The organism is Nocardioides sp. (assembly GCF_035576065.1).
Lineage (GTDB): Bacteria > Actinomycetota > Actinomycetes > Propionibacteriales > Nocardioidaceae > Nocardioides.
Genome location: NZ_DATLWX010000014.1, coordinates 53,648 through 110,803, shown reverse-complemented (window position 1 = coordinate 110,803; position 57,156 = coordinate 53,648). Strand labels below are relative to the sequence as shown.

At 69.3% G+C, this 57,156-nt stretch carries 54 protein-coding genes (1 of these 54 running past the window's edge); 27 read left to right on the top strand and 27 right to left on the bottom strand.

Translation table 11 applies throughout. The features are described 5' to 3' along the window. On the bottom strand, nt 1-265 hold the beginning of the coding sequence (locus tag VNJ48_RS07270; protein WP_325600579.1) for an enoyl-CoA hydratase/isomerase family protein. Its footprint begins 527 nt before the window's first position; the window shows 265 of its 792 coding nt (coding positions 1-265); the start codon lies at nt 263-265; its stop codon lies beyond the left edge, outside the window. A 73-nt stretch (nt 266-338) separates the two neighbouring features. Here VNJ48_RS07270 and glgX point away from each other — a divergent pair, with 73 nt between their 5' ends. Both glgX and VNJ48_RS07260 read left to right on the top strand, forming a co-directional pair. Next, nucleotides 339-2,507, top strand: coding sequence for a glycogen debranching protein GlgX (gene glgX, locus VNJ48_RS07265; RefSeq protein ID WP_325600577.1), 2,169 nt, complete (start codon nt 339-341; stop codon nt 2,505-2,507). Then, the gene (locus VNJ48_RS07260) at nt 2,504-3,193 is read left to right on the top strand and encodes an ion channel (protein ID WP_325600575.1); all 690 of its coding nucleotides are present in this window, start codon (nt 2,504-2,506) and stop codon (nt 3,191-3,193) included. The genes glgX and VNJ48_RS07260 overlap by 4 nt, the downstream gene beginning before the upstream one ends. Before the next feature lie 29 nt (nt 3,194-3,222). Here VNJ48_RS07260 and VNJ48_RS07255 read toward each other — a convergent pair whose 3' ends face one another. Genes VNJ48_RS07255 through VNJ48_RS07245 form a run of 3 tightly spaced genes read right to left on the bottom strand, consistent with a single transcriptional unit; the run spans nt 3,223 to nt 4,543 of the window. Beyond that, complete coding sequence (locus VNJ48_RS07255; protein WP_325600574.1) at nt 3,223-3,423, bottom strand: sigma factor-like helix-turn-helix DNA-binding protein; 201 nt, start codon at nt 3,421-3,423, stop codon at nt 3,223-3,225. Nucleotides 3,424-3,455: 32 nt separating this feature from the next. After that, nucleotides 3,456-3,914 carry a GNAT family N-acetyltransferase gene (locus tag VNJ48_RS07250; RefSeq protein ID WP_325600573.1) on the bottom strand — a complete coding sequence of 153 codons (459 nt, stop codon included), beginning with the start codon at nt 3,912-3,914 and terminating at the stop codon, nt 3,456-3,458. Nucleotides 3,915-3,958: 44 nt separating this feature from the next. Next, entirely contained in the window at nt 3,959-4,543 is a 585-nt protein-coding gene (locus VNJ48_RS07245; protein ID WP_325600571.1) for an XRE family transcriptional regulator, read from the bottom strand. A 104-nt stretch (nt 4,544-4,647) separates the two neighbouring features. Between VNJ48_RS07245 and VNJ48_RS07240 the strand changes: the two genes are divergently transcribed. Next, nucleotides 4,648-5,289 (top strand): class I SAM-dependent methyltransferase, encoded by a 642-nt coding sequence (locus VNJ48_RS07240; RefSeq protein WP_325600569.1) that lies wholly within the window; start codon nt 4,648-4,650, stop codon nt 5,287-5,289. A gap of 127 nt (nt 5,290-5,416) precedes the next feature. Here the strand turns inward: VNJ48_RS07240 and VNJ48_RS07235 are convergent, their stop codons facing one another. Beyond that, nucleotides 5,417-6,172 carry a class I SAM-dependent methyltransferase gene (locus VNJ48_RS07235; protein WP_325600567.1) on the bottom strand — a complete coding sequence of 252 codons (756 nt, stop codon included), beginning with the start codon at nt 6,170-6,172 and terminating at the stop codon, nt 5,417-5,419. 563 nt (nt 6,173-6,735) lie between these two features. Here VNJ48_RS07235 and VNJ48_RS07230 point away from each other — a divergent pair. Together VNJ48_RS07230 and VNJ48_RS07225 are read left to right on the top strand one after the other, a co-directional pair. Beyond that, nucleotides 6,736-7,389, top strand: coding sequence for a hypothetical protein (locus VNJ48_RS07230; RefSeq protein ID WP_325600565.1), 654 nt, complete (start codon nt 6,736-6,738; stop codon nt 7,387-7,389). A gap of 216 nt (nt 7,390-7,605) precedes the next feature. Further along, nucleotides 7,606-8,169 carry a hypothetical protein gene (locus VNJ48_RS07225; RefSeq protein WP_325600563.1) on the top strand — a complete coding sequence of 188 codons (564 nt, stop codon included), beginning with the start codon at nt 7,606-7,608 and terminating at the stop codon, nt 8,167-8,169. A 120-nt stretch (nt 8,170-8,289) separates the two neighbouring features. Here the strand turns inward: VNJ48_RS07225 and VNJ48_RS07220 are convergent, their stop codons facing one another. Next, complete coding sequence (locus VNJ48_RS07220) at nt 8,290-9,198, bottom strand: AraC family transcriptional regulator (protein WP_325600561.1); 909 nt, start codon at nt 9,196-9,198, stop codon at nt 8,290-8,292. Between the two features lie 141 nt (nt 9,199-9,339). Here VNJ48_RS07220 and VNJ48_RS07215 point away from each other — a divergent pair, with 141 nt between their 5' ends. Then, complete coding sequence (locus VNJ48_RS07215) at nt 9,340-9,477, top strand: hypothetical protein (RefSeq protein ID WP_325600559.1); 138 nt, start codon at nt 9,340-9,342, stop codon at nt 9,475-9,477. Here VNJ48_RS07215 and VNJ48_RS07210 read toward each other — a convergent pair. Then, nucleotides 9,474-9,956: a GNAT family N-acetyltransferase gene (locus VNJ48_RS07210; RefSeq protein WP_325600557.1), complete on the bottom strand. Its 483-nt coding sequence runs from the start codon at nt 9,954-9,956 to the stop codon at nt 9,474-9,476. The genes VNJ48_RS07215 and VNJ48_RS07210 overlap by 4 nt on opposite strands. A gap of 6 nt (nt 9,957-9,962) precedes the next feature. Then, the gene (gene glgP, locus VNJ48_RS07205; RefSeq protein WP_325600555.1) at nt 9,963-12,548 is read right to left on the bottom strand and encodes an alpha-glucan family phosphorylase; all 2,586 of its coding nucleotides are present in this window, start codon (nt 12,546-12,548) and stop codon (nt 9,963-9,965) included. A gap of 236 nt (nt 12,549-12,784) precedes the next feature. Between glgP and VNJ48_RS07200 the strand changes: the two genes are divergently transcribed. From VNJ48_RS07200 to ppdK, 7 genes are all read left to right on the top strand, one after another. Beyond that, nucleotides 12,785-14,758 (top strand): alpha-1,4-glucan--maltose-1-phosphate maltosyltransferase, encoded by a 1,974-nt coding sequence (locus tag VNJ48_RS07200; protein WP_325600553.1) that lies wholly within the window; start codon nt 12,785-12,787, stop codon nt 14,756-14,758. Then, nucleotides 14,755-16,488 (top strand): maltose alpha-D-glucosyltransferase, encoded by a 1,734-nt coding sequence (gene treS, locus VNJ48_RS07195; RefSeq protein ID WP_325600551.1) that lies wholly within the window; start codon nt 14,755-14,757, stop codon nt 16,486-16,488. Before VNJ48_RS07200 ends, treS begins: the two co-directional genes overlap by 4 nt. Beyond that, on the top strand, nt 16,485-17,933 hold the full coding sequence (locus VNJ48_RS07190; protein WP_325600549.1) for a maltokinase N-terminal cap-like domain-containing protein: 1,449 nt from the start codon (nt 16,485-16,487) through the stop codon (nt 17,931-17,933). Before treS ends, VNJ48_RS07190 begins: the two co-directional genes overlap by 4 nt. Continuing rightward, the gene (gene glgB, locus VNJ48_RS07185; protein WP_325600548.1) at nt 17,930-19,873 is read left to right on the top strand and encodes a 1,4-alpha-glucan branching protein GlgB; all 1,944 of its coding nucleotides are present in this window, start codon (nt 17,930-17,932) and stop codon (nt 19,871-19,873) included. Before VNJ48_RS07190 ends, glgB begins: the two co-directional genes overlap by 4 nt. A gap of 260 nt (nt 19,874-20,133) precedes the next feature. Further along, a complete protein-coding gene (locus tag VNJ48_RS07180; protein ID WP_325600546.1) occupies nt 20,134-21,072 on the top strand; it encodes a type IV toxin-antitoxin system AbiEi family antitoxin domain-containing protein in 939 nt (312 codons plus the stop codon). A 236-nt stretch (nt 21,073-21,308) separates the two neighbouring features. Next, nucleotides 21,309-22,052, top strand: coding sequence for an NUDIX hydrolase (locus VNJ48_RS07175; protein WP_325600544.1), 744 nt, complete (start codon nt 21,309-21,311; stop codon nt 22,050-22,052). A gap of 60 nt (nt 22,053-22,112) precedes the next feature. After that, the gene (gene ppdK, locus VNJ48_RS07170; protein ID WP_414689923.1) at nt 22,113-24,773 is read left to right on the top strand and encodes a pyruvate, phosphate dikinase; all 2,661 of its coding nucleotides are present in this window, start codon (nt 22,113-22,115) and stop codon (nt 24,771-24,773) included. Nucleotides 24,774-24,836: 63 nt separating this feature from the next. Here ppdK and VNJ48_RS07165 read toward each other — a convergent pair whose 3' ends face one another. Then, entirely contained in the window at nt 24,837-25,751 is a 915-nt protein-coding gene (locus tag VNJ48_RS07165) for an EamA family transporter (RefSeq protein ID WP_325600540.1), read from the bottom strand. Between the two features lie 73 nt (nt 25,752-25,824). Here VNJ48_RS07165 and VNJ48_RS07160 point away from each other — a divergent pair, with 73 nt between their 5' ends. From VNJ48_RS07160 to VNJ48_RS07150, 3 genes are read left to right on the top strand one after another with little or no spacing between them, the layout of a single operon-like run. Continuing rightward, nucleotides 25,825-26,718: a LysR family transcriptional regulator gene (locus tag VNJ48_RS07160; protein ID WP_325600538.1), complete on the top strand. Its 894-nt coding sequence runs from the start codon at nt 25,825-25,827 to the stop codon at nt 26,716-26,718. A 10-nt stretch (nt 26,719-26,728) separates the two neighbouring features. Continuing rightward, nucleotides 26,729-27,658, top strand: a complete 930-nt coding sequence (locus tag VNJ48_RS07155) for a phosphotransferase (RefSeq protein ID WP_325600536.1) — start codon at nt 26,729-26,731, stop codon at nt 27,656-27,658. Nucleotides 27,659-27,681: 23 nt separating this feature from the next. Further along, entirely contained in the window at nt 27,682-28,359 is a 678-nt protein-coding gene (locus VNJ48_RS07150) for an alpha/beta hydrolase (protein WP_325600534.1), read from the top strand. 22 nt (nt 28,360-28,381) lie between these two features. Here the strand turns inward: VNJ48_RS07150 and VNJ48_RS07145 are convergent, their stop codons facing one another. Beyond that, entirely contained in the window at nt 28,382-29,329 is a 948-nt protein-coding gene (locus VNJ48_RS07145) for a co-chaperone YbbN (RefSeq protein WP_325600532.1), read from the bottom strand. A 73-nt stretch (nt 29,330-29,402) separates the two neighbouring features. On the opposite strand from VNJ48_RS07145, the gene VNJ48_RS07140 reads away from it, so the two are divergent. Beyond that, nucleotides 29,403-29,981, top strand: coding sequence for a GtrA family protein (locus VNJ48_RS07140; protein WP_325600530.1), 579 nt, complete (start codon nt 29,403-29,405; stop codon nt 29,979-29,981). Here VNJ48_RS07140 and VNJ48_RS07135 read toward each other — a convergent pair. From VNJ48_RS07135 to VNJ48_RS07110, 6 genes are all read right to left on the bottom strand, one after another. Beyond that, nucleotides 29,978-30,328: an MGMT family protein gene (locus VNJ48_RS07135; protein ID WP_325600528.1), complete on the bottom strand. Its 351-nt coding sequence runs from the start codon at nt 30,326-30,328 to the stop codon at nt 29,978-29,980. The two genes, VNJ48_RS07140 and VNJ48_RS07135, sit on opposite strands and share 4 nt — an antisense overlap. Before the next feature lie 32 nt (nt 30,329-30,360). Next, on the bottom strand, nt 30,361-30,876 hold the full coding sequence (locus VNJ48_RS07130) for a PH domain-containing protein (RefSeq protein ID WP_325600526.1): 516 nt from the start codon (nt 30,874-30,876) through the stop codon (nt 30,361-30,363). A gap of 55 nt (nt 30,877-30,931) precedes the next feature. Then, the gene (locus VNJ48_RS07125; RefSeq protein ID WP_325600524.1) at nt 30,932-31,102 is read right to left on the bottom strand and encodes a hypothetical protein; all 171 of its coding nucleotides are present in this window, start codon (nt 31,100-31,102) and stop codon (nt 30,932-30,934) included. An 88-nt stretch (nt 31,103-31,190) separates the two neighbouring features. Next, nucleotides 31,191-32,840: a hypothetical protein gene (locus tag VNJ48_RS07120; protein ID WP_325600522.1), complete on the bottom strand. Its 1,650-nt coding sequence runs from the start codon at nt 32,838-32,840 to the stop codon at nt 31,191-31,193. A gap of 56 nt (nt 32,841-32,896) precedes the next feature. Then, on the bottom strand, nt 32,897-33,901 hold the full coding sequence (meaB, locus tag VNJ48_RS07115; protein WP_325600520.1) for a methylmalonyl Co-A mutase-associated GTPase MeaB: 1,005 nt from the start codon (nt 33,899-33,901) through the stop codon (nt 32,897-32,899). Continuing rightward, entirely contained in the window at nt 33,898-35,082 is a 1,185-nt protein-coding gene (locus VNJ48_RS07110) for an acetyl-CoA C-acetyltransferase (RefSeq protein ID WP_325600518.1), read from the bottom strand. Before VNJ48_RS07110 ends, meaB begins: the two co-directional genes overlap by 4 nt. 131 nt (nt 35,083-35,213) lie before the next feature. Here VNJ48_RS07110 and mce point away from each other — a divergent pair, with 131 nt between their 5' ends. The 4 genes from mce to VNJ48_RS07090 all read left to right on the top strand — a co-directional run bounded on the left by mce (nt 35,214) and on the right by VNJ48_RS07090 (nt 40,005). Further along, nucleotides 35,214-35,660 carry a methylmalonyl-CoA epimerase gene (gene mce / locus VNJ48_RS07105; protein ID WP_325600516.1) on the top strand — a complete coding sequence of 149 codons (447 nt, stop codon included), beginning with the start codon at nt 35,214-35,216 and terminating at the stop codon, nt 35,658-35,660. Between the two features lie 111 nt (nt 35,661-35,771). Next, the gene (gene ccrA / locus VNJ48_RS07100; protein WP_325600514.1) at nt 35,772-37,112 is read left to right on the top strand and encodes a crotonyl-CoA carboxylase/reductase; all 1,341 of its coding nucleotides are present in this window, start codon (nt 35,772-35,774) and stop codon (nt 37,110-37,112) included. A 128-nt stretch (nt 37,113-37,240) separates the two neighbouring features. After that, nucleotides 37,241-38,701: a hypothetical protein gene (locus VNJ48_RS07095; RefSeq protein WP_325600512.1), complete on the top strand. Its 1,461-nt coding sequence runs from the start codon at nt 37,241-37,243 to the stop codon at nt 38,699-38,701. Nucleotides 38,702-38,832: 131 nt separating this feature from the next. After that, on the top strand, nt 38,833-40,005 hold the full coding sequence (locus VNJ48_RS07090) for an AI-2E family transporter (protein ID WP_325600510.1): 1,173 nt from the start codon (nt 38,833-38,835) through the stop codon (nt 40,003-40,005). Here VNJ48_RS07090 and VNJ48_RS07085 read toward each other — a convergent pair. Next, complete coding sequence (locus tag VNJ48_RS07085; protein WP_325600508.1) at nt 39,983-40,975, bottom strand: EamA family transporter; 993 nt, start codon at nt 40,973-40,975, stop codon at nt 39,983-39,985. The genes VNJ48_RS07090 and VNJ48_RS07085 overlap by 23 nt on opposite strands. 38 nt (nt 40,976-41,013) lie before the next feature. Here VNJ48_RS07085 and VNJ48_RS07080 point away from each other — a divergent pair, with 38 nt between their 5' ends. After that, the gene (locus VNJ48_RS07080) at nt 41,014-41,547 is read left to right on the top strand and encodes a CGNR zinc finger domain-containing protein (RefSeq protein ID WP_325600506.1); all 534 of its coding nucleotides are present in this window, start codon (nt 41,014-41,016) and stop codon (nt 41,545-41,547) included. A gap of 22 nt (nt 41,548-41,569) precedes the next feature. On the opposite strand, the gene VNJ48_RS07075 is transcribed toward VNJ48_RS07080, so the two are convergent. Further along, nucleotides 41,570-42,343 carry an alpha/beta fold hydrolase gene (locus tag VNJ48_RS07075; protein WP_325600504.1) on the bottom strand — a complete coding sequence of 258 codons (774 nt, stop codon included), beginning with the start codon at nt 42,341-42,343 and terminating at the stop codon, nt 41,570-41,572. Between the two features lie 27 nt (nt 42,344-42,370). On the opposite strand from VNJ48_RS07075, the gene VNJ48_RS07070 reads away from it, so the two are divergent. Further along, the gene (locus VNJ48_RS07070; RefSeq protein WP_325600502.1) at nt 42,371-43,003 is read left to right on the top strand and encodes a hypothetical protein; all 633 of its coding nucleotides are present in this window, start codon (nt 42,371-42,373) and stop codon (nt 43,001-43,003) included. Here the strand turns inward: VNJ48_RS07070 and VNJ48_RS07065 are convergent. Next, entirely contained in the window at nt 43,000-43,770 is a 771-nt protein-coding gene (locus VNJ48_RS07065) for a hypothetical protein (RefSeq protein ID WP_325600500.1), read from the bottom strand. The two genes, VNJ48_RS07070 and VNJ48_RS07065, sit on opposite strands and share 4 nt — an antisense overlap. 22 nt (nt 43,771-43,792) lie before the next feature. Then, on the bottom strand, nt 43,793-44,758 hold the full coding sequence (locus VNJ48_RS07060; protein WP_325600498.1) for a helix-turn-helix transcriptional regulator: 966 nt from the start codon (nt 44,756-44,758) through the stop codon (nt 43,793-43,795). 229 nt (nt 44,759-44,987) lie between these two features. On the opposite strand from VNJ48_RS07060, the gene VNJ48_RS07055 reads away from it, so the two are divergent. After that, nucleotides 44,988-47,414, top strand: a complete 2,427-nt coding sequence (locus VNJ48_RS07055) for a LuxR C-terminal-related transcriptional regulator (RefSeq protein ID WP_325600496.1) — start codon at nt 44,988-44,990, stop codon at nt 47,412-47,414. Nucleotides 47,415-47,418: 4 nt separating this feature from the next. Beyond that, nucleotides 47,419-48,300, top strand: a complete 882-nt coding sequence (locus VNJ48_RS07050) for a DUF6910 family protein (RefSeq protein ID WP_325600494.1) — start codon at nt 47,419-47,421, stop codon at nt 48,298-48,300. 24 nt (nt 48,301-48,324) lie between these two features. Here the strand turns inward: VNJ48_RS07050 and VNJ48_RS07045 are convergent, their stop codons facing one another. Beyond that, nucleotides 48,325-50,130 (bottom strand): 3-hydroxybutyryl-CoA dehydrogenase, encoded by a 1,806-nt coding sequence (locus VNJ48_RS07045; RefSeq protein ID WP_325600492.1) that lies wholly within the window; start codon nt 50,128-50,130, stop codon nt 48,325-48,327. A gap of 57 nt (nt 50,131-50,187) precedes the next feature. Continuing rightward, entirely contained in the window at nt 50,188-51,369 is a 1,182-nt protein-coding gene (locus VNJ48_RS07040) for a cysteine desulfurase-like protein (protein WP_325600490.1), read from the bottom strand. Nucleotides 51,370-51,441: 72 nt separating this feature from the next. On the opposite strand from VNJ48_RS07040, the gene nucS reads away from it, so the two are divergent. Beyond that, nucleotides 51,442-52,128 carry an endonuclease NucS gene (nucS, locus tag VNJ48_RS07035; protein WP_325600488.1) on the top strand — a complete coding sequence of 229 codons (687 nt, stop codon included), beginning with the start codon at nt 51,442-51,444 and terminating at the stop codon, nt 52,126-52,128. A gap of 124 nt (nt 52,129-52,252) precedes the next feature. Here the strand turns inward: nucS and VNJ48_RS07030 are convergent, their stop codons facing one another. From VNJ48_RS07030 to VNJ48_RS07020, 3 genes are read right to left on the bottom strand one after another with little or no spacing between them, the layout of a single operon-like run. Then, a complete protein-coding gene (locus tag VNJ48_RS07030; RefSeq protein WP_325600486.1) occupies nt 52,253-52,441 on the bottom strand; it encodes a hypothetical protein in 189 nt (62 codons plus the stop codon). 48 nt (nt 52,442-52,489) lie between these two features. Next, entirely contained in the window at nt 52,490-53,104 is a 615-nt protein-coding gene (locus tag VNJ48_RS07025; protein ID WP_325600484.1) for a histidine phosphatase family protein, read from the bottom strand. A 9-nt stretch (nt 53,105-53,113) separates the two neighbouring features. After that, the gene (locus tag VNJ48_RS07020) at nt 53,114-54,040 is read right to left on the bottom strand and encodes an FAD-dependent oxidoreductase (RefSeq protein WP_325600483.1); all 927 of its coding nucleotides are present in this window, start codon (nt 54,038-54,040) and stop codon (nt 53,114-53,116) included. 75 nt (nt 54,041-54,115) lie between these two features. Between VNJ48_RS07020 and VNJ48_RS07015 the strand changes: the two genes are divergently transcribed. After that, nucleotides 54,116-54,613: a DUF427 domain-containing protein gene (locus tag VNJ48_RS07015; RefSeq protein ID WP_325600482.1), complete on the top strand. Its 498-nt coding sequence runs from the start codon at nt 54,116-54,118 to the stop codon at nt 54,611-54,613. On the opposite strand, the gene VNJ48_RS07010 is transcribed toward VNJ48_RS07015, so the two are convergent. Next, nucleotides 54,614-56,653 (bottom strand): protein meaA, encoded by a 2,040-nt coding sequence (locus VNJ48_RS07010; RefSeq protein ID WP_325600481.1) that lies wholly within the window; start codon nt 56,651-56,653, stop codon nt 54,614-54,616. A 65-nt stretch (nt 56,654-56,718) separates the two neighbouring features. Continuing rightward, nucleotides 56,719-57,027 (bottom strand): STAS domain-containing protein, encoded by a 309-nt coding sequence (locus VNJ48_RS07005; RefSeq protein WP_325600480.1) that lies wholly within the window; start codon nt 57,025-57,027, stop codon nt 56,719-56,721. Between the last annotated feature and the right edge of the window lie 129 nt (nt 57,028-57,156).

Genomic DNA, 57,156 nt, shown 5'->3' with positions numbered 1-57,156 from the left:
CCTGCACCGAGGCGGAGACCTTCACCATCTCGGCATAGGAGAGATCGGCCATCTCCTTGACGTCGTTGCCCGCCGCGAAGACCCGCTCCCCGCCGTAGAGCACGACGGCCTTGACGTCGTCACGCTCGGTCGCCTCGGCTGCGGCAGCCGTGAGACCGGCTTGTACGGCGAAGCTGATCGCGTTCATCTTCGGCCGGTCCAGCCGGATGGTCGCGATGCCGTCGGACACCTCGAGGCGGACGACGTCCTCATGCTGCTGGCTCATGTGAGCATTCATAGCGTCAGTCCGCGCGCGAGTCCATGGCGGGGGCCGCGCAGACGGAAGGGACAATGCCCGAGTGACACCTGGGATGTGGGACCACAAGGGCGAGACCACCATGGTCTGGCCGGGACGCAACTGGCCGCTGGGCGCAGCCTGGACGGCCGAGGCGACCAACTTCGCCGTCTACGCGCCCCGTGCGACCGGGGCCTGGGTGTGCCTCTTCGGCGACGACGGGACCGAGCGCGAGGTCCCCCTCACCGAGCACTCCCTCGGGGTGTGGCACTGCGCCGTCCCGGGGCTGGCGCCCGAGACGTTGTACGGCTTCCGCGTCGACGGCCCCTGGGACCCGGCCAACGGCCTCCGCTTCAACCGGAGCAAGCTCCTGCTCGACCCCTACGGCCAGGCATTCTCCGGCTCCCTGACACCCGACCCGGCGATCTTCGGCCACGTGGTGGGTCATCCAGACCTTCGCAGCGACCTCGACTCGGCGCCCTTCGTCCCTCGCAGTGTCGTCGTCGCCGACGACTTCGACTGGGGCGACGACGCCCCCATGCGGAGGCTCTGGCGCGACACGGTCATCTACGAGCTGCACGTGAAGGGGATGACCCAGCTGCACGACCGCGTGCCCTCCGAGCTCCGCGGGACCTACGCGGGCCTCGCCACTCCCGCCATCACCGACTACCTCCGTGAGCTCGGCGTGACCGCCGTCGAGCTGCTGCCGGTCCACCAGTTCGTCTCCGAGACAGCCCTGGCCGAGCGGGGCCTCGCCAACTACTGGGGCTACACCTCCATCGGCTTCTTCGCCCCCCACAACGCCTACTCGTCCTCGGGCGACCGCGGTGGCCAGGTGCGTGAGTTCAAGGAGATGGTCAAGGCGCTGCACGAGGCCGGCCTCGAGGTCATCCTCGACGTGGTCTACAACCACACCGCCGAGGCGGAGCCGCTGGGCCCCACCCTGTCGTTCCGGGGCCTGGACGACCTCGGCTACTACCAGCGCGCGCGCCCCGACTCCCCTGACGGGAGGCTCGCCGGCCCGCCGCCGGACCACTACTGGGACGTCACGGGCTGCGGCAACACCGTCGACGCCTCGCACACCCAGACCCTGCGCCTGATCCTCGACTCATTGCGCTACTGGGTGAGCGAGATGCACGTCGACGGGTTCCGCTTCGACCTCCTGAGCGCGCTCACCCGCACCGCCCAGCGGGTCGACATGAACAGCGCGCTGCTCATGGCCATCGGCCAGGACCCCGTCCTTCGCCACGTGAAGCTGATCTCGGAGCCGTGGGACGCCTCGATGGACGGCTACCGCGTCGGTGAGTTCCCACCGCCGTGGGTGGAGTGGAACGACCAGTACCGCGACACCATGCGCGACTTCTGGCGCGGGCGCACAGCCGGGGTGCGGACCGTCGCGACCCGGTTGGCGGGATCGAGCGACCTGTACGCCGACGACGGCCGTTCGCCGTACGCCTCGGTCAACTACGTCACGGCCCACGACGGCTTCACCCTGCGCGACCTCGTGTCCTACGACGAGAAGCACAACGAGGCCAACGGCGAGCACAACCGCGACGGGACCGACGACAACCGGTCGTGGAACTGTGGTGTCGAGGGCGAGACCGACGATCCGGCGATCGTCTCGTTGCGGCGCCGACAGGCGGCCAACCTGATGGCGTCGCTGTGCCTGTCCAACGGCGTGCCGATGCTGACGGCCGGGGACGAGCGCGGCCGAACCCAGGGCGGCAACAACAATGCCTACGGCCAGGACAACGAGATCTCCTGGATCGACTGGCGAGCCGACGACGCCTGGCTCGACGTCTATGAGGTCACCAGGACCGCGCTGCGCATCAGGCGCGACCACCCGGCGCTGCGCCAGCGGCACTGGTTCGAGGGGAGGCCCACCATCCGGGGCGGGCCCAAGGACGTGGCGTGGCTGCATCCCACAGGACGCGAGATGACGGCGGCCGACTGGCACGACAACGCCCTGGCGTGCTTCGGCATGTTCGTCTCGGGCGATCCGCTGCGCTCGCCCGGCCCGCGAGGCGAGCAGCTGCGCGACGCATCGTTCACCATCTGGCTCAATGCGTCCGGACACGACGTCGAGGTCACACCGCCGATGAACGACTGGGTGCAGTCGGGAGAGATCGTGCTCTCGACCGATCCGGCCAACCCGGTGGGGACACCGGTCGTCGCGGGGGGCACCATGTGCCAGCAGGCTCGATCCGTCATCGTGATGCGGGAGGTCAAATGAACTGGCGCAGCATCCCGGTCATCAAGCACCCATGCGCCGACCTCCTCATCATCCAGCTGGTGGGGATCCTGATCTACCCCTTCCTCGGCGAGCAGCCGCTGGGCCGCGCCGTCTTCTCGACCCTTGCGCTGCTCGTGCTGCTGTTGGCCGTCATGGCGGTGCGGATGACCCCGGCGCTGACCTGGATCTCCGGCATCCTCGGGCTCCCGGTGGTGGTGCTGTCGATCTGGGAGGCGGTCGCCCCCGGCACTGAGTCGGTGGTGCTGTGGTCCTCGGTCTTCCACGCCGTCTTCTACTTCTACACCGCCTATGCCCTGCTGCGTTACATGTTCGCCGACCATGTCGTCACGACCGACGAGCTCTATGCCACCGGGGCGACCTTCACCGTGGTGGCGTGGGGCTTCGCCTACGCCTACGTCGCCGTCGACATCATCTGGCCCGACTCCTTCTCGGTCGTCGGCGACCCACTGACCGCCAAGGCGTGGTTCGAGATGTTGTATCTCTCGGTCACCACGATGACGAGCCTGGGCCTCTCCGACATCGTGCCGGTCCGCCCCAACGCGCGTTCGTTCGTGATGCTCGAGCAGATCGCCGGGATGCTCTACATCGCCCTCGTCGTGGCCCGGATGATCGCGCTCACGGTTGATCGCACGGCTACGCGCCGCGACAGCACCGAGCGGGGCTGACCCGCCCTTCGCCGCATGCAGGCAGGGACTCAGCCGACCTTGCGGTACTTGCGGTGCATCGTCTGCTTGGTGACGCCCAGCAAGGTGCCGATCTCCGCCCAGCTGAAGCCAGCCACGCGGGCACGGCGTACGGCGACCTCTTCCCGACGCGACAGGTGCTGCCGTGCCTCCCGGACTGCTGCGAGCTCGGATAGCGGGTCGAAGCTGTCGGCGTCCAACGAAGTCTCCATGTCGTCAGCATGTGCTGACGATGCCTCGTACGTCAAGCCGACGGGCCGGACTCCTGCTGCGGCGCCATGTCGTAGGTGACCCATGGCTGCGCCTCGGCCACCTGGTCGTACAAGCCGCGCGCGACCTGGTTGTCCGCAGCGGTGATCCAAGTGACCACGCCCCACCCCCGCTCCGCGGCAAGCGAGCGAAGGTGCTGGAGCATCCGTGAGCCCACCCCGCCCCCGCGCTGGGTCGGGTCCACGAAGAGGTCGTCCAGGAAGCCGGCCGTGTCCCCTTCGAGCGGCCGGGCGAACGCCCGGACATGGGCCAGCCCGACCACGACCCCGTCCAGCTCGGCGACGAAACACTCGAGGCCGCCCTCGACGACCAGCCTGTGCCAGAGGTGGTCGAGGTCCGGCGCAGGCACCTCGTAGAACGCGCAGTAGCCGCGGTAGAGCTCCGTCCACCGCTCGCGATCGTGCTCCCCCACCGGTCTGACGACGACTGCCACAAGCCATGTGTATCAGCGGCGCAAACCCAAGGGACCGGGTGGCATCAATGTTTGGGCGCGGCACGGACGTGGGCGCGTTCGCCTTGCTTGCCGATCAGGCTGAGGAACTCGACCGGCCCTGCGCTGGTGGCACCGAACCAGTGGGGGGTGCGAGTGTCGAACTCTGCGACCTCGCCCGGATTGAGAATGATGTCGTGCTCGCCAAGAACGAGGCGGAGGTGACCGTTGAGGACGAAGGCCCAATCGTAGCCTTCGTGGGTCCGCAGGTCAGGTTCGGCGTCGTCGCGACCCGCAGGGAGGACGAACTTGTACGCCTGGATGCCGCCGGGTCTGCGGGTCAGCGGCACGACGGTGGACCCGTCGCTGTTGGCGATGGGTTTCAGGTTGATACGGGGGTCGCCGGTGGCTGGTGCGTCCACGAGCTCGTCCAAGGTCACGCCGTACGACTGGGCGAGCGGCAGCAGCTGCTCGAGGGTGGGACGCCGCAGCCCGGTCTCCAGCCGCGAAAGCGTGCTGACCGAGATACCGGTTTCGGTCGAGAGGTCGCTCAGCGTGATGTCGCGGCGCTGGCGAAGGGCCTTCAACCGCGGACCCACAGCGTCGACGGTGCGTTTCCAGGAATCCGACATGCCGTCACTTTGCCATTCGGCAACAACGTTTGCAATCCAGAAGCGGGCCGGTCACTGTTGTGAGGACAGGTCACTTCGTACCGACCGCCCTTGGAGACGCCACCATGACGCACACGTTCGACGACGACTACTGGAAGGACATCTGGGAGGGTGAGCGCGCCCCGTCCATGGGTGCGAGCGACGCCAACCCCCACCTCGTGCGCGAGACCGGCACCCTGGCACCGGGGACAGCACTGGACGCCGGGTGCGGGGCCGGCGCCGAGGCTATCTGGCTCGCCACGCAGGGCTGGCAGGTCACTGCAGCCGACATCGCCGCCGCAGCACTCGAGCGCGCAGCCGCCCGCGCTGCCGCCCGCGGGGTGGGCGACAGGGTGGAGTGGGTGGAAGCTGACCTCGCGGTCTGGGACCCGGAGGCTCGGTACGACCTCGTGACCACTCACTACGCCCACCCGTCGATCCCGCAGCTCGACTTGTACGACCGCATCGGCACATGGGTGGCCCCCGGCGGCACGCTGCTCATCGTCGGGCACCTGCACCATGACTACGGCCACGACCATGGGCACAACCACAACCAGAACACCCCGCCGGCGGAAGCGTCCGCGACGGCTGCGGCCATCACTGCCCGCCTCGACGTCGCCTCGTGGGACGTGAGAACGGCAGAGGAGTCGCAACGAGTCCTGACCCGCCCCGGAGGCGGCAAGGTCACGCTGCACGACGTCGTTGTGAGAGCCACCCGCCGCACCTGAGCGTCCCCGCCGACCGCGTTCACAACGTCACGGGGAACTACGCCAGCCTCGACGCGCCGAACACACAGGTGCTGATCGCCCTTCCGCACGACCGTGACGAGCTCTGCGCGCCGTACGCCACCGAGTCCTAGACCGTGGGTCGCTCCGCCGCGGCGAGATACGTCGACGGCAGGTGCTCGCTTGCGCCGAGCCCGGCGTACATGTCCACGTGGCCGCCCTCGTTCAGCGTTGTGAGAACAAGCCCGGCGCGGAGCATGGCGGTGACAACCTGCCCTAGGTTCCAGACGTACGACGTGTGGGGCGGCGTCGCCAAGCCCAGTTCGGCCACAACTTCCGGCTCCTTCGCGATGTCGCGTGCGCCGCGCCAGGCGTGGTCGAAGTAGCTCGCAGTCACAGTCAGCAGCTCAGGACCCGTGACAGTGAGCACCTCCCACAGCGGATGGTGTTCGGCGACGACCAGACGTCCGCCCGGGACCAGCCGCCCCGCCATGTCGGCCACCCAGGTATCGAGGTCGGGCACCCAACAGATGCCGCCCCACGACACATAGACAACATCGAAGTAGCGCAGATTGTCGGGCAGCGACGTCATGTCGCCGACGAGGAAAGCAACCTCGACGCCGAGAGCCTCGGCCTTGACGCGTGCGGTCCGAATGTGGGTAGGGGCGATGTCGATCGCTGTGACGATCGCACCAGCGACCGCGAGCGTCACCGCTTCGTCGCCAGTCGACGCCGCCACCTGGAGAATACGACGGCCCTTGACCCCGCCCATCGCCTCGATCTCAGCCGGGCTGACGGCGTTGCCCGTTGCGCGGAGCACCTCGACCGGCTCACCCGGCCGGTGGGCGGCCAAGCCCTCCCAGTACTTTGCGTTCTGCTGGATCACTTGGGACATGCGCTGACCTCACCACGTTGGGGAAGCCCAGCGCTTGGACGATGCCAGTTGCCCCTCGGAAGAACCGGCGAGAGGAACCATCCTCCCGAGCACTCGAATCCTGGCCAGGCCCCACAAAACCCCTACACCCTCAACTGTGAAGAGCCCGTAAAGAACGATCACGCGCACGCGGCACCAAGCCTTGTCAGGTGACAGTCGCCCTCCGTATCGGGGTCTGGCGGGTGACCGATTGCTTGTCCGGTAGAAGTTGAGCGCTGTCGACTCAAGAAGTTGCGGGCGGGATATTGGTACAGGGTGGGTCCGAGGTATGTGGTTGATCGAGTCCCGACAACGGACTGACAACCGATCGTTCTGAGACTCGGGTCGAGCAGAAGATGCTGTCCAACAATTCTTGACTGTTACTTCGCAAGATGGTTGCGTATTACTACGCGCCTATTCAAGCGATATCAGCAGACGCGAGATCTCGGGAAGATCAACCGTCATACACGCAACCTTGTTTCTCCGTATGGGGAACCAGCGGTGGTGTCGTTACGTCTCAGTTGTGCGCGTTCCAAGTGAAGCGAAACCCGCTTTCCACAACAACGCAGCCAAGGAGAACAATGACCACCTTTCCGCCCTCCGTACCTGGGTCGAGGCCCCGGCGCATTTCGGTGCGTGGCCTCTTCATCGCCGCCATCGTGAGCGTGTTGACGCTGTCGACGCTCGGTTCCACTGTGAATGCCGACACCCCCCAGCCCGACGGGCCGCCCGATGGCGGGGACCACAGTTGGTGCTACTTGTCCGGCTTCAGCGAGCGGACGGCGGCCGATGCTGCGATGACGCGGCTGCGTGAACAGACCGATGTGACGACCAACTACCCGGGTAGCTGCGGAGCGAAGACCGATGTGCGCTGGACCCAAGGGGACCTCGGCGGCTCGTTCGGCCGGGGCGAGTGCATCGTCAGGCTCAACGGATCGTGCGACGTCTACCGCATCACTCTGGCTATGGGGACCATCAACAACACCCAGCAGCCTGTCAATCAGCGATCCAAGACCAGCTGCCACGAGCTTGGCCACACGGTCGGCGTACGGCACTACTCGGACAATTTCTTCCCGGGTGACGACACCGCTCACAGCTGTCTTCGTTCAGGCGAGGTCACGGGGGCCTGGACCAACATCACGCTCTACGGCAACCACCACCGCACCCAGCACATCAACATCACCTTCTGATAGGAGAATGCGATGCATAAGACCATCCAGGTTGCCGTCATGGTTCTGACCGTTGGCCTCGCTACCGGGGCCTGCAGCGCGGAGGCCGACCGCAGCACCGCTCAAGAACGGCCTACCACCAGCGCAACGATTGGCGGCGCACCCACGCAGAACCCCTCTGTCGACGCTGCGGTGGTACGCGGTAGCAGTGAGTACGACTACCCCCAGACCAGATCAGTGTCGGAGGCGGCTCGCAAGGCGTCCTCAGCGTTGATCGGCGAGGTGGTCGGCTGGAGTGACGGGCAGACCACCGTCGAGTCCGACGGCGCCGGGTACGAAGACTTCAGCTACAACGCCGTACTGGCCGTCAAGGTCCAGACTGCACGACGCAACACCGCGCAGCGACCGGGCGAGATTGCCTACGTCACGGTCTACCGGGGAGGGGAGCTGCGGATCGACGGCCAGCCCCAGGGGAGCGAGCCCGCCTTCGCGTCCGTGGAGGAGTTGAGCGCAGCGGTCCCGCCCGGCACCCGCGTCATTGTGCTGGCGAACCCCGTACCCCCCGCGAGCCAACTCCAGACCGACACCCCGGGAGCTGCGGTCGTGTCTGAGGCCCAGGGCGTGCCGCAGGGCGCCACCCTGATTCAGCCCACACCGCAGGGACTGCTGTTTCAAGACGAGACCGGTGGCATCGACAGCGGCGTGGCAGATGGCGAATCAGGCTGGGGCTGGATTCCCGGCAACGTACCCGCACCGAACAGCTTCGCCTATCTCGCTGCAGAGGTCGGACGACTCCGCTAGGCACCTCGAAGTCAAGACCTACCTACGACCTCGAGCGCCTTCGCCCCCATCTGGTGGCGAAGGCGCTCGTTGATCTTCCTAGCTGTCTGGTACCCACGGGATCGTCGCTCGGGGATGCCTTCAGGCAGGTCGCCCCACCCAGTCGGCCGGGTCCCCTGCATCCAGGTCGGTGATCCCGGCCTTCTCGAGCGCGCCGAGCACGATGACTCGGCGTACGGCGGCGAAGGTCAGGACGTGGGCGATCATGCCGCCGTAGGTGAACGCCTTCGGTTCGTTGCACGTGACGTCCAGGAAGGTGTCGTCCAGCCGCCCTTCCCGGATCGTGTCGTGCACCTGGGCCAAGAAGAGCGGGCCCTCGACGGCGAGCTCGCGTCGCAGGGTGCTGATGGACTTGGTGCGCTCGGCCTCCCAGTCGTGGCTCCGCTGGGTGCAGGCGGCGTTCCACTGGGCGAGCTGGCCGACCAACCTGCCCAGCACGGAGCGCATCGACATGTCGTCGTCGATCGTGCCGACAGAGACGCGGATCGGCTCGTCGAGCTGCACATCGGTGAGGCGGCCGGCGCGCTCGAGCAGCTCGCCGGTCAGCCAGACGTGGTGCTCGACCATGCGGGTCAACAGGTCCATGGGGGTCACCTTCGCGGTGGTGGGCAGCCGGAGGCTGCCGGGCGGGTGGAAGTGCACCTCGCTGGGCGCGGTGATCTGCGTCCTGCCGGGGTGGCGACGCCAGTGGGCCGGCGGAGCGCCGTACGCCCTGGTGAAAGCGCGGGTGAACGCCTCGTGCGACCCGAACCCCGCCTCCAGCGCGACGTCGAGGACCTGGCGGTCGGTCACCGCCAGCCGGTAGGCCGCCCGCTCGAGCAGCAGGCGCCGGCGCATCCGTTCCGGAGGCTCGCCCGCGGCGGCGGACACGATCCGGTCGAGGTGGAAGCGCGAGAGGTGGAGTCGTCGCGCTCGCTCCTCGCTGTCGAGCTCCAACGTGTCGGCCATGGTGGTGAGGAAGGCCGCGAACGTGTCGCTCGCTGTCGTCATGCGGACACTGTGCACCCGCGGCAGCCGGCGGCGCTTGATCCGGCTTGCGCCCTCTTCTCGCTCCGGGCGGCCGCACTCCCGTCGCTGGGGCCACCGGCTTCGAACACCCACCAGGGAACGACACGACGCAAGGAGGAGACCATGTGGGACACCGTCCTGACCAACGACGTGCACCTGTCGCACGACATGCCGTGCACGCGGTGCGGGCACGCCGTCCACACCTTCCTCGCCTGCGGCCCCGGATGCGCGTGCGCACCCGTCGTGATGCCCGGGAGCTAGGAGGCAGGGCCGATCTGCTTGCTGAGCACGAACATCCGCTGGCCGGTCGACGTGACGAAGTCTTCCGTCGGCTGCCAGCCGCATCCTCGGTAGAAGCCCGCAGCGCCTGAGGTGCCGACCCACAGCTCCCCGAAGCCGTGCTCCGTCGCCCAGTGCTCCAGGTGCCTCATCAGCAGACGCCCGGCGCCGCTCCCCCGCCGATCCGGGCTCACGATCGTGCCGATGACCCACGGTGAGGTCTCGCGTCGCTCCTCCAGGTCATGGACGTCCAGGCCCACAGCGCCGACCACCTCGCCGGAATCGTCCAGGCACACGAACGTCACGGGCAGGGCGCTGCGGCCTGCTTCGCGGGTCGTCACGTCCAGCCAGAACGAGCGCTCGACTGGCTCGGGCGGGTGCCCCCACTCCCGCCAGCGCAGGTCCGCAACGGCGGGTATGCACTCAGGCAGGTCGGCCAGGAGCGCCGTCGAGAATCGCATCCGTCGTCAGGCGGGGAGCGAGACGAGTCCCATCTCCGAGACCGACGCCAGCGCTGCATTCCGCGGCACGACGCGCACGGTGTAGCCGAACGAGCCCGAACGGTCGAGGGTGACGGAGGCATCGAACCGGTGCCGGTTGCCCTCGTAGGACTCGCTCTGGCGCATCACCGTCGTAGCGGCGTCGAGCAGCAGGTCGTCGGCGCTGGGCCGGCCATGCACCACCTGGACCTCGACGTCGTCGACGCTCAGGTCGCCCAGGGCGATGAAGGAGTGCACGTCGACGGTCGCGCCGACCTCGGCTGCATCGCCGACTCCGTCCGTGTCGACGTGCTCGACGCGCACCGACGGCCAGGCCGCACGCACACGTTGCTTCCACTCCGAGAGCTCGCGAGCGCCGCGGTAGTCGGAGTTCAGGGCCCGGGACGTGTGGGCCGCCGGAGCGTAGAGCTCGCGGACGTAGTCGCGCACCTGACGGGTCGCGAGGACCTTGGGCCCGAGCGACTTGAGGGTGTGCCTGACCATCTCCAGCCAACGGGTGGGCACGCCGTTCTCGTCCAGGTCGTAGAAGCGCGGAGCGACCTCGTTCTCGATCAGGTCGTAGAGCGCGTCCGCCTCGAGGTCGTCGCGACGCTCGGTCGACTCGACACCGTCGGCGGTCGGAATGGCCCAGCCGTTGTTGCCGTCGTACCACTCGTCCCACCAGCCGTCGAGGATGGAGAGGTTGAGACCACCGTTGAGCGCGGCCTTCATGCCGGAGGTGCCGCACGCCTCGTAGGGACGCAACGGGTTGTTCAACCACACGTCGCAGCCGGGGTAGAGCGGCTGGGCCATCGCGATGTCGTAGTTGGGCAGGAAGACGATGCGGTGGCGGACCTCGGCGTCGTCGGCGAAGCGCACGATCTCCTGGATCAGCTTCTTGCCGCCGTCGTCGGCGGGGTGCGACTTGCCCGCGATCACCAGCTGGATCGGGCGCTCCGGGTGAAGCAGGAGCTTCTTGAGCCGCTCGGGGTCACGCAGCATGAGCGTGAGTCGCTTGTACGACGGCACGCGGCGGGCGAAGCCGATCGTGAGCACGTCCGGGTCGAGCACGGACTGCACCCAGCCGAGCTCGGAGGGGGAAGACCCGCGCTTGATCCAGGACCGCGTGAGCCGGCTGCGGGCGTCAGCGACGAGACGGGCCCGCAGCGTGCGCTTGAGGTCCCACAGGCGCTTGTCGTCGATCTTGTCGACCAGTGGCCACAGCGCGTCGGTGTCGTCGGAGTCGACGTCCGCCCCGAGCTCGGCCGCCAGCTCGAAGATCTCGCGGGCGATCCAGGTCGGGCCGTGCACGCCGTTGGTGATCGAGCCGATCGGCACCTCGGCCTCGTCGAACGCCGGCCAGAGGCCGTTGAACATGCCCCGGCTGACGTGGCCGTGCAGCTCGGACACACCGTTGGCGCGTTGCGCCAGGCGGAAGCCCATGACTGCCATGTTGAAGACGCCGGCGTCGCCGCCCTTGTAGTCCTCGGCACCCAGTGCCAGGACCCGGTCCGCGGGAACTCCCGGGGTCGGCGAGGACTCGCCGCCGAAGTACTGCTGCATCAGCTCGCGCGGGAACCTGTCGATGCCGGCGGGGACCGGCGTGTGGGTCGTGAAGACGGTGCCCGCCCGCGAGACCTCGAGCGCGGTGTCGAAGTCGAGGCCGGGTCCGCCCTCACCCACGGTGAGCTCACGGATCCGCTCGACACCGAGGAACCCGGCGTGCCCCTCATTGGTGTGGAAGACCTCAGGCGCCGAGGCGCCGGTGACGCGGGAGAAGACACGCAGGGCACGGACCCCACCGACGCCCAGCAGGAGCTCCTGGCGAAGACGGTGCTCGGAGTTGCCGCCGTACAACCTGTCGGTCACGTCGCGGTAGTACTGCGGGTTCTCCTCGATGTCGGAGTCGAGCAGCAGCAGCGGGACTCGGCCGACGTTCGCGACGAAGATCCGGGCCAGCAGGTCGGGGCCACCGGGCATCGAGATCGACACGATGGCGCGGGAGCCGTCCTCGTTGCGCAGCAGGTGCAGGGGCAGCTCGTCGGGGTCGAGGACCGGGTAGGTCTCCTGCTGCCACCCCTCCCGGGACAACGACTGCTTGAAGTAGCCGTGGCGGTAGAACAGGCCCACGCCGATGACGGGGATGCCGAGGTCCGAGGCCGCCTTGAGGTGGTCGCCCGCAAGGATCCCGAGTCCACCTGAGTACTGCGGGAGCACGGCGCTGATGCCGTATTCAGGCGAGAAGTAGGCGATGGCCGTCGGGGCGTCGTCGCCAGCCTTGCGGGCGTACCACCGCTCACCGGTCAGGTAGTCGTTCAGCGAGCTGGTGGCTGCCTCCAGCTGGGCCAGGAACGCCTCGTCGCGGGACAGCTCGTCGAGGCGCTCGCGGCCGACGGCACCGAGCAGGAGCACGGGGTCGTGGTTGACCTCAACCCACAGACGGGGGTCGATCGCCGCGAAGACGTCCTGCGTCTCCGGATGCCAGGACCAGCGCAGGTTGCCCGCCAGCGTGGTCAGGCCAACGAGGCTCACTGGCAGGACAGGACGGACGGTGAATCGTCGGATAGCTCGCACGAGCGACGACCGTAGACCATTTCTTGGATCGATCCAAGAGGCTGGGTCGTGGCAACCGCCAAGCGGACTAGACCAGTGCGACCGAGCCGGCCGTCGCACTCGGCGGGCGGACCCACCGCTCGAAGGCGTGACGTGGCTCACCCGGTGTGACGCGGTGGGGTGCTGAGGTAGCCCCGACGGGTGGGCCCGATCGCCCTCGGCTTGCATGCGGCACTGGGAGTCGCAAGTGTGGGCGCATGGTTGGACGCATACCCGTCATGGACGTCTCCCCCGTGGTCGACCTCGGCCGACACCCGGCCAAGGCGACCGTGGGCGAGCCGTTGCCCGTGCGCGCTCTGGTCTTCCGGGAAGGCCACGACCGGCTCGGTGCCGAAGTCGTGCTGATCGACCCTCAGGGCAACCGGCGACCCCCGGTGCGCATGGTCGCGCAGGGTGCCGAGGTCCCCGACCTGTACGCCGCCTGGGTGACCCCCGACGTCGAGGGAGCCTGGACCTTCGAGATCCAGGCCTGGGCGGATCCGATCGCGACCTGGGAGCACGACGCGGGCCTGAAGATCCCGGCCGGGGTCGACGTCGAGCTGATGTTCACCGAGGCCCAGCTGCTCCTTGCCCGCGTGCTGGAAGCGGCCATGCTCGACAAGCGCGAGAAGGCACTTCTCAGCGCTGCCGCTCAAGCTGCCACCGACGAGAAGCGACCGGTCGCGGCGCGGCTCGCCGTCCTGCAGAGCCAGGAGCTCCACGACCTGCTCGTGGCTCACCCGCTCCGCGAGCTGGTCACGGTCGAGGGTCCCTATCCGCTGTACGCCGACCGCACCCGTGCGCTCTTCAGTGCGTGGTACGAGTTCTTCCCCCGCTCCGAGGGAGCGACCACCGACCCCAAGACCGGCGAGGTCACCAGCGGCACCTTCCTCACCGCGGCGAAGCGTCTCGACGACGTTGCCACGATGGGCTTCGACGTGGTCTACCTGCCGCCGATCCACCCCATCGGCGAGGTCAACCGCAAAGGGCCCAACAACACGTTGACGCCCGGTCCGACGGACCCCGGCTCGCCGTGGGCGATCGGCAGCAAGGACGGCGGGCACGACGCCGTCCACCCCGACCTGGGGACGCTCGACGACTTCGACGCGTTCGTGGCCCGCGCCCGGGAGCTGGACCTCGAGGTGGCGATCGACCTCGCGCTGCAGGCCGCCCCGGACCACCCGTGGGTCAAGACCCACCCGCAGTTCTTCACCACGCGCGCCGACGGCACCATCGCGTACGCGGAGAACCCGCCGAAGAAGTATCAGGACATCTATCCCATCAACTTCGACAACGATCCCTCCGGGATCTGCCGCGAGGTCCTGCGCATCGTGCGGCACTGGATGGCCCACGGCGTGCGCATCTTCCGCGTCGACAACCCGCACACCAAACCGCTGCCGTTCTGGGAGTGGCTGCTGCGCGAGGTCCGACGGACCGACCCCGACGTCCTCTTCCTGTCCGAGGCGTTCACCCGGCCCGCGATGATGCACGGCCTGGGAGCGGTCGGCTACCACCAGAGCTACACCTACTTCACGTGGCGTACCACCAAGCAGGAGCTCGAGTCCTACCTCACCGAGGTCGCGACCGAGTCCGACCACGTCATGCGGCCCAACTTCTTCGTCAACACCCCCGACATCCTGCACGGCTATCTGCAGTACGGCGGCCCGGCGGCGTTCAAGATCCGCGCCGTTCTGGCGGCGTGCGGCTCGCCGAGCTGGGGCGTCTACGCCGGCTACGAGCTCTACGAGCACGTGGCGGTGAGACCCGGCTCCGAGGAGTACCTCGACTCGGAGAAGTACCAGGTCCGGGTCCGCGACTGGAAGCAGGCGGAGGCCGACGGTCGGTCGCTGGCGCCATACCTCACCCGGCTCAACGACCTCCGTCGCCAGCACCCCGCCCTCCAGCTGCTGCGCAACCTGACGATCCACAGCAGCGACGACGACAACGTCCTGGTCTTCTCCAAGAAGCACGGCGACGACGTCGTGATCGTGGTGGTCAACCTCGATCCCCACGCGACCCGCGAGACGGTGTTGCACCTCGACATGCCTGCGCTCGGTCTGGACTGGCACGACTCCTTCGTTGCCCACGACGAGATCACCGGGGCCGACTGGAGCTGGAGCCAGAACAACTACGTCCGGCTGGATCCCGGCCACGAGCCCGCCCACATCGTGACCCTGAGGAGCCCCCGTTGAGTGAAGTTCCCACCAAGGTCGTCAACCAGGGCTCGGACACCGAATGGTTCCGCACCGCGGTGTTCTACGAGGTGCTGGTGCGGTCGTTCCGAGACTCCAACGGCGACGGGACCGGCGACTTCAAGGGCCTGATCGAGAAGCTCGACTACCTCCAGTGGCTCGGCGTCGACTGCCTGTGGGTGCCCCCGTTCTTCACCTCGCCGCTGCGAGACGGCGGCTACGACGTCGCCGACTACATCGACATCCTTCCCGAGTGCGGCACCACCGAGGACTTCCACGAGTTCCTCGACGAGTGCCACAAGCGCGACATCCGGGTGATCATCGACTTCGTCATGAACCACACCTCGGACGCACATCCGTGGTTCCAGGCGAGCCGGGAGGACCCGACGGGGCCGTACGGCGACTTCTACGTGTGGTCGGACACCGACGAGCTCTACCAAGAGGCGCGGATCATCTTCGTCGACACCGAGCCGTCGAACTGGACCTGGGACCCGGTCCGCCAGCAGTACTACTGGCACCGGTTCTTCCACCACCAGCCCGACCTGAACTTCGACAACCCGGCGGTCCAGGACGCGATCATGGACGCGATGGCGTTCTGGCTCGACATGGGGCTCGACGGCTTCCGCCTCGACGCGGTGCCCTACCTCTTCGAGCGCCCCGGTACCAACGGGGAGAACCTCCCCGAGACGCACGAGTTCCTCAAGAAGTGCCGTCAGTTCGTCGACGACAAGTACCCCGGCCGCGTGCTGCTGTGCGAGGCCAACCAGTGGCCGGCCGACGTCGTTGAGTACTTCGGCCCGGAGCTGGACGAGGAAACCGGACGCTGGGTCGGGACCGAGTGCCACATGGCCTTCCACTTCCCGGTCATGCCGCGCATCTTCATGGCCGTGCGCCGCGAGTCCAGGTTCCCGATCTCGGAGATCCTCGAGCAGACGCCGGCCATCCCCGACGGCTGCCAGTGGGGCATCTTCCTGCGCAACCACGACGAGCTGACGCTCGAGATGGTCACCGACGAGGACCGCGACTACATGTGGGGCGAATACGCCCAGGACCCCCGGATGAAGGCCAACATCGGCATCCGGCGGCGCCTGGCCCCGCTGCTGGACAACGACGTCAACCGGATGGAGCTCTTCACCGCGCTCCTGCTCTCGCTACCGGGTTCTCCGGTGCTCTACTACGGCGACGAGATCGGGATGGGCGACAACATCTGGCTCGGCGACCGCGACGGCGTCCGCACCCCGATGCAGTGGACGCCCGACCGCAACGCCGGGTTCTCCTCCGCCAACCCGGGCAAGCTCCACCTGCCGGCCATCCAGGACCCGGTCTACGGCTACCAGTCGGTCAACGTCGAGGCGCAGCTCGAGAACTCGTCGTCCCTGCTCCACTGGACCCGGCGGCTCGTGCACGCCCGGCGTCGTCACCCCGCCTTCGGGCTGGGCACCTTCACCGACCTCGGCGGGTCGAACCCGACGGTGCTGTCCTACGTCCGCGAGCACGAGGCGGCCGACGGCAGCCGCGACGTCATCCTCTGCATCAACAACCTCAGCCGGTTCCCCCAGCCCGTCGAGCTGGACCTGAGGCACTGGGAGGGCATGGTGCCCATCGAGCTGCTGGGCGGCGTGCCGTTCCCGTCCATCGGCGAGCTTCCCTACCTCCTCACGCTCGGGGGCTACGGGTTCTACTGGATGCGACTGATCGACGGCAATCCCGGCGAAGAGGGGCACGAATGACCCAGCAACCTGGTTTCGGCCAACACCCGAATGGTCCGACCACCCACGGACTGAAGCCCTACATCGACAGCGCCCGGTGGTTCGGCGGCAAGGGCCGCGCCTGGGAGCTCGGGGTCGTGCGCCGGGTCGGCACGCTGCCCGGCTCGACCCCCCACCTCACCGTCGTCATCGACCTGGCCGAGATCGCGTACGCCGACGGCGAGCCCGAGTTCTACCAGGTCCCGCTCGCGCTCTACGCGGAGCCGCAGGACCGGCTCGGGCACGCGTTGATCGACGTGATCGACACCGGGGACGGGGCAGCCACCTACGCCTACGACGCTCTCCACGACCGGGCCGCCATGGCGCTGTGGCTCGAGGCCTTCGCGTCCGTCGCCGACGGCAAGGTCACCGCTGAGGACCTCGCGTTCCACCGCGTGGAGGGTCACGACCTCGACACCGAGGCGCACTCGACCCTCTTCACCGGCGAGCAGTCCAACTCCTCGGTGGCCTTCGGCGAGGACTCGCTGATGAAGGTCTTCCGCCGGGTCACCCCCGGCGTCAACCCCGACGTGTCGATCCACGAGGTGCTGACCCGTGCCGGTTCCGACCACGTGGCGGCTCTGTACGGGTGGCTCGACGTCGTCGACGAGACCACCGACTCCACGATCCAGCTCGCCATGCTGCAGCAGTTCCTCCGCACCGCGAGTGACGGCTGGGAGCTCGCCCTCGCGAGCGTGCGCAACCTCTTCGCCGAGGGCGACCTGCACGCCGACGAGGTCGGTGGCGACTTCGCCGGCGAGGCGGCGCGACTCGGTCGCGCCCTCGCCGAGACCCACCAGACGCTCGCCGAGCACTTCCCGGTCGCGACGCGGTCCGCGGACGAGATGGCGGAGCTGGCGTCGGCCATGGGCCAGCGCCTGGCAGACGCCATCGCGGTCGTGCCTGCCCTCGCCGAGCACGCTCCCGCGCTCGAGGCGGCCTACGACGCGCTCCGGTCCCTCGATGACGTCCCCGTGCAGCAGATCCACGGAGACCTCCACCTGGGCCAGACCCTACGGACCGTGAAGGGCTGGAAGATCGTCGACTTCGAGGGCGAGCCGTCCAAACCGCTCCACGAGCGCCTGCAACCCGACTCGCCCTGGCGCGACATCGCCGGGATGCACCGCTCGTTCGACTACGCGCCCCGCGCTGTGGCGATGACCAACCTCGCCTCCGAGCCCGAGCAGGCTGCTCGCGAACAGCAGGCCTACCGCGCCAACGAGTGGTCCACCCGCAACTCCCAGGCCTTCCTCGCCGCCTACGCCCAGCACGAGCTCTCAGAGTCGGAGCAGACCCTGCTGGCGGCGTACGCCGCCGACAAGGCCGTCTACGAGGTCGTCTACGAGGCCCGCAACCGCCCGACCTGGGTCGACATCCCGCTCGGGGCGCTCGCCCGACTGGCCCGCGACCGCACGGAGACACCATGACCCCTGACCAGCCGACCAACCGGACGACCGACCAGCCCAACGACCAGTCCGGGCATCTGGCCACTCCCGGCGAGCTCGACATCCACCTCATCCACGAGGGCCGCCACGAGGAGCTGTGGAAGGTGCTGGGGGCCCAGGTGGACGACGACGGCGTCGCCTTCCGGGTCTGGGCACCCAACGCCCTCGAGGTCCAGGTCGCCGGTGAGTGGGCGGGCTGGGACGGCGCCAGCCACCCGATGACGCGCGTGGATGACTCCGGGGTCTGGAGCGCCCACGTGCCAGGTCTTGGCATCGGGGCGCAGTACAAGTACCGCATCCGCGGCGCTGACGGCGCCTGGGTCGACAAGGCAGACCCCATGGCCCGCTATGCGGAGAAGCCACCGAGCACTGCCTCGATCGTGTGGGAGTCCGACTACACGTGGAACGACGACGACTGGCTGGCCGCACGCGCCACGAAGGAGCCCGTCGCGGCACCGATGGCGATCTACGAGGTGCACCTCGCGTCCTGGCGCAAGCACATCGGCAGTCACGAGGACGGCGCCGGGACCTACACCTGGCACGAGATCGCTGATGCACTCGTCCCCTACGTGCAGGACCTCGGCTTCACCCACGTCGAGCTGATGCCGGTGATGCAGCACCCGTTCGGCGGCTCGTGGGGCTACCACGTGACGTCGTACTTCGCCCCCGACTCCCGCTTCGGCGACCCTGACGGACTCAAGCTCCTGATCGACCGCCTGCACCAGGCCGGCATCAGCGTCATCCTCGACTGGGTGCCCGGCCACTTCGCCACCGATCCGTGGGCGCTGGCGCGGTTCGACGGCACGGCGCTCTACGAGGACCCCAACCCGCAGCGGGGCTGGCACAAGGAGTGGGGCTCCCACATCTTCAACTTCGGGCGACACGAGGTGCGCAACTTCCTGTACGCCAACGCGTTGTACTGGCTCGAGGAGTTCCACGCCGACGGCCTCCGCGTCGACGGCGTCGCGTCGATGCTCTACCTCGACTACGCCCGTGAGCACGGGGAATGGAGCCCCAACAAGAACGGCGGCCGGGAGAACCTCGAGGCGGTGCAGTTCCTGCAGGAGATGAACGCGACCGTCTACAAGCGCGTCCCGGGTGTCGTCACCATCGCGGAGGAGTCGACCGCCTGGCCGAGCGTGACCGGACCGACCTCCGAGGGCGGACTCGGCTTCGGCTACAAGTGGAACATGGGCTGGATGCACGACTCGCTCACCTACGTGGCGAAGGACCCCCTCTACCGCAGCCACCACCACGGCCAGATCACCTTCCCCCTGGTCTATGCCTACGCCGAGAACTACGTCCTGCCGATCAGCCACGACGAGGTCGTCCACGGCAAGGGCTCCTTGCTGCGCAAGATGCCTGGCGACCGCTGGCAGCAGCTGGCCAACCTGCGGGCCTACCTCGCCTACATGTGGGCGCACCCCGGCAAGCAACTCCTGTTCATGGGCTGCGAGCTCGGCCAGGAGTCGGAATGGGCCGAGTCGCGCGAGCTGGACTGGTGGCTGCTGGAGCACCCCGAGCACGCCGGCGTGCACGCCATGGTGCGTGACCTCAACCACGCCTACACCTCCTCCGGTGCCCTGTGGGGCCGGGACGAGGTGCCCGAGGGCTTCCAGTGGATCGACGCCAACGACGCCAACCGCAACGTCTTCTCGTTCGTCCGGCGTGCTCCCGGTCAGCCGGACGTCGTGTGCGTGTCCAACTTCGCCGCGGTGCCCCATGAGGGCTTCCGCCTCGGCCTGACGTCGACCGGGGCCTGGACGGAGATCCTGAACACCGACGCTGCGGCGTACACGGGATCAGGCGTGGGCAACCTCGGTGGCATCACGGCTGTCGCCGGTGACCACGACGGGCAGCCCGCCTACGCCGACATCGTCGTGCCGCCGCTGGCGACCGTGTGGTTCCGGCGCGAGGCCTGACTCCTCGTCTGCCCCTCCCCTGAACGTCCACCATGGGATGTTGGTGAATGGGCACTCCCCCAGGTCAATTGACCGAGGGAAGTGCCCGTTCGTCGACATCCCATGGTGTTCGGCCACCCCACGGCAAGCCGGCAGGGTCGCCGGGAGGACACGGCTGGCCGAACCACCACCTGTCCACAGGAGCTCGCACCGCGGCGTCGTTCACAGGGCGCCGTACCAGAAGCGAGCGGACCGCCCGAACACTGCGGAACCATCCAGGGATGGATCCGTTGCGTGCCATCTGCCACGAGCTCGGCTTCTTCACCCGCGAGCACGCTCGGGAGGCCGGGTACGACGGCCGGGCGATCACCCGTGAGGCGCGCGCCAACCGGTGGACACGCATTCGGCGGGGGTACTACACCTTCCCCGACATCTGGCAGACGAGCACCGACGAGGAGCGACACCTCATGAGATGTCGCGCTGTCCTGGACTCCCACGGAGACAACGTCGCACTCAGCCACACCTCCGGCTGCCTGGCCCTCGGCATCGACGTGTGGGGGCTGGACCTGAGCCGGGTCCATGTGACGCGCCTCGATGGAGGCGCCGGCAGGATCGAGGGCGACGTCGTGCACCACGAAGGGTTCGTTGCTTCAGGAGAGGTCGGGACTGTCAACGGCATGCGCGTGCTCGGTCCGGCACGCTGCACCCTCGAGGCCGGATCAGTCGGAACGCCCGAATGCGCACTCGTCCTCCTCAACTCCGCGCTCTACCGCGGGCTGTGCACCGACGCGGACATTGCCAACCAGTTCGATCTCATGGCCCATTGGCCGCGAGTCCGCCACCTGCACATACCCGTGCGCATGTGCACCCGTCAGTCAGAGTCGGTCGGCGAGTCCCGCGGCCTCTGGTTCTTCTGGGTCCAGCACCTTCCCGCACCTGAACTGCAGTACGAGGTCTTTGCGGACGGTCGACTCCTAGGTCGGACGGACTGGGCCTGGCCGAGATATCGAGGACTCGGCGAGTTCGACGGCAAGGTCAAGTACGGCAGTCTGCTCAAGCCCGGCCAGACACCGGGCGATGCCGTTTTCGAGGAGAAGCGGCGCGAGGACCTGCTTCGAGAAGCGACCCAGTCGTGGATGATCCGTCTCATCTGGTCAGACTTCGATCGCCCCTCGCAGACCGCCCAGAGGTTCCGACAGAAGTTTGCTGCGGCGAGCTGAGGCAGACGAAGCCACGCCCCCTCACCCGCCTGACTGTTCACCATGGGATGTCGGTGAATAAGCACTTCCCATGGTCAATTGACCGAGGGAAGTGCCCATCCGTCGACATCCCATGGTGTCTGACCGAAACCAGGGACCTCGCGCAGCCAGCGCGCCTCGCGACTGGCGGTGAGGTCCGGCCGAACGTCCCGACCAGCGCCTCGAAGCCACGTAGGGGGGCTCGCTAGGGTGGCGGGGTGAGCGAGTCGATCGACGTGACGACCGTGGCCGCCGGCATCGCCAGGCTGGCGTGGAGCCACGAGCACACGATCGATGACGTACGCCGAGAGGTCGCCGCCGCCCTGCGCGAGCACGGCCGGGTCGAGACCTGGGTCGATCCGGACGACCTGGCGGCCCAGCGGATGGCGACGTGGTCGGGCATGCACCGCGAGGGCGTGATGCGTGGCGTGTCGGTCGACGACCAGGCCGTGGACCGCATCGTCTACTCCCGCCTCGCCACCGATGCACCGCTGGACGACCCCGGGGGCTTTCGCTCCCTGCTCAACTCGTTCCTCCCGCGCAAGCGCGCCATCAGCCAGCTGCTGGTCCGCGACGACCGGGACCGCGTGCTGATGTGTCGCCTCACCTACAAACAGGACTGGGACCTTCCTGGCGGCGTGGTCGAGGTCGGGGAGTCCCCCCGGCTGGCCGTCGGCCGCGAGGTCGAGGAGGAGCTCGGACTCACCCTCTCGGTCGGCGACCTGCTCCTCACCGACTGGCTGCCCCCGTGGGGCGGCTGGGACGACGCCGTCTGCCTCGTCTTCGACGGCGGCACCCACCCCGAGTCGATCCTCGACCACGTGGTGAAGCAGGAGCGCGAGATCCGCGACGTCGCCTTCTGCACGCTCGACGAGGTCCGCTCCCGGGCGGCGGACTTCACCGCCCGACGGGTGGAGGCCGCACTGCGCGGCGGTGCCGGCTACACCGAGTCGGGCCGCTGAACCAAGTCGTCCGCGCGTCGGCACTCCCCAAGTCGCCGCAGTTGCAGCAAGATGCCTCAGATGAACACCTGGGTCTACGACTTCGCCGATGGGGACAAGAGCAAGAAGGATTTGCTGGGCGGCAAGGGGGCCAACCTCGCGGAGATGAGCAACCTCGGCCTTCCGGTGCCGCCGGGCTTCACCATCACCACTGAGGCCTGCCGCGCCTACCTGGAGCACGGCACCGAGCCTGACGGGCTGGGCGCCGAGGTGAGCGACCACCTCGCCGAGCTCGAGCAGGACATGGGCCGCAGGCTCGGCGACCCGGACGACCCGCTACTGGTGAGCGTGCGGTCTGGTGCCGCGTTCTCGATGCCCGGGATGATGGAGACGGTCCTCAACATCGGCCTCAACGACGAGTCCGTCGTCGGGTTGGCACGCCAGAGCGAGGACAAGCGGTTCGCGATGGACTCCTACCGCCGCCTCCTCCAGATGTTCGGCAGCACCGTGCTCGACATCGAGGGCGAGCACTTCTCCGACGCCCTCGACGGAGCCAAGGACGCCAAGGGCGTCACCGACGACCTCGACCTCGACGTCGACGACCTCAGGGCGCTGATCGAGACGTTCAAGGCCATCATCAGGGAGCACGCCGGCATCGACTTCCCGCAGGACCCGCGCGAGCAGATGGATCGCGCGATCCGGGCCGTCTTCGACTCCTGGAACACCGACCGCGCCGTCCTCTACCGCCGTCAGGAGCGCATCCCCGAAGACCTCGGCACCGCGGTGAACATCCAGGCGATGGTCTTCGGCAACCGCGGGATGACCAGCGGTTCGGGCGTCTGCTTCACCCGCGACCCGGCCTCGGGTGACCAGGGGGTCTACGGCGACTACCTGCAGAACGCGCAGGGTGAGGACGTCGTCGCGGGGATCCGCAACACCGTGTCATTGGCGGACATGCGCGAGATCGACCAGTCCTCGCACGACGAGCTGCTCGAGATCATGACCACCCTCGAACGCCACTACCGCGACATGTGCGACATCGAGTTCACCGTCGAGCAGGGCAAGCTCTGGATGCTGCAGACCAGGGTCGGCAAGCGCACTCCCGAGGCGGCGTTCCGGATCGCCGTACACATGGTTGACGAAGGCCTGATCGACATGGACGAGGCGCTGCGCCGTGTGAGTGGCGAGCAGCTCGCCAACCTGATGTTCCCCCGGTTCGATGCCAAGGCCGCCAAGGACCTGCTTGCGGTGGGCATGAACGCCTCGCCGGGTGCTGCCGTCGGCAAGGCCGTCTTCGACTGGGCCACCGCCGTCGAATGGTCCGAGAACGGCGAGGACGTCATCCTCGTGCGCAAGGAGACGACCCCCGACGACCTGCACGGGATGATGGTCGCCAAGGGAGTCCTGACCAGCCGCGGTGGCAAGACGTCCCACGCCGCTGTGGTCGCGCGCGGCATGGGCCGCACGTGCGTCTGCGGCGCCGAAGCACTCGACGTCGACACCCGTGCCGGGGAGTTCAGGGTGCGGGGTGGCAAGACGATCGTCGAGGGAGACATCATCTCGATCGACGGCTCGACGGGAGAGGTCTTCGACGGCGAGGTGCCTGTGGTCGCCTCGCACGTCGTGCGCCACTTCGAGGGCACGGAGGTCGACCATCCGGTCGTCGAGGCTGTCGCCCGACTCATGGAGCACGCCGACGCCACCCGACGCATGCGCGTGCGCACCAACGCCGACACGGCCGACGACGCGGCGCGAGCCCGGCGGTTCGGCGCGGAGGGCATCGGCCTGTGCCGTACCGAGCACATGTTCCTCGGCGAGCGCCGCCAGCTCGTCGAGAACCTCATCGTCGCCGAGGGCGAGGAGGGGCAGAAGGTCGCGCTCGACGAGCTGTTGCCCCTCCAGCGCCAGGACTTCCTGAAGGTCTTCGCGGCCATGGACGGCCTGCCGGTCACGATCCGGCTGATCGACCCCCCGCTGCACGAGTTCCTGCCCGACATCACCGAGCTGAGCGTGGCGATGGCCGTCGCGGACGTCCGTGGCCACCGCAAGAAGCGCGAGCGCAAGCTGCTGGCCGCGGTGCAGCGGATGCACGAGTCCAATCCGATGCTGGGCCTGCGCGGCGTACGCCTCGGCATCGTCATCCCCGGCCTGTTCACCATGCAGGCCCGAGCGATCCTCGAGGCGGCGGCCGAGTGCATCCGAGGCGGCGGTCGTGCCGAGCCGGAGATCATGATCCCGCTGGTCGCCAGCGTCCGGGAGCTCGATCTGGTCAGGGGCCGGATCCAGGAGGTCGCGCTGGAGGTGGAGGCAGAGCTGGGACAGAAGGTGCCGCACAAGATCGGCACCATGATCGAGCTGCCGCGGGCGGCGCTGACCGCCGGCGAGATCGCCGGGTCGGCCGAGTTCTTCTCCTTCGGCACCAACGACCTGACGCAGATGACGTGGGGGTTCTCGCGCGACGACGTCGAGGCGTCCTTCTTCAGCACCTACCTCGAGCAGGGCGTCTTCCCGGTCTCGCCGTTCGAGTCCCTCGACCTGGACGGCGTGGGCGACCTGGTACGCCGCGCCGTCACCGCCGGCCGGGAGGTCAACCCTGACCTCCATCTCGGCGTCTGCGGCGAGCACGGCGGCGACCCCGCCTCGATCCACTTCTTCGACGAGGTCGGGCTGGACTATGTGTCCTGCTCGCCGTTCCGGGTCCCGGTGGCCCGGTTGGAGGCAGGTCGCGCGGCTCTCGGCTGACGCGCGCCAGGACCTCCGATCCTGGCGGGCACCCGTCGTAGTTCCACTCCTACGAGTGGAAGTTCAGCGCACCCGCGCTGCCTCCGACACCTCGACGGGCCCAGGTGAGCGCAGAGGCAGTACGCCGCGGGGCGGACGCAGCGCGATCAGCACACCGACGAGCAAGAGCGCGCCCCCGCCCAGCTCGGCGGCGTTGGGGCGCTGGTCGAGGATCAACCAGGCCGAGCCCATGGCGACGACGGGGGCAAGGAGGACCCACGGGACCACGGCACTGGAGGGCCAACGGGCGAGCAGGCTGTTGAAGATGCCGTAGCCGACCAGTGAGGCGAGTCCGGCGGTGTAGAGCGTCGAGATGGCTGCCGGCCAGGAGAAGCCGGTGAGTGCCGCCGCCACGGCTGCCGGGCCGTCGATCACCAGGGACAGCGCCACCAGCGGCACCGGCACGACGACGGCCGACCACACGGTCAGCGACAGACCGCCGGGCACCCGCGCTGCACGCGCCACGACGTTGCCGATCCCCCACGACAGGGCACCGAGCAGGCACAACCCCAGGGCCGCCAGTGGCACGTGCCCGCCGCGACCCACACCGACGATGACGAGTCCGACGACGCCGAGCGCCACCCCCGCTGCCTGGGCCCGGGTCGGCACCTCCTTCAGCGCCCCGGCGGCGATCACGATGGTGAAGACGACCTGCGCCTGGAGCACGAGGGCGGCGAGCCCCGGCGGCATGCCGGCCGACATGGCGACGTACAGGAAGCCGAACTGCCCGAGCGACATGAAGGCGCCGACGGCCAGGATGCTGCGCCACGGAGCATCGGGCCGCGCGATGAAGAAGATCGCCGGGACAACGACGGCGGTGAAGCGGATCGCCGCGAAGAGCAGGGGCGGAACCCCGGCCATCCCCCAGTCGATGACGACGAAGTTGATCCCCCAGATGGTGGCGACAAGGGCGGCGAGGAGGGAGTCACGGGTGCTCACCAACCCAAGTGTGGGCGGCATGACCGTGAAGCACCAGCGACGATTCATGCAGCTGATCAGGTAGCGTTGCTTCATGATCGATCTCGTGGCCCTCACCAGCCTCCGCGCCGTCGACACCCACGGTTCGGTGACCAGCGCTGCCGACGCCCTCGGCTTCACCCCGAGCGCGATCTCCCAGCAGGTCAAGCGCCTCGAGAAGCAGGCCGGCGTCGCGCTGCTCGAGCGAGTGGGTCGCGGGGTGATGTTGACCGCCCACGGCCGTCGGCTCGTCGAGGACGGGTCGCGGCTGCTGGGCGACCTCGAGCGACTCGAGTCCGGCCTGCACCGCGACACCGACCGCGTGGCGGGCCGGCTGCGGATCGCCGCCTTCTCGACCGCGATGCGGGGCCTGGTGGCTCCCGTCGTCCGTAGTCTCCTCGACCAGCACCACGACCTGGAGCTCACCCTGACCGAGCGCGAGCCGTGGGACACCGTCGATCTCGTGGCGACGGGGCAGCAGGACCTCGGCATCGTGCACAGCTGGGGCGACGTGCCTCTGCACCTGCCCGATCACCTCTCGGCCGTGCAGATCGCCCGTGACGTCGCAGACGTGATCGTGCCCATGGGTCACCGACTCTCAGGTAGCAGCCGCGTCTCGCCGACAGATCTCGTGGACGAGGACTGGGTGGCCACTCCCGAGGGGACGATCTGCCGCCAGTGGCTGCTGCGGATGTACGACGGCACCGGGCACGCGCCCCGGATCGCTCACGTGGCCATGGACTTCGACTCCCACCTCGCGCTCGTCGCAGCAGGGCTGGGCATCGCCCTCATCCCCCGACTGGGTCGGTCACCGCTGGGCGACGACGTGGTCGCAGTGGAGGCGCACCGGCCCGTCCCCACGCGCGAGATCGCGGTCCTGCACCGCACGTCGATGGCCGACTCCCCCGCCGTACGAGCCGTCGTGAAGGCCTTGGGCTCCGGCCGCTAGGGTGCCGCGCGTGCATGACGACGAGCTGGCCATTGACCTGCACCTCGTGCGTCGCCTGGTGAAGCGTTCCTTTCCCCAGTACGCCGACCTGGGACTGGCGCCGTTGGCTACGTCCGGGTCCTCCAACGCGATGTTCCGGCTGGGCGACGAGCTGTTGGTGCGGCTGCCGCGCCAGCCCGGCGGGTCCGGATCGATCGAGAAGGAGGCCACATGGCTGCCGAGGATGGCTGCCGCGCTCTCCGTCCCCGTCCCTGAAGTCGTGGGCGTCGGCGCCCCGGACGTGGACTACCCGGAGACGTGGTCGGTGACGCGCTGGATCGACGGGCAGCCGCCCTCGGTCCCGTGGAGCTCCTCGACCGGCTGCTCCTCGCACGAGCTGGCGCTCGACCTGGCAGAGGTCGTTCGTGAGCTCGGCGCCCTCGAGGTGCCGTGCGGTGCCGAGGACGACCCGGCCCTGCGGTGGTACCGCGGGGGCACCTTGTCGGAGCTCGACGACGACTTCCGGGAGTGGATCGATGACTGCCGGGGCCTCGCAGGCCTCGACCTCGACCTCGACCGCGCCCTCGCCGTCTGGGATCTCGCCCTCGCCTCCGAGGCGGACCGCGAGAGTTCGACTGGGTGGTACCACGGCGACCTCTTCGCCGAGAACCTCCTTGTCCGCGACGGCCGGCTGGCTGCGGTCCTCGACTTCGGCGGGCTCGGCGTCGGCGACGAGACGGTGGACCTGGCCGTCGCCTGGGAGGTCCTCGACGCCCCAGGTCGCGAGGTGTTCTTCGATGCGCTCGACGCGGATGAGGGTGCACGCCTCCGCTCGATGGGGTGGGCGTTGGCCATTGCCCTGATGACGTTCCCCTACTACTGGCACACGCTGCCGGGGCGATGTGTCGCTCGACGTGCCATGGCTGCGGCCGTCCTGTCGGAGGGACTGCCCTCGGCTTGACCACGTGCGGCACCATTCACCTGGTGAGCCCACACGTCGTGTTCATCCATGGAGCGGGTTCAGCTGGTGCCGACGCCTGGCCGCAGCAGGCCGAGGCGGCAGACGCCGGGTGGTTCTTCCTGCCGCGCGAGGGTGTCGCCGACGATGTCAGTAGGGACGCTGGCCGTGCGCTCGACCGGCTGCGCGCGACAGGAGGCGGACATCTGGTCGCGCACTCGTACGGCGCGAACGCTGCCGTGTTGGCCGCTCAGCTCGAGCCCTCGATGGTGCGGTCCCTCTCCCTGCTCGAGCCGGCGTGCTTCGACCTGGCGCGCGGGATGCCGGCCGTCGAGGAGCACGTCACGGCGATGACGCCCGTCTTTGCGGTCGCGGACGACCCCTCGGTCTCGGCGCGCGAGTTCTTCCGCCGGTTCGCGGCCGGCATGGGTTTCGAGCCTCGCGACCTGCCCGACGACGAGCTGGAGGAGAGCGTCGCCCGCCTCCGCGCGCTGAGCCCACCGTGGGACGTCGGGCTGCGCGCGGAGCCGGGTCTGCCGATCAGGACACTGGTCGTCACCGCGGGGGGGAGCCCGCTCTATGAGCAGACAGCCGCGTCACTCGTGGCCCTCGGGGCGCGCCACCTCACCCTCGAAGGCGCGGGCCACCGCGTCCAGGACGACGTGCGGGTCACCGCAGCCCTCCGCGAGCACTGGGCCGGGTAGCAGGTCTCCCGGCGGGATCGGGTCAGAACAGCGCCGAGGCGAGGTTGCGACGCCCGGCGAGCACCCGCTCGTCGTCGTTGCCGACAGCGGCGAAGAGTCCGAGCAGGTGGTCGCGCGCCTTGGTCCGCTCGGCGTCGCTGGTGCGGGCCACCAGTGAGATCAGACGGTTGAAGGCGTCGTCGACGTGGCCGCCGAGGAGATCCAGGTCGGCCACCATGGCCTGGGCGTCGACGTCGTCAGGAGCCTCGGCTGCGGCAGCCCGCGCCGCGTTGAGGTCGACTCCCTGGGTCCGCTGGAGGACCTTCGCCATCGCCAGGCCGGCCGCGGCCTCCGTGTCGGCGGGGTTGGCGTCGACGAGCTTCTGGTATTCCGCGACGGCGAGATCGATGTTGCCCTCCCCCAGCGCGTCCTGCGCTGCGGCATACCGCGGATCGACCTCGGGCTCCTCGCCGTCCACCGGCGCCGTGCCCCGCGGCTGGTGGCGACCAGTGATGCCCTGGGCCGTGAGCTGCTGGCCAACCTGCGTCAGGGCCGTGCGGAGCTCCTCGATGGGCACCACGTCCTGCATGAGCGGCATGGGCCGACCGTCGACCACCGCCACCACGAGGGGGATCGTCGGGATCTGCATCGCCTGGGCGATCTGGGGAGCCGCGTCGATGTCGACCAGCCCGACCAGGTAACGCCCCTCGAACTCACCCGACACCGCGGCCATGTCGTCTGCCAGGTCGCCGCTCTCGGGCATGCGCGTCCGGGAGTAGAAGACGAGCAGGACCGGCGCGGTCATCGAGGACTCCAGGACCTGCTGGAAGTTCGCCTCGGTGACGTCGAGCGAGTATGCCGAGTGGCCCGCGCTCGGAGCCGCCGGCGATGAGCCTCGGGCGGCTCCGGGAGCGCCCAGCGGAGGCTGGGCCGGCCGCTTCAGCGCTGAGAGGTCGATGGCACCGGGACGGGAGAACGGTTGCTGCGTCATACCGCCATTGTTCCGTGTCGGACCCCGACGGGGCGAATGACCCCCTGCGGCATCTCGCCGGTAGCCTCTCCCGGTGCCTGCCAGCCGCCTCGTCGCCCGACACCGGCACAACGTGGTGCTGCTCGCACGGTTCGGCGCCGTGGGCCTGTCGGGCGTGCTGGTCAACCTCGTCACGCTGATCGTGGTCAAGCGGCTCGGCCCCGGCTTCGACGAAGCAGTCATCGGCCTGCCCCTCAGCGACCTCAACCTGCGTTGGTACCACGTCTACTCGACGACTGCGTTCTTCGTCGCCAACCTCTGGAACTTCCAGCTCAACCGCAGCTGGACCTTCCGCAGTGCAGGGCACGCGCGGTGGTGGAAGGAGTACTGGCCCTTCCTGGCGGTCGGTCTGGCCGGTCAGGTCATCGGCCTCACCCTGCTGACCGCACTGCTGCACCCAGACTCGGCGCTCAGCCTGCCGACGTCGGTCCTCGACGACACGAGCGGCCTGCGCACCCGCCTCTACTGGGGCCAGCTGGTCGTCATCGCGGTCGTCACGCCACTCTCCTTCGTGATCAACAAGCTGTGGACCTTCGCGGCGGTCCGGACCGACCACGCGGAGCTCGTCGATCCCATCAACGTCCATCTGCTCGTGGAGGACGAGGAGCCCTAGTCACCCTCACCCGGGCCCAAGTCCGCGACGGCCGCCCTCCACTGCCTCGCCAGCAGGTCGAGGTCGACGCGGTGGTCCTCGATCCGACACCCCCGCCCACTGACCTTGATCCCGATCCCCTCCTCGAGCCAGTGCGGACGCGCCCGCTCGAGCAGATCCGGCGCGAAGTTCCCGGCGGCATCCGTCACCCGCCACCACGTCGAGCCGTCGCCGTGCCGGCTCATCACGGCACCCACCTGGCGCGGGCCGATCCCGACGATGCGCCCGAGGTCGCCGTACGCCGCAACGCGACCCGGCGGGATCAGGTCGACCGCCCGCAGCACCAGCTCCACGAGCCGCTCGTCCATGCCCAGGACCCGATGACTGGAGACCGGTCGACTCAGTTGGCGACGCGTGGGCCGCGCAGGCCCGAGCGCTGGACGACCCTCTGGATGGCCAGGTCACGATCATCGGGGCATCCCACGAAGCGGATGTCGCGCAGGCCCTGCTCCTGGGCAGCGGACTCGAAGACGAAGTGACCGAACCCCAGGACCCGGCCGTGCAGCGGCTTCATCACGGTGATGTCGAGGATCCGTGACAGGGGCATCGTGGCGAGCTGCTGGGAGAGCACGCCGTGGACGCGGAAGACGCGCATGTTGGTGATGACGAAGCGGTCCATGTGCTCGCTCAGCGCCCGCCACGCGGCGTGGGTCACGATCAGCAGCGCGAGCGCGAAGGGGAACCAGGCCAGGTCCATGTCGACGAACGGCACCGCGACGAGCAACGCCAGCGCCAGCAGCACCTCGGCGACCGGGCGGACGTAGACGATCCAGTGGTGCCGGACCTCGTCCACGATGACCTCGCCCTCTTCGCGCAACAGGTGACGCCTGATGCCGGGGTCGAAGACGCCGCTCACGACCGCCCCGCAGGCCTCACGTCAGGACCTCGTGACACGCCCCCGAGACAGAGCCTCACGACAGGGCACCGACGAAATCGATGATCGCGGTGAAGAGCTGTTGGGTGAGGCTCCAGGTCTGGTCCGCACCGGCCGTGGCGGCGGCGGCCAACCCGTCAGGGTCCGTGAACATCCAGAAGCCCAGGAACACGACGAGGAGCACGAGGAAGGCTTTCCTTGCGTTCATCAGAGCTTCTCCTCGGGGCAGGGCGGAACCAGGACGGCCCATTCCTACCAGCACTCGGAGCGCTCCGGTCGTAGGCGCGCGGGGCTCATCACTCACAGGTGGTCAACGCGCTCGAGGTCAGTCGCGGACCGTTGGCGACCTGCTTGCCCCGCCCCAGCGCGAAGCCGCGCTGCCAGTCCGAGACGAGCCCGGTCTGGTTGTACTCGGTGGTCTGGTCCCCGACGAGGCTGAAGCGCAGCGTCATCGGCACGTCGGAGACCGCCGCGCGGCTCCTCACGGTCCCGATCGGCTGTGCGTCCCAGAACCACGTGACGTGTCCCTTCGCGACCTCGACGGCGACCGCCGGCGAGGTGTGGATGAGGCTGGGAATGCTCCGGGTGCCCGACCACTGCCGGTCGTCGGCCTTGACGCCGAAGCGCATCGTGCCACTGGTCGGGTTGACCTCCGCCAGAGTGATGTTGCGGCGCCCGCAGGCATAGTCCTCGGGCCGCTCCGGCACCAGCTCGACCATCACGTTGAAGTCCGCTGCGTTCGACTCCGCGCTCTTGAGCCTGATCCTCGTCTCCCACCGGCCGTAGGCGAGCGCGCTGTCTCGCAGCGTCGCGCGCGTGGTGCCGAAGTCGCCGGGTCCGCCGCCGTTGTTGCGCTGGCTGTCGAGGTAGAGGCCGCCGTTCTGCCGACTGACCCGCCCGGCTCCGTCGGCATACTCCTGCCACCAGCCGTTCCGGTCCGAGCCGACGTCGGCCGGACTGGTGAGCGACTGCCCTGCCTCCCAGCTGTAGTCCCACAGCGTGGGGTACCACCCGTACTTGCTGGCTGCTGTGGCGGAGGCTCCGGACGACGCGCGGCGGAAGTCTGTCCCGCTCAGGCCTGCCCGGGGGGTCGAGCCCGGGGCCACTGGCTCTGCGCTGGTGCCGCTGCGGCTGGCCGTCTGGTCGAGCACGGTGACATAGGTGGGGAAGGTCTGCATCCAGCCGATCCGGTTGGCGCCGGAGCTGATCTCGTCCTGGACGACCCGGTAGACGACCGACCCTGCGGGAGCAGTCACGCCGGGGAAGTAGCCGAGACCGTCGGCGCCGACGGTGGACCTGCCCAGCGTCTCCCAGGTGTCGCCACTCAGGCGCCGCTGCAACGTGAGGCCGCGCCCTTCGAAGACCGGCAGACCAATGGTCTCAGGGCGGCGGAACAGCGACGGGGTGGTGTCGACAGCGATCGTGAAGGGGACGCCGGCCACGGGCTGGCCGGGGTCTGACTCGCGCGAGGGATCCTCACCAGCCACCCACATCGTGAGGTCCTGCGCCTTCGCGTTGAAGGTCACCGGCGGCGTGACGACCCCGCTGGCCTTGACCCGGTAGCGGATCCCGAACATGGCGGGAGCCTGGAAGTCGAAGCGGAAGCTGCCGTCGGCGGACGTCTTGCCGGAGAAGCCCCGCACGGCGAACCACTTGTCGCCGGGCCGGTTCATGTGGAGCTGGAGGCCGATGCGGCGTACGCCGGAGACCCCGAGGCTGCCCGTGAAGGTGATCGCCTGACCGCCGACGTAGGTGCCCGGGCTCGTCGACAGCGAAGCCCCGCGGGAGCGGCCGGCGCTCGGGAGCTGCGTGCCTGACGATGCCACCGTGGACACCTGGATGGTGGCTGCCGAGCTCGACACCACGGTGCTGGCGACGACGGCCGGCGTCATGGTCGCCACGAGGGCGCCGAGGAACAGGGAGATTGCTGGAGGGGGGGTCCGCATGGTCCCCCAAATCTAGGTGGTTCGTCAGCCGTCCGAGGCAGAACGCCAGAAGTGGTCTAGCCGCCTTGTGCGGTGGACAGCAGCACGTCTGCTGCGGTGTAGGGGTCGGACTCACCGGACGCGACGGACTCGGCCAGGGCGTCGAGCTCCGAGTGGCCGTGCACGTCACCCCACTGGGCACGCAGCGCCGCCACGGCGATCGCCTCGATCTCGTCGCGGGCACGGCGCGTACGCCGCCTGGCGAGCTCGCCGGACTCCGTGAGCCAGGAGAAGTGTCGGTCGATCTCGGCCACCACCTCATCGAGGCCCTGGCTCTGGGCGGCGATCGTCGCGACGATCGGTGGTCGCCACGCACCCTCGCGACGTTCGGCCAGGGCCAGCATCGACCGAAGATCACGACGGACCTGGTCGGCGCCGTCGCGGTCGGCCTTGTTGACGACATAGAGGTCGCCGATCTCCAGGATCCCGGCCTTCGCGGCCTGGATGCCGTCGCCCATCCCCGGCGCGAGCAGGACCAGCGTGGTGTCCGCCAGCCCGGCGATCTCGACCTCGCTCTGCCCCACGCCGACGGTCTCGACCAGGATGACGTCGCACCCCGCGGCATCGAGCACCCGCAGTGCCTGCGGCGTGGTCCACGCGAGTCCGCCCAGGTGCCCGCGGGAGGCCATGGAGCGGATGTACACGTCGGGGTCCAGCGCGTGGTCCTGCATGCGGACGCGGTCGCCGAGCAGCGCGCCCCCGGAGAACGGCGAGGACGGGTCCACCGCGAGCACGCCGACGCGCTTGCCGGCACGACGCAGCTCGGCGACGAGTGCGTTCGTGGAGGTCGACTTGCCGACCCCGGGCGAGCCGGTGATCCCGACGACGTGGGCATGCCCGGCGTGCGGTGCCAGTGCGGCCATCACCTGACGCAACAGCGGCGACCCGTCCTCGACGAGCGAGATCAGTCGCGCCACGGCCCGGGCGTCACCCCCGCGTGCTCGGGAGACGAGATCGGGGACCGACGCCGTGGTCCGGCGACGGCCCCCGCTCGAGACGACAGGGGTGGAGCCGTGGCTCACGCCTGGGGGACCCGGATGATCAACGCGTCGCCCTGACCGCCGCCGCCGCACAGGGCCGCAGCTCCGGTGCCGCCACCGCGACGCTTGAGCTCGAGGGCGAGGTGCAGGACGATCCGGGCGCCGGACATCCCCACCGGGTGTCCGAGCGCGATCGCTCCGCCGTTGACGTTGACCTTGTCCTCCGACACGCCGAGCTGGCGGGCCGACTCGATGCCGACGGCCGCGAAGGCCTCGTTGAGCTCGAAGAGGTCGATGTCGGAGATCTCGATGCCCTCCTTCTCGACTGCCTGGGCGATCGCGTTGGCAGGCTGGAGCTGGAGGGTCGAGTCCGGGCCGGCGACCTGGCCCGAGGCTCCGATCTCGGCGAGCCAGGTGAGACCGAGCTCCTCTGCCTTGGTCTTGCTCATCACGACCACGGCACAGGCGCCGTCGGAGATCTGCGAGGCGGAACCAGCCGTGATGGTGCCGCCCTTGGCGACCGGGCGGAGGCCGGACAAGGACTCCGCCGTGGTGTCGGCGCGGATGCCCTCGTCCTGGCTGACGGTGATGTCGCCCTTGCGTGAGGTGATGGTGACCGGGACGACCTCGTCGTCGAAGACGCCGTTCTTCCAGGCGAGCGCCGCACGCTGGTGGGACTGGGCGGCGAAGGAGTCCTGCTCCTCGCGGGTGAGCTGCTGGCCGGCCTCGTTGTGCCCATCGGTCAGGCTGATCATGGCCTGGTCGGTGAACTGGTCGAAGAGGGCGTCGTAGGCCATGGAGTCGACCAGCCCGGTGTCGCCGTACTTGAAGCCCTCACGGCTCTTCAGCAGCAGGTGAGGCGCCATGGTCATGGACTCCATCCCGCCAGCCACGATCACTTCGTGCTCACCGGCGCGGATCAACTGGTCGGCCATGGCGATCGCATTGATGCCCGAGAGACAGACCTTGTTGATGGTGATCGACGGGACCGTCATCGGGATCCCGCCCTTGACCGCGGCTTGGCGGGCCGTGATCTGTCCCGCCCCGGCCTGGATGACCTGCCCCATGATGACGTAGTCGACCTGGTCGCCCGAGACACCGGCCTTCGCCAGGGCACCAGCGATGGCGACGCCGCCGAGGTCGGCCGCGCTCTGGTCCTTGAGCCCGCCCAGGAGGCGACCGATCGGCGTCCGTGCGCCGGCGACGATGACAGAAGTGGACATGAGTGTTGCCTCCAGGGGTTTCCGGTCGAGATCTCCTGTGGACGATACCGCTGGGGCTCGGCGGCCGCGGTGTGGCATGTCTCACCTGCTCGTACGTGGTCCCCGGCCATCCGCTCGGCCACCATGTCCCCATGAGCCCAGTCGAGATCCCTCCCCACCTCTTCACCGCCATCGACCACGTCGGCATCGCCGTCGCGGACCTGGACGAGGCCATCGCGTACTACCGCGACACCTTCGGCCTCCAGGTCGCGCACGAGGAGACCAACGAGGAGCAAGGCGTGCGCGAGGCGATGCTGGCCGTCGGTGAGTCCGGCTCGCACATCCAGCTGCTCGCGCCGCTCAACGAGGAGTCCACGATCGCCAAGTTCATCCAGCGCTCCGGACCGGGCATGCAGCAGCTGGCCTACCGCGTCACCGACGTCGAGGCGGTCTCTCGGGTCCTGCGTGAGCGCGGCGTGCGCCTGCTGTACGACGCACCCAAGCGCGGCACCTCCGGCAGCAGGATCAACTTCATCCACCCCAAGGACGCCGGCGGAGTGCTCGTGGAGCTGGTGGAGCCGGCCACTGAGACCCACTGAGACCCAGTGACATCGTGGTGGGAAGTAGGTCACACCCTGCCCCACGCGCGGTTACTCACCGGTAAGTTGACCCTCGATCGCGACACACCGCTGCCTCACCAGGAGACACACGTGCAGAACATCCTCGACGCCATCCAGAGCGGCACCGCCACTTCTGACGACTTCGCCAACCTCGAGCTGCCCGACCACTACCGCGCTGCCTACGTCTCGAAGGACGACGTGGACATGTTCGAGGGTCTGAGCACCAAGGAGAAGGACCCGCGCAAGTCGCTGCACATCGGCGACGTGGCCCTGCCCGAGCTCGGCCCGGGCGAGGCCTACGTCGCCGTGATGGCCTCGGCCATCAACTACAACACCGTGTGGACCTCGATCTTCGAGCCCGTCTCCACCTTCGGCTTCCTCGAGCGCTACGGCCGCGTCTCCGAGCTGACCAAGCGACACGACCTGCCGCACCACATCGTCGGCTCCGACCTGTCCGGGGTCGTGCTCAAGACCGGCCTCGGGGTCAACGCGTGGAAGCCCGGTGACGAGGTCGTCGCCCATTGCCTCTCGGTCGAGCTCGAGGGCCCGGACGGTCACAACGACTCGATGCTCGACACCGAGCAGCGGATCTGGGGCTTCGAGACCAACTTCGGCGGCCTGGCGCACATCGCCCTGGTCAAGTCCAACCAGCTCATGCCCAAGCCCGATCACCTCACCTGGGAGGAGGCCGCCGCGCCCGGCCTGGTCAACGCCACCGCCTACCGCCAGCTGGTCAGCGCCAACGGCGGCAACATGAAGCAGGGCGACAACGTCCTGGTCTGGGGCGCCTCCGGCGGTCTCGGTGGCTTCGCGACGCAGTACGTCCTCAACGGCGGCGGGACCCCGATCTGCGTGGTCTCCAACGAGGAGAAGGCAGCCATCGCCCGCAGCATGGGCGCCGAGCTCATCATCAACCGCTCCGAAGAGGCCTACAAGTTCTGGAACGACGAGAACACCCAGCAGGACCCCAAGGAGTGGAAGCGCTTCGGCGCCAAGATCCGCGAGCTGACCGGCGGCGAGGACATCGACATCGTCTTCGAGCACCCCGGTCGGGAGACCTTCGGCGCGTCCGTGTTCGTGACCCGCAAGGGCGGCGTCATCACCACCTGCGCCTCCACCAGCGGCTACATGCACGAGTACGACAACCGCTACCTGTGGATGAACCTCAAGCGCATCATCTCCTCGCACTTCGCCAACTACCGCGAGTCGTGGGAGGCCAACCGCCTGATCGCCCAGGGCAAGATCCACCCGACCCTGTCCAAGACGTACACCCTCGACGAGGTCGGCCAGGCCACCCTGGACGTCCACAAGAACGCCCATCAGGGCAAGGTCGGGGTGCTCTGCCTGGCTCCCGAAGAGGGTCTCGGCGTCCGCAACCCCGAGATGCGGGCCAAGCACGAGGACGCCATCAACAGGTTCCGCGGAGTCTGAACCAGTGCATTCACACCCCGGCTCGCGGTTCGACCGCGAGCCGGGGTGTGTTTGTTCGCGGCCGTCATACAGACTGGCCTGCAGACCAACGCACGACCACCGCACGACGCAGAGAGTGGGGCTCCACCATGAGCAGCGACCAGGGCCTGTCCATCTTCGACGAGGAGCCGGAGTCCGATCCCGACCTCGACGCCGAGGCCTCGTCGACCGACTCCACCTCGACGCCAGCCGCCGCAGACCCGCCGGCTCCCGACAGCACCAAGACCCAGGTGATCCCCACGGTGCCGCCCGTCCCCAAGTCCACCTCGTCGCGGTCCCGGACGCCGCGGTCCAGCGAGCAGCAGTCGACCGGATCGAGCCCTGCGCCGACGCCCACAGGCGTGCCCGTCAGTCCGCCCGAGGACGTCGAGCCCCAGGACGTGGAGCCGGCCGACGTCGAGCCGGTGCCGACGCACGCGGCGCCCACCCAGTCGATCGCCACCCAGCCGCCTGCGCCTGTCGCCAGTCCCGCGCCTCGCCAGATGTCGACCCCTGCCGCGCCCACCACACCGTCGCGCCCCTCATACTCCTCGCCCGCCGGCGCCAGCCCCGCGCCCGTGCAGCCACTTCCCGTGGTGCGCCGCGGGGGCTACGACAAGGCGGCCGTCGACCAGCGACTGTCCCAGCTCACCACGGAGAAGTCCGGTCTCAGCAGCAGCCTGAGCGCCTCGGAGCAGCGCGTCCTCGACCTCGAGGCCGAGATGACCAGTCTGCGTGCCGATCTCGAGGAGAACAAGAACCCCTCCTATGCCGGTCTGGGAGGCCGCGCCACCTCGATGCTCAAGCTCGCCGAGGATGAGGCCGCCGACGTGCGCGCCGCCGCGGCGCGTGACGCCGAGGACATCCGCGCGCTGGCCAACAACGACGCCAAGGCGGTCCGCGCCGAAGCCGCCCACGAGGCCGATGACATCCGCCTGGTGCAGCTGCAGGAGCTCGCGGAGATGCGCAGCCGCGCGACCGCCGACGCCGAGCAGGAGCGCACCCTCGCCCGGGGCGAGGCAGGAGACATGGTGGCGGCCGCCAAGCGCGAGGCCGACCAGCTGCGTCTGGCTGCCCAGCAGGAGACCAACGAGCTCCTGACGACCGCCAAGCGCGAGGCGGAGCAGGCACGTGCCGCCGCCGATCGCGAGGTCCAGGAGGCCCGCCGCACGCTGGCCGTGGAGAAGGAGCGACTGGCCCGCGAGGCGACCGACTACCACGCCAGCGCCACGACCGAGACCCAGAGACTGGTCCAGGAGGCCGAGGAGCGTGCCGCCGCGGCCGAGCAGCGAGCCCGAGAGGCGACCGCACAGGCCAATGCCCACCGGCAGCAGGCTCAGAGCGAGGCCGAGGGCCTGCTCAGCCGTGCTCGCCGTGAGGCCGAGCAGACTGTGGCGTCGGCGAAGACCCAGGCGGAGTCCATCTCGGCCAGTGGCGTCTCCGAGGCCGAGCGCGAGCTCGCCGCGGTGCGTGCCGAGGTGGAGCGGATGAAGAAGCGCCGCGACGCCGTCGCGGCCCAGCTCGGTGCCCTGCGCGACGTGGTCGCAGGGTTCGCCGAGGATGAGTCCTGAGCTGGCTCGACCGGCTGCGCTCCCGGGCGCAGTCGGGGTCGTCCGCCGAGTCCGCTGACACAGGCGCCGGCGACGAGGCAACCCGCGGGGCCGACGTCCCGTCTGCCCCGGCCGCTCGCGCGGTCACTGCGGTGGACAGGCCCGGCGACACCGGCGCGACACCGGCAGCGGTGCTGGCCGAGCGCATCGACGACGCCAAGGACCTGATCACCGAGGCAGCGACCCCGGAGGCGTATGCCGAGGCAGCGCCGGCGGCGCCAGCGCCCACCCCGTCGCTGATGCGGCACTCGCCCTTCAACATCGGTTTCTTCGGCGCCCTCGGTGCGCTCGTCGCGGTGTTCCTCAGTCAGCAGCTCCTCAGCATCTCCTCGGTGCTGATCCTGCTGGTGATGGCGATGTTCCTGGCCATCGGCCTGAACCCGACGGTCGAGTGGTTCATGAAGCACGGCATGAAGCGTGGGCTCTCGGTGCTGCTCGTGCTCTTCGTCGTGATCACCGTGCTCCTCCTCTTCGGAGTCGCGGTGGTGCCGGTGATCAGCGAGCAGATCACCCAGATCAGCGAGAACTCTCCCGGCTGGTTCAAGGACCTCAAGGCCAACAAGACCGTCCAGCAGGTCGACGACCAGTTCTCGATCATCAGCAAGGCCGAGGAATACGTCAAGAAGGGCGAGTTCGGGCAGAGGGTCTTCGGTGGCGCCCTCGGCGTCGGTCTGGCAGTGCTGTCGGCCCTGGCCAACACCTTGATCGTGGTCGTGCTGATGATCTACTTCCTCGCCTCGCTGCCCAGCATCAAGCACGCCGCCTACAGCTTGGCTCCGGCGTCGAAGCGGGCCAGGGTCAGCGAGCTCGGCGACAAGATCATCCGCTCCACCGGGTCCTACGTCTCAGGCGCCTTCCTGGTGTCGGTGTTCGCCGGGATCAGCACGCTGATCTTCACCTTCGCCGTGGGTCTGGGCGACTACGCCTTCGCCCTGGCGTTCATCGTCGGCCTGCTCTCGCTCATCCCGGTCGCCGGCGCCGTCATCTCCGGCATCATCATCACCCTGCTGGCCCTGACGGTGTCACCGACCATCGGCCTCATCACGGCGATCTACTACCTCCTCTACCAGCAGTTCGAGTCCTACTACCTCTACCCCAAGATCATGAAGCGCTCGGTCGACATCCCCGGGTCCGTGACCGTCATCGCCGCCCTCCTCGGGGGCAGCCTGATGGGCGTCATCGGAGCGCTGCTCGCGGTCCCGGTGGCGGCAGCACTGCTGCTGCTGCACCGAGAGGTGCTCCTCAAGCGGCAGGACGCGCGCTGATCTCAGGCTCGTGGGGCAGCGGCTCGACAGCCAGCGTCTGGGACCCCTCCCCCAGCTTGACCACCACGACGCCAGTCAGCACGAGCAGGCCGCCGACCATCTGGACCCCGCGAGGCAGCTGCCCCAGCAGCAACCAGGCGAAGACCAGCGCCGTGAGCACCTCGAAGAGCGCGACGAACGACGACAACCGCGACCCCAGCCTCCGGGCGGCCGCGATGCCGGTGACGTAGGCGAAGGCAGCGGTCACCAGCCCCAGGGCGAGCACCGGGATCCACCAGGACACCACGAGGCCGTCGTAGTCCACGTCGCCCCTCGTCATCCGCATGGGCAGGACGCCGATCCAGCCGGCCGTCAGCAGCATCGCTCCGCCGACCACGAGGCCCGACGCGGCCAGCGCGATGGGCGGCAGGCCGTTGTCGGTGTCTGCTCCGATGACGAAGTACGTCGCAGCGCCCACCATCGCCCCCAGCGCCCACAGCACGCCGGTCGTGCTGAGCTCGGCACCAGAGATCACGTCAAGGACCAGGACGAGCCCCAGCGAGGCGATGACAGCACCGGCCACGGTCAGCCTGCTGGGCCGGTTGCCGTGGCGCAACCAGAGCCACATCACGACCGCGACCGGCGCGGTGTACTCGATCAGCAGCGCCACGCCCACCTCCATGTAGCTCACCGCGTAGAAGTAGCAGAGCTGAGCCCCGGCAACGGCGACGACGCCGTACGCCGTGACGGTGAGACTGCTCCTGCGCAGGAGGTGCCAACGACCACGGAGGGCGAGGAGTCCGGGCACGGCCAGCACGAGCGCAGCGATGCCGATGCGGGCGGCCACCGCCGAACCCGCTGTCCAGCCGGCGTCGAGCAACCCTCGGGCGAGTGCGCCGGAGAGACCGAACGCGGTGGCTGAGAAGAAGGCCAGCGCCAGTCCGGTGGAGGTGTTGGATCGCACCTGCCTGTCATGAGTCATCGTCGCCATGGGTCATGACGTTAATCAAGAACCTGTAAGGTGTCAACGTGGTTTTCACTCATGACACCGCCTCCTCCCTCCAAGCTGCGGTCGCGCTCGCCAACACTGCGGAGGAGCCCGACACCCTCACCACGGTGGAAGGTCTGGCGGAGTTCTACGCCGAGCACGAGTACTCCGGCGACCATCAGCGCGACGAGTCGGAGCTCGAGGCGGTGCGCGCCGTCCGCAGCTCCCTCCGCGAACTGCTGACCGCAGACCGCGACACCGCGGTGGAGAGGGTCAACGCCATCCTGGCCGAGGCGAGCGCCGTACCCCGCCTCGTGCGGCACGACCGCCTCGACTGGCACGTCCACGCCATCGACGACGAAGCGCCGCTGGCCCGCCGGGTGATGGTCGAGACCGCCATGGCCATGATCGACGTGATTCGCGCCGACGAGCTCAACCGGCTGGCGATCTGTGCCGCTGACGAGTGCGGCGGTCTGGTGCTCGACCTGTCCCGCAACCGCTCGCGGCGCTACTGCTCGACGGCGTGTGGCAACCGCGAAGCCGTCGCTGCATACCGCGCGCGGCAGCGCGGATAAGGCAGAACGCGCGGCAGCGCGGCTAGTCCAGGAAGCTTCTGAGCACGTCGAGGAACACGTCGGGGCGTTCGGAGTGCACCCAGTGCCCGGCGTCCTTGATCCGCACGCGGCGTACCCGCGAGAACAGCCGCTCCATGGCCGGTGCGTACTCATCGAGGACGTAGGGCGAGTTGGCTCCCCCGATCCAGAGCACCGGCACGTCGGACGTCTCGTCGAGCTCCGGCCAGCCGCCCAGCGCCTCGAGCTCGTCGCCCAGCAGCGCGAGGTTGAGCTGCCAGCGCCACTGGTCCCCCTCGCGCCTGAGGTTCTGGAGCAGGAAGGAGCGCACGGTGGCGTTGGGTACGGCGCCTCGCAGTGCCGCGTCGGCATCGGCTCGGCTTTCCAGGCTGGCGAGGTCCAGCGCCTTCATCGCCTCGATGTAGCCGGCGAACTCGCGGCGCCCCGCGTCGTAGGTGACCGGCGAGACGTCCACCACGACGAGCCGGTCGACGAGGTCGGGGTGGCGCAGCGCCAGGGCCATGGCGACCTTGCCACCCATCGAGTGCCCGACGAGGGTGACCGGGTCGGCTGCGGAGAAGAGCCCCGCGACCGAGTCGGCCATGTCGAGGTAGGAGAAGTCCTCGGTCCACTCCGAGCGACCATGGTTGGGCATGTCGACCAGCGTCACGCGATGGTCGGGGCTGAGGGCCTTGGCGGCCTGCGTCCAGTTCCGACCCTGTCCGAAGAGGCCGTGGCAGAAGACGATGCGCGGTCCGTCTTCGCCGTGCTCGGTCGTGTACAGTCCGGTCGCGCTCACGCCGGCCAGTCTGTCAGCATCGGTCCCATGCATCGGTCGAGGCCTCAGTCAGCGCAGGAGTGGTACGACGAGATGGCGGCCCGGATCCACACGGACGGCTACCGCACGGTGAGGTGGTCGGAGTGGTCCACCTGGCCGTTCCGGGCGGCGCCGGGCGAGCCGCACGACCTGCAGCCCCTCGGCACCGAGCGCCCGCGCCACGGCGCCGACGGCGTCGACTGCTTCATGTGCACGGCTGTGGCGACCGATGACGCCGACTACGTGATCTGGCGCGACGAGGTGGCGATGATCGGCCAGCCGCACGAGGACATCGCCCTCCCGTTCGCCGCGTTCCTGATGCCCCGGCGGCACGCCGACCTCTCTGACCTCGAGCCGCACGAGGCTGCGCGCATGGGCGAGCTGATGGTGTTGCTCGAACGGGCCGTGACCGACGTGCTCGACGTACCTCGCGTCCAGTTCATGCGCTGGGGCGACGGGCAGGAGCACCTGCACTGGTGGGCGATGGGGAGGCCGACCGGTGCCGAGCAGCTCCGGGGTTCGTTCCTCGCGTCGTGGGACGAGATCCTGCCGCCCCGCGCGCGCAGCGACACCCGGTCCGACCTCGACGCTGTCGCTCGTCGGCTGGTCGAGCTGGCCGGCGGCGTGCTCCCGGGGGCTTAGAAGTCGAAGCCGTCGAAGCCGTCGAACATGCCACCGATGCCGTCGCCGATGCCGCCGAACATGTCGCCCATGCCTTCGCCCATGGCGCCGAGCCCGTCACCGAGTCCACCGAAGCCGCCGTTGAACATCATCCCCATGAACATCCAGTCCATCGGCCCGAAGGTCCCGAAGTAGCCCTGCGCATAGGGCTGGTAGGCACGACCGCCCTGCCAGTAGGGCACGCGCTGCGAGCCGACCATCACCTTCCGGATGTCGGGCTCCGCCCCGGCTCGGACGCGTTCGGCGTCGAGCTGACAGGCGGGGACGTCGCGCAGGGTCCCGCCGGGCGGGACGTAGGCCACGTCGGCGACGGACATGCCGTGGCGGGGGTCGAAGAAGCAGGGCGGTCGCCGCGTCGGCAGCGGGAGCCCGTCGACCCGGGAGCGCACGCACGCCATTGCGTAGCGGCCGTCCTCCAGGATCTCGGTGACGTGACGGATGTCGTCGGGCTTGCTCATGCTGGCCGCAGCCGTCTTGGAGGCTTCATAGGCGTCGAGGGCACGCTGGTAGTCGGCGTTCTCGCCGGGCCCGAGCTCGCGGCCGGCCATGTCGATGTCGAGGTCCTGCAGCTCGACACCGAGGGCTGTGACGTCCTCCTCGGCCAGTCGCTTGACCGGCTCCAGCTCCGCCGCGGCCCTCTCGGCCTGACGCTTCTTCGACGTCTGCCCGGCTCCCACGGCCACTGCGACCAGACCACCGAGGACCCCGAGCAGCAGCACCATCTCCATGCAGCCAGCCTACGCGGGCACCCTAGGTCGGCCGCGCTCCGCGGGCGGCCGATCGCCGCAGTCGATCCGCGAGCTCGGACGCAGAAGCGACAAGCGCCGGCGGGTGGACGAACTCGCACTCCAGCCCGGTCATCACGCAGTAGAACGCCAGGTGCTCCAGCGACTCGTCGCTCGCCTCCAGCAGGGTCGTGCCGTCATCGACCGGCGTCAGGGTCACCCAGCGGGTGTCGATCCGGTCGGCCACGTCCGCCAACGGCGCCTTCACCAGCACCTGTGCCTGGTTGCTGTACGGCGCACGGCTGATCGCGTTCTGGACGTACTCAGCGGGATCGGGGTGCGCACGCGCCTTGAACCGCCACGTCGACGCGGTGGCGTCGCGCATGCGGTCGAGCCGGAACGTGCGCCAGTCCTCCCGTTCGACACACCACGCCATGAGGTACCACCGCCGGCCGGTCGCGACGAGACGGACGGGCTCGACCCATCGCTCGGTCGCCACGCCGTCCCTGGCGACGTATCCGAAACGGACCCTCATCAGGTCTCGACACGCCTTGGCGAGCGTCAGCAGCACGTCGCCGTCGACGAGGTCGGCGTTGCTGCTCAACGTCTCCGTGGACTGGTGGATCGCCTTGACCTCGGACCGCAGTCGCGGCGGCATCACCTGGTCGAGCTTGGCCAGGGTGCTCAACGCGGCCTCGCTCGCGCCGGTGACCGTCCCGCCGGCAGCCAGTCTCAGCGAGACAGCGATGGCGACCGCTTCGTCGTCGTCGAGCAGGAGCGGCGGCAGGTCCTTGCCCCGCCCGAGCTGGTATCCCCCGCCCAGTCCTTGGGTCGCCTGTACCGGGTAGCCCAGACCACGCAGGCGCTCGACGTCGCGACGGATGCTGCGGGTGGTCACGCCCAGGCGCTCGGCGAGCTCGGGCCCGGTCCACACCGGCCGCTGCTGGAGCAAGGACAGCAGGCGCAGGACCCGGGCGGTGGTGTCGCTCATGGACCCATGTTGACAGAGGAGGCGGACAGTTCCTGTCCGCGTGGGCGGCGGCTGCAGGCCATGAGGTCACCCCCGCGATCCCCATGGCCTGCCGCGCGACGCGTCGGCGAGTGGGCTGTCCCCTGTTCGGTCCACGCGCGACAGCACTACCGTCTCGCGCGAACGCATCACGCGGCATCGGTAGTAATACCTAATCGGCCCGAGGACCAATGAGCGATAGGTTCGTCCTGTGCTCACCCCATGTCTCGGTCGCGAGCAGACTCAGGCTCGCCTCGCGGCTGCGCTGACCGCGTCGCGGTGGGTCAGCATCGTCGGGCCGCCCGGGAGCGGGAAGACCCTGCTGGCCCGTCACGCCGCGGCCGCAGCAGACAGCGTCTGGGTCAACGCGCGAGGGCTGCGCGGTCCCACTGAGGTCCTCGATGCCTGCCTCGATGCCCTCGAAGCGTCCCCGTCACCGGGTGACTCCACCGAGGGAGCCCTGTGCCGGGCCATGGACGGACACGACAACCTGCTCGTGGTCGACGGTCTCGACCTGGACCCCCACGAGCTGGGACCCACCTTCCAGCTGATGGTCTCCACGACCACCGAGGGTCGCCTCGCGCTCACGTCGCTGACCATGGCCGGTCAGCCCGCCGAGCGCGTCGTCCGGGTGGCACCGTTCGCCGTACCCCGTGACCACGAGCCGATCTCCGGCGCGGCCGTCGACCTGTTCCTGCACCGCGTCGAGTCGGCCGGCGGTCATCCCATCGACCTGCAGACCCACGGTGACGACGTACGCCGCCTGCTGAACGCCACCGGAGGCCTGCCCCTGCTCATCGAGCAGATAGCCGTGCAGATCGCCCTCGTGGGCGTCACCAACGTGGTCCCGACCGCGTCCCTCTCCGAAGCGGTCCACGGCTCCTACGAGCTGCTGGACGCGGACCAGCAGCGCTGCTTCCGCCGCATGGCGCAGATGAGCTCCCCCGTCTCGATCGAGGTGCTGGCCGAGATCACCGACGTGGACCGTGACCAGGCCGCGGCGATCGCCACCGGTCTCGTACGCCGCAGCCTGCTCGAGCTCACGCCCGAGGGCCGCTTCGACATGCTCACCCCGATCCGCCGCCACGGCCAGTTCCTCACCGCCTCCACCGACGACCGGGTGCAGACGAGACGCGCCCTGCTCAGGTGGGCCGACAGGGTGGCACCGGTCGACCTCAACACCGGTGCCGGCGACGCCGTCTGGCTGGGCGACCTGCCCGTCATGCGGACCGCCATCGAGGCGGCATGCGCCGATGCGGACACCCGCGCGCTGGGCTACGGCCTGGCCAACCGGATCTTCTCCGCCCTCTACACCTCGATGCGGGCCAAGGACGCGGTCGAGATCCTGGAGGCCACCCTGATCAGCGGCGACGGCCCGGCAGCGACCGGGGCCCAGGTCGCCCGGCGGGCAGGGATCGCGGCGTCGGAGGTGCGAGGCACCTACGAGGGTCTCTGGCTCCTCGAGCGGGCCGACGAGCACGCCCGCAGCGCAGACGACCCCCACGGCGAGCTGGCCAAGAACGCGTCGATCCGCGCCGAGATGCACCTCGACGCGGGAGCGCTCACCGAGGCCGAGGCGGAGGCGAGGCGCGCCCTCGAGCTCGGGACCGAGACCGAGATCACGCGACAGGCGGCTCGCACGCTTGCGGACGTCCAGGTCTCCCGCGGGGCGTTCCGCGAGGCGACGGCGACCCTGACGTCGCTGCTCGCCGAGCGGGAGAAGAAGGACGAGCGCTGGATCTCGTTGTCGGCGCGAACGCTGCTGGCCAGGATCGCGCTCGAGCAGGGCCGCCCCACCGAGGCGGCCTCGGCGGCCCGTGCCGCCGCGTGCGACGCCCGGGCGATTGCCGAGGACCGCGTCGCCCTGCTCGCCGAGACGCTGCTCCGCCACCTGGACCCTGACTTCGAACCAGTGGATGTCGACCGCGAGAGCCTGCCCTGGGCGGTCCGGATCCCCGTGCTGACCCAGGATGCGCGCGACCTGTTCCGCGCCGGTGACCAGCAGCATGCAGCCGGTCTCGCGGCCGACGCGGTCGTCCTCGCCGACAGCACCGGGCTCGGGCGCGACGCCGTCGAGTGCCGGCTCCTGCTCGCCCGAGCCCTCCTCGCCGGTGGCGACGAAGGGCAGGCCGTCACGACGTTCCTGGCCGCGCTCGACCGGGCCGCGACGATGAAGATGCCGTTGCGCGCGGCCGATGCCCTCGACGGACTCGCGTGGACCGCCCAACAGCGCGGGCAGCGCGACTCCCGCGCCCTGGCGGCTGCGGCCGCAGAGCTGCGGGCTCCGCGCCAGGCCGCGGCCTGGGGCTATGCCGCCGACAGCCCGCTCGTGGTCGGCCGTACGACGCCGGAGGGCTGGATCGTCGATGACGAGCTCACCCCCGCCGGAGTGCAGGCCGCGGCGGCGATCTTCTCCGGCACCGGCGGGGAGACCGTGGAGGAGGGCCCACTGAAGCTCCTCACCAAGGCCGAGCGACATGTCGCCGAACGCGTCGCTCAGGGACTGACGAGTCGGCAGATCGCCTCCGAGCTCTTCCTGTCCCCGCGGACCGTCGACGCGCACCTGACCCACATCTACCGCAAGCTCGACATCACCAGCCGCGCCAAGCTGGCCGCTCTCGTCGCGGACCAGAGGTGACGTCGTGCGGCTGGAGATCACGGCGACGCGCAGCCTCACCTTCGATGACGGGAGCCCGGTCCGCGCCGCGTCCGCGATCGTCGCGTACGCCGACGGCTGGCTGATCGCCCAGGACGACTCGACGTACGCCGCCCACTGGCGTGCGGGCAGCGTCGTTCCGCTCCGTCTCCTGGATCCGGTCGACGGCCTCGACTCGTTCTCCTCCGAGCAGGGGACCAAGCACCTCAAGCCCGACCTCGAGTCGGCCTGCGTCCTGCCGGACGGCACCGTCGCGCTCATGGGGTCGGGCTCGAGCTCCGCCCGCTGCCGGGCCGTCGTGCTCGGTGAGGACGCTCGGCGGGTCGAGGACCTCACCGAGCTCTACCGGCGTGTGGGTGCAGCCCTGGAGGTGCCGGCGGAGGTGCTCAACCTCGAGGGGGCATGTGTCGTCGGCGACCACCTCCGGTGGTTCCACCGGGGCCTTCCCGCCGGAGGCTGGCCCAGTGCCAGTGTCGACCTGCCCCTCGGCGTACCCCTCGCGCAGGCTCTCCATCAGGCCCAGCCGACACAGGTGCTGCGCTACGACCTGGGGTCAGCGGACGGGGTCGGTCTCGCCGTCACGGATGCCGTGACCCTCACCGACGGCCTCGTCCTCGTGAGCGCCGCAGCCGAGGACTCGCCCAACGCCTACGACGACGGCCCGGTGGTGGGGTCCGCGCTGGTCCTGCTTGATCGCGACGAGGTGGTGGGCCGGGTCGAGATCCCCCCGCTGCACGGTCGGGTCGCCAAGGTCGAGGGCCTGGCCCTGGTCGCCGAGGAGGGCTCTGCCGTGCACCTCATCGCGACCGTCGATGCGGACGACCACGACCGCCCCTCCCCCGTCGTCGAGCTGACCGTCCACCGCTGATCGTTCGGGGGTGGGGCGTCGCGATCAGACCAACGTGTAGTCGCGGAACCCGCGCTGCGTCTTGCGACCGAGGTAGCCGGCCGTGACGAGGTGCTCCAGCAGCGGCGCAGGGGCGAACCCGGGCTCGCGGAACTCGAGGTAGAGCTCGCGCTGGATCGCGAGGGAGACGTCGTTGCCGACCACGTCGAGCAGCTCGAAGGGCCCCATCGGCAAGGCACAACCCTGCTTCATCGCGGTGTCGATGTCGTCCGCAGTCGCGTAGTGCGCCTCGAGCATCTTCACGGCGTCGTTGAGGTAGGGGAAGAGCAGCGCGTTGACGATGAAGCCGGACCGGTCGCCGCACGACACCGCGACCTTGCCGACCTGGTCGCACAGGGCGCGGACCGTCTCGGTGACGTCCTCGGCCGTGGACACGGTCGAGACGACCTCGACCAGCTTCATGATCGGGGCCGGGTTGAAGAAGTGCATCCCGACGACGTCCTGGGGCCGGTTGGTCGCACCGGCGAGAGCGATCACCGGCAGCGACGAGGTGGTGGTGGCCAGGATCGCGCCCGGCTTGCAGATCTCGTCGAGGTTGGAGAAGAGCGTGGACTTGATCCGCAGGTCCTCGGCGATCGCCTCCACCACGATGTCGACGCCGGCCAGGTCGTCGAGGGAGGTGGTCCCGGTGAGACGCCCCAGCACCTCGTCCTTCGCGGACTCCTCGAGCTTGCCGCGCTGGATCGCCTTGTCGAGCGACTTCTCGATGGTGGCGCGCACGCCCTCGACCTTGTCGACCGAGCGACCGACATACACCACGTCAAAGCCGCTCTTGGCAAAGACCTCGACGATGCCCGCGGCCATGGTGCCGGTCCCGACGACGCCCACGGTGGAGATGGGGCGCCTGAGCTTCGGCTGGTCATCGGCCGACGGCGTCTTGTCGTCAGCGACCACGACCGGGCTGTCCGCGCGCTCGTAGGTGTAGAAGCCGCGACCTGTCTTGCGTCCCAGCAGGCCGGCCGTGACCATCTGCTTGAGCATCGGGGCGGGCGCGTGCAGCCGGTCGCGACCCTGGCGATACATCGTCTCGAGGATCTCGTAGGCCGTGTCGAGGCCGATCAGGTCGAGCAGGGCGAGCGGCCCCATCGGGTAGCCGCAGCCGAAGCGCATCGCTGCGTCGATGTCCTCACGGGTGGCGTACTTGCTCTCGAACATCGACACGGCGTGGTTGAGGTAGCCGAACAGCAGGGTGTTGGCGATGAAGCCTGCCTTGTCGCCACACACCACGGGGTTCTTGCCGAGCGTGCCCACCAGGCCCTCGACATCGGCGAGGACTGCGGGCTCGGTCACCACGGTCCGGACGATCTCGACGAGGTTCTGGACCGGCGCGGGGTTGAAGAAGTGGACCCCCACGACGCGACCGGGTCGCGTGTTGGCCGTCGCGATCTCGGTGACCGGCAGCGAGGAGGTGTTGGTGGCCAGGATCGCGTCGGGCTTGACAATGTCGTCGAGCCGACGGAAGAGGTCCTTCTTGATGTCGAGCGACTCGATGACCGCCTCGATGACGAAGTCGGCCTCCGCCAGTGCCGACAGGTCGGTGGCGAACGAGATGTGGCCGAGGATCTCGGCCTGGTCCGCCTCCGACATCTTCCCGCGGGAGACGGCCCGGCCGGTGGAGTGGGCCAGGTGCTCGCGCCCGCGCTCGACGGCATCATCGCTGAGCTCGACCCCGATCACGGTGAAGCCGTTGCGGGCGAACACCTCGGCGATCCCGGCGCCCATGGTGCCGAGGCCGATCACGCCGATGGTGGAGAACTTGCGAGTTGCCCGCTCGGGCGCACCAGAGGTCATGCCCGCATGATGGCATGCGCCGTCACTCGCGAGGCTGGGTGCCGTCCGAGATGTTCCTCACGTGCTCACGACGTGCGCGAGAGCAGTCAGCAGCCGGTCGATCTCCTCCTCGTTCGTGTACGCCGAGATCCCGACCCGGACACCGCCCTGCTCGCCGGCCGTGGAGTGCCGTGCTGCCTCCAGGGCGTAGAAGCTGCCCGGTGGCGCGACCACGCCTGCCTCGTGCAACCGGTGGCTGAGCTCGAGGGGGGTCAGACCCTCCACGGTGAGCAGCACGGTGGGGGTGCGCCGACGAGGGCGGCCGTGAACCGTGACCTCAGGCAGCGCGGCCAACCCCTCGAGCAACCGGGTCAGCAGTCCCTGCTCGTGCACCTCGACCGCGGCCATGTCGCACTCCTCCGCGAACTCGACGGCGGCCGTCACCCCCGCCAGCAGCTCGTAGGGCAGCGTGCCGAGCTCGAAGCGCTCCGGCACCGCGTCGCTGGACGGGAGCAGCTTGTCGGGATGCAGTCGCTCCAGCAGCGCCGGGTCGGCGGCCAGGACGCCGAGGTGCGGCCCGAAGAACTTGTAGGGCGAGCAGACGAGCAGGTCGGCGCCGAGTGCGCTGAAGTCGAGGGGCGCGTGGGCCGCCAGGTGCACGGCATCGACGCACACCAGGGCGCCCACCTGGCGTGCTGCTCGGGAGACGGCAGCAACGTCAGGCCTGGTGCCGAACAGGTTGGAGGCGGCGGTGAGCGCGACGACTCGGGTGCGGTCGGAGAGCAGCGGCCCCACGTCGCCCAGCTCGGCCGTCACCGGGTCGAACTCGAGCCACCGGACCGTCGCGCCCGCGCGCTCGGCAGCCGACACCCAGGGTCGGATGTTGGCGTCGTGGTCGAGGCGGGAGACCACGACTTCGTCGCCCGCACCCCAGTCCGCCGACAGGGTCCGGGCCATGTCGAAGGTGAGCGCGGTCATCGACCGGCCGAACACGATTCCTCGTGGGTCGCCCAGTCCGACGAAGCGAGCCATGGCCGCGCGCGCCGTGAGGGTGATCTCGTCCGTGAGCAGGCCGGGAGCGCTCGGCCCGCCTCGTTGGCACAGCCCCGCCCGCAGCGCGCCCGCAACGGCATCGGCCACCACCTCGGGCACCAATGAACCTCCGGGGCCGTCGAAACGCGCCAGGTCCGGGCGGAGGCCACCGAAGGCCCGCCGGATCTGCTTCACGTCGTAGGTCGTCGCATCGTCAGTGACACTCACGCTCGCCATGCTTGCACGGCAGGCGACGTGCGGCGGTCGGCCGCTGAGGGGACGCGGGTACATTCCCTGCTCGTGAGGATCGTCGTTGCGCGCTGCCAGGTCGACTATGCCGGTCGGTTGACCGCCCACCTGCCCATGGCCACCCGGGTGCTGATGATCAAGGCCGACGGCTCGGTGCTCGTGCACTCCGACGGCGGCTCCTACAAGCCGCTCAACTGGATGTCTCCCCCGTGCACGTTCCGGGAGGGGACGACCGAGGACGGCCAGGTCGAGTGGACCGTGACCGCGGCCAAGGCCGACGACACGCTGCGCATCCTGATCGAGGAGATCCAGCACGACTCCTCCCACTCCCTCGGCGTCGATCCCGGCCTGCAGAAGGACGGCGTCGAGAAGCACCTCCAGGAGCTCTTGGCGGACCACCCGGCCTCCCTGGCCGACGGGCTGACGCTCGTACGCCGCGAGTTCCCGACCGCCATCGGGCCGGTCGACCTGATGTGTCGCGACGACGCCGGACTCAGCGTCGCCGTCGAGATCAAACGCCGGGGTGACATCGACGGCGTCGAGCAGCTCACTCGCTACCTCGAGCTCCTCAACCGCGACCCGCTCCTCTCGAGCAAGGGTCCGGTCCGCGGGATCTTCGCCGCGCAGGAGATCAAGCCGCAGGCGCGAGTGCTGGCCACCGACCGCGGCATCGCCTGCGCGGTCGTCGACTACGACGCGCTCCGCGGCATGGACGACCCGAGCCACCGGCTCTTCTGAGATGGGCTGTGGCCGCCGGCGAGCCCGAGAGGCCCTTCGCGAAGTGAATGAACGTTGGTTCACCTCGCCCGGCCCACCTGCGCGGCGCCAGATTGCCCACCCCGCACCGTGAGCAACTATTGCCTCAGGCTGCTTTCTTCTTGCCGGTCTTCTTGACCTTGGCCTTCTTCACCTTGACCAGCTTGCGCTTGTGGACCGTGTAGCCCTGGGGCAGCGTCCCCTCCTTGAGCATGCGCAAGGGACAGCGGTTGCACTTCGTCTTGGAGACGCAGCACTCCTTCTTGGGGAGCTTCGCGACCTTGCCCTTGGCCATGGCAGGCACAGTACCTGCAAGGTATGCCTTACCTAAATGTGCGACCGGTCACGTGGGCACGGGTTCACCCGCCCAGGACCGCGCGAGCCAGCCGTCGTCGTCCACGTCCAGGCGCACCACGGCACAGTTAGCCAGCGTGCGGCCCGCGGAATGGCTCGCCGACAGGTTGCTCGCGAGCTGCGGCAGAGCGGTGCACATGACCCCACCGTGACTGATCACCAGGACCGCCTCCCCCCGGTGCGCGTCGGCAACCTCCTGCAGCACCGCACTGAGCCGGTCGACCACCTCGGCGCCGGACTCTCCCCCGTCGACCCGCGCCGCCAGGTCCCCGGCGAGCCAGCGCGTGTAGGTGACTCCGAAGGGGTCCGGCTCCACCGGTTGCCCGGCGTACGACCCGACCGAGAACTCCCGCAGCGCCTCACGCACGGTCACGCCGACACCAAGCCGGGCCGCCACGATCTCGCCGGTCTGCACGGATCGCGACATCGAGCTCACGTAGACGTGGGAGACCCGCTCTCCGGAGAGCGCGTCGGCCAGGTCGGCTGCCTGCTTGCGGCCCAGCCCCGTCAGGCTTCCCCCGCGGTCGGCGAGCACGTCCGTCTCGTACTCCGCCTCGCCGTGGCGGGCGACGAAGATCCTGGCTGCGCACTGGGGATCGCTCATCGGGCCACGTTAGACAGTGCCGTGTCCGTCCGGGCCCACGGCCAGGTCGCACACCGCGTCCGCACATCCCCAGCTCAGCGTCACGCCCGCTCCGCCGTGGCCGTAGCAGTGGATGACGTCGCCCACGCGCTCGAGGCGGACCGAGGGACGCGCGGGTCGCAGCCCGACCTTGTGGCCGAGCACCCGCGCGCCCACCAGCTCCGGCACCAGCGCCTGCGCGCGGGCCAAGATCTGCTCGGCTATTGCGGGGTCGGGCGTCCGGCTCCACTCCCCCTCGATGTCGGTGCCGCCCACCACGATGTCCGTCGAGCGAGGGACGACGTAGGTCAGACCGGCGCCGTCCAGCCACCAGCGTTCGAGGCCCACCTGCGACACCCGCACCACCTGCCCACGGACGGGCACCACGCTCAAGTCCGCCGCGAGCCGTCGAGAGCCGATGCCGCTGGCGTTCACCACGAGGTCAGGGCCAGCGGGGAGATCTGCGAGGCTGAGCCGGGTGATCGTCCCACCCAGCGCCGCCACCCGGCCGGCGAGCCACGGCAGGTAGATGGGCATCTCGATCACGGGCGTGGCGAAGGTCCACCCGTCCACGAAGCCCGTCGGCAGGGCCGTCTCGCGGTCCAGGTCGGGCACAGCCTGCCGCCACCACGGGTCGGGGGCCTGCGACCGGAACACCTCGGTGCCCAGCACGACGGAGACACCGGTGTCGGGCTCTCGGGCCAGCGCCTCAAAGGCGGCATACGACGCCTTGCCCCACGTGGTGACGAGGTCCTGAGGGAGAGCGCGATAGGGATACCAGATCGCGGCTGCCACCGCCGACGTCGACTCGAGCGGCAGGTCTCGGGCGACCACGTCGACCCGATGGCCGGCCTCGAGCAGGCGTACGGCGCAGGACAGCCCGATGACGCCCGCGCCCACCACCACCACTCGTCCCATGCCCGGGAGTCTTGCAGGACTGGTGCAGGCCCGCGGGAGGAGCCGTCGCAGTCGAGGTACCCGTACGTTGGCAGCATGCGACCAGTGACGCCCGACGCGCCCGGACCCGGCCAGGAGTCGGTGTGGGACTACCCGCGCCCGCCGCGTGTGGAGACCAGCAACGAGACGATCGAGGTCTGGCTCGGTGGCGTGGCCGTGGCCCGCACCCAGGCGTCGGTGCGCGTGCTCGAGACCAGCCACCCGCCGTCGTACTACCTCCCGCTCGACGCCTTCGAGCCCGGCGTGCTCCGCGCGGTCGATGGGACGTCGTTCTGCGAGTGGAAGGGCGTGGCGACCTACTACGACCTCGTGACTCCCAGCGCCACCGCGTCCCGCGCGGGCTGGACCTACGCACAGCCCACGCCCGGCTTCGAGGCCATCCGCGACCACGTGTCGATCATGCCCGGCCTCGTCGAGGCGTGCCTCGTCGACGGCGAGGTCGTCCGCGCCCAGGAGGGCGGCTTCTACGGTGGCTGGATCACCGACCGCGTGGTCGGCCCGTTCAAGGGCATCCCGGGCAGCCGCGGCTGGTGATCAGTCCAGGCCGTTCGCCTTCCGGATCACCTGGACGATGCCTCCCATGATCTCGGTCAGTCCGAAGTCCTTGGGTGTGTAGACAGCAGCGACCCCGAGCTCGATCAGCCGCTTGCCGTCGGAGTCCGGGATGATGCCGCCGACGATGACCGGGACGTCGTCCAGCCCCGCGGCGCGAAGCCCGTCCAGGACGTCGGGCACCAGCTCCATGTGCGAACCGGACAGGATCGAGAGACCGACGCAGTGCACGTCCTCGGCCACGGCGGCGGCCACGATCTGGTCTGGCGTGAGCCGGATCCCCTGATAGATCACTTCGAAGCCGGCGTCCCGTGCGCGTACGGCGACCTGCTCCGCCCCGTTGCTGTGACCGTCGAGACCCGGCTTGCCGACGAGCAGGCGCAGTCGGCCGCCGAGAGCCTCGCCGGTGGCCCGGACCTGCTCGCGCACTGCGGTCAGCTCCGAGCCGGCCTCGGCGACGCCGACGGCGCCGGAGACGCCGGTGGGTGCACGGAACTCGCCGAAGACCTCCCGCAGCGTCCCCGCCCACTCCCCCGTGGTCGCCCCGGCGCGAGCCGCGGCCAGGGTCGCGTGCATCAGGTTCTTGTCGGTCTTGGCATCGACCGCCAGCGCGGCGAGCGCGGCGGCCACCTCGTCCTCGTCCCGGGCCTCCTTCCACGCGGAGACCGAGTCAAGAGCGGTCTGCTCAGCCTGGGGGTCGGCCGCCATGATCGCCTCGTCGAGGTTGGCCGTCAGCGGCGACGGCTCGGTCGTGGTGAACCTGTTGACGCCCACGATGATCTCGTCGCCGGACTCGATGCGGCCCCGGCGCGTGGCGTGGGCGCTGACGAGGGCCTGCTTCATGTAGCCGGACTCGACGGCCGCGATCGCGCCGCCGAGGGCCTGCACGCGGTCGATCTCCGCCTTGGCGCTCTCGACGAGCGAGGCGACCTTGGCCTCGATCACGTGCGAGCCGTCGAAGATGTCGTCGTACTCCAACAGGTCGGACTCGAAGGCGAGCACCTGCTGCAGGCGCAGCGACCACTGCTGGTCCCAGGGGCGCGGCAGACCCAGCGCCTCGTTCCAGGCGGGCAGTTGTACGGCGCGGGCACGCGCACTCTTCGAGAGGGTCACTCCGAGCATCTCCAGCACGATCCGCTGGACGTTGTTCTCGGGCTGGGCCTCGGTGAGCCCGAGTGAGTTGACCTGCACGCCGTAGCGGAACCGGCGCATCTTCTCGTCCTGCACCCCGTAGCGCTCGCGGGTGATCTCGTCCCACAGCTGGACGAAGGCGCGCATCTTGCACGTCTCCTCAACGAACCTCACGCCGGCGTTGACGAAGAAGGAGATACGACCGACGACCTTCTCGAAGTCGTCCTCGGACACCTGCCCGGAGTTCTTGACCTGGTCGAGCACCGCGATCGCCGTACACAGCGCGTAGGCCAGCTCCTGCGTCGGCGTGGCACCGGCCTCCTGCAGGTGATAGCTGCAGATGTTGATCGGGTTCCACTTGGGGATCTCGTGGACGGTGTAGGCGATCATGTCGCTGATCAGGCGCAGCGAGTGCTCCGGCGGGAAGACGTAGGTCCCGCGGGAGAGGTATTCCTTGATGATGTCGTTCTGGGTCGTCCCGGCGAGCTGGGCAGCGACCTCGCGGACGTCGACGCCGGGGTTCTGCTCCTCCGCGGCCACCTGATACATCGCGAGCATCCACATGGCGGTGGCGTTGATGGTCATCGAGGTGTTCATCTCGGTGAGCGGGATGTCCTCGAACAGCCGACGCATCTCCCCCAGGTGCGGGATCGGCACGCCGACCTTGCCGACCTCGCCGCGGCTGAGCGGGGAGTCCGGGTCGTAGCCGGTCTGCGTCGGCAGGTCGAAGGCGACGCTGAGGCCGGTCTGCCCCTTGGCGAGGTTGCCTCGGTAGAGAGCGTTGGACGCGGCAGCGGTGGAGTGACCGGCGTAGGTGCGCATCACCCACGGACGGTCCTTCTCGGGGCGGGCGTCCTCAACGGGTGGAGCGTCGACCTGCTTGTCCGTCATGGGCACAGGGTATGGCCCGGGTTACCCGCGAGTCACCGGATGGATGTGTGAAGAAGCCCACCCGTTCAGGCGGTGGCAGCGGCGCGTTCGACCTCGAAGGAGTGCGCGAGGCGCGAAAGGTGCATCATCCGGCGGACCGAGGGCCCGCAGTTGCGCAGGGTCAGGTGGTGTCCCGCACGGCTGGCCTCGCGGGTGGCCACCGCAAGCACGCGCAGGGCGACCACGTCGATGGTCTCGACGTGGGACATGTCGACGACGACGTCCTGGTCCTGTCCCTCGAGGAACTCGTAGATGGCCGTCCGCACCTGGAAGGTGCTGCGCACATCGAAGTCGCCGTGCAGGACCAACGTTGGCCCGTAGCTCGTGATGTCCATCGATGTTGCCCCCTGTGTTCGCCTGCTCAAGTCCCCCGGGCCTGACATAGCGCACGTGACCGCTGTCACCGACTATGACGTCATGGTCCACCGATTCGTTGCATTGGCACCACACCTTTTTGGGGTGTC

Coding starts and splice junctions, on each gene's coding strand:
- VNJ48_RS07260 (WP_325600575.1), top strand. CDS start 2,504: ATGAACTGGCGCAGCATCCCGGTCATCAAGCACCCATGCGCCGACCTC.
- VNJ48_RS07255 (WP_325600574.1), bottom strand. CDS start 3,423: ATGGAGACTTCGTTGGACGCCGACAGCTTCGACCCGCTATCCGAGCTC.
- VNJ48_RS07245 (WP_325600571.1), bottom strand. CDS start 4,543: ATGTCGGATTCCTGGAAACGCACCGTCGACGCTGTGGGTCCGCGGTTG.
- VNJ48_RS07240 (WP_325600569.1), top strand. CDS start 4,648: ATGACGCACACGTTCGACGACGACTACTGGAAGGACATCTGGGAGGGT.
- VNJ48_RS07220 (WP_325600561.1), bottom strand. CDS start 9,198: ATGACGACAGCGAGCGACACGTTCGCGGCCTTCCTCACCACCATGGCC.
- VNJ48_RS07215 (WP_325600559.1), top strand. CDS start 9,340: ATGTGGGACACCGTCCTGACCAACGACGTGCACCTGTCGCACGACATG.
- VNJ48_RS07210 (WP_325600557.1), bottom strand. CDS start 9,956: ATGCGATTCTCGACGGCGCTCCTGGCCGACCTGCCTGAGTGCATACCC.
- VNJ48_RS07200 (WP_325600553.1), top strand. CDS start 12,785: ATGGTTGGACGCATACCCGTCATGGACGTCTCCCCCGTGGTCGACCTC.
- VNJ48_RS07190 (WP_325600549.1), top strand. CDS start 16,485: ATGACCCAGCAACCTGGTTTCGGCCAACACCCGAATGGTCCGACCACC.
- glgB (WP_325600548.1), top strand. CDS start 17,930: ATGACCCCTGACCAGCCGACCAACCGGACGACCGACCAGCCCAACGAC.
- VNJ48_RS07180 (WP_325600546.1), top strand. CDS start 20,134: ATGGATCCGTTGCGTGCCATCTGCCACGAGCTCGGCTTCTTCACCCGC.
- ppdK (WP_414689923.1), top strand. CDS start 22,113: ATGAACACCTGGGTCTACGACTTCGCCGATGGGGACAAGAGCAAGAAG.
- VNJ48_RS07160 (WP_325600538.1), top strand. CDS start 25,825: ATGATCGATCTCGTGGCCCTCACCAGCCTCCGCGCCGTCGACACCCAC.
- VNJ48_RS07145 (WP_325600532.1), bottom strand. CDS start 29,329: ATGACGCAGCAACCGTTCTCCCGTCCCGGTGCCATCGACCTCTCAGCG.
- VNJ48_RS07135 (WP_325600528.1), bottom strand. CDS start 30,328: ATGGACGAGCGGCTCGTGGAGCTGGTGCTGCGGGCGGTCGACCTGATC.
- VNJ48_RS07125 (WP_325600524.1), bottom strand. CDS start 31,102: ATGAACGCAAGGAAAGCCTTCCTCGTGCTCCTCGTCGTGTTCCTGGGC.
- VNJ48_RS07120 (WP_325600522.1), bottom strand. CDS start 32,840: ATGCGGACCCCCCCTCCAGCAATCTCCCTGTTCCTCGGCGCCCTCGTG.
- VNJ48_RS07110 (WP_325600518.1), bottom strand. CDS start 35,082: ATGTCCACTTCTGTCATCGTCGCCGGCGCACGGACGCCGATCGGTCGC.
- mce (WP_325600516.1), top strand. CDS start 35,214: ATGAGCCCAGTCGAGATCCCTCCCCACCTCTTCACCGCCATCGACCAC.
- VNJ48_RS07095 (WP_325600512.1), top strand. CDS start 37,241: ATGAGCAGCGACCAGGGCCTGTCCATCTTCGACGAGGAGCCGGAGTCC.
- VNJ48_RS07085 (WP_325600508.1), bottom strand. CDS start 40,975: ATGGCGACGATGACTCATGACAGGCAGGTGCGATCCAACACCTCCACC.
- VNJ48_RS07070 (WP_325600502.1), top strand. CDS start 42,371: ATGCATCGGTCGAGGCCTCAGTCAGCGCAGGAGTGGTACGACGAGATG.
- VNJ48_RS07065 (WP_325600500.1), bottom strand. CDS start 43,770: ATGGAGATGGTGCTGCTGCTCGGGGTCCTCGGTGGTCTGGTCGCAGTG.
- VNJ48_RS07060 (WP_325600498.1), bottom strand. CDS start 44,758: ATGAGCGACACCACCGCCCGGGTCCTGCGCCTGCTGTCCTTGCTCCAG.
- VNJ48_RS07045 (WP_325600492.1), bottom strand. CDS start 50,130: ATGACCTCTGGTGCGCCCGAGCGGGCAACTCGCAAGTTCTCCACCATC.
- VNJ48_RS07030 (WP_325600486.1), bottom strand. CDS start 52,441: ATGGCCAAGGGCAAGGTCGCGAAGCTCCCCAAGAAGGAGTGCTGCGTC.
- VNJ48_RS07025 (WP_325600484.1), bottom strand. CDS start 53,104: ATGAGCGATCCCCAGTGCGCAGCCAGGATCTTCGTCGCCCGCCACGGC.
- VNJ48_RS07020 (WP_325600483.1), bottom strand. CDS start 54,040: ATGGGACGAGTGGTGGTGGTGGGCGCGGGCGTCATCGGGCTGTCCTGC.
- VNJ48_RS07015 (WP_325600482.1), top strand. CDS start 54,116: ATGCGACCAGTGACGCCCGACGCGCCCGGACCCGGCCAGGAGTCGGTG.
- VNJ48_RS07010 (WP_325600481.1), bottom strand. CDS start 56,653: ATGACGGACAAGCAGGTCGACGCTCCACCCGTTGAGGACGCCCGCCCC.
- VNJ48_RS07005 (WP_325600480.1), bottom strand. CDS start 57,027: ATGGACATCACGAGCTACGGGCCAACGTTGGTCCTGCACGGCGACTTC.